Annotated in this window: 57 protein-coding genes (2 of these 57 cut by a window edge); 15 read left to right on the top strand and 42 right to left on the bottom strand. The window is 72.0% G+C overall.

Annotation, left to right across the window (positions count from 1 at the left end):
* The 3 genes in view from kdpA to ITJ68_RS19285 are tightly spaced (each overlapping or abutting the next) and all read right to left on the bottom strand, a layout consistent with a single transcriptional unit that may run on beyond the window.
* Window positions 1-519, bottom strand: partial view of a potassium-transporting ATPase subunit KdpA gene (kdpA, locus tag ITJ68_RS00580; RefSeq protein ID WP_194659431.1) — the 5' end (the start) only. Its footprint begins 1,170 nt before the window's first position; the window shows 519 of its 1,689 coding nt (coding positions 1-519); the start codon lies at window positions 517-519; its stop codon lies beyond the left edge, outside the window.
* The gene (locus ITJ68_RS00585) at window positions 519-608 is read right to left on the bottom strand and encodes a potassium-transporting ATPase subunit F (protein WP_071276921.1); all 90 of its coding nucleotides are present in this window, start codon (window positions 606-608) and stop codon (window positions 519-521) included. The genes kdpA and ITJ68_RS00585 overlap by 1 nt, the downstream gene beginning before the upstream one ends.
* Window positions 605-739, bottom strand: coding sequence for a hypothetical protein (locus ITJ68_RS19285; protein ID WP_267238431.1), 135 nt, complete (start codon window positions 737-739; stop codon window positions 605-607). Before ITJ68_RS19285 ends, ITJ68_RS00585 begins: the two co-directional genes overlap by 4 nt.
* 129 nt (window positions 740-868) lie before the next feature.
* On the opposite strand from ITJ68_RS19285, the gene ITJ68_RS00590 reads away from it, so the two are divergent.
* The gene (locus ITJ68_RS00590) at window positions 869-1,207 is read left to right on the top strand and encodes a hypothetical protein (protein ID WP_194659432.1); all 339 of its coding nucleotides are present in this window, start codon (window positions 869-871) and stop codon (window positions 1,205-1,207) included.
* Between the two features lie 250 nt (window positions 1,208-1,457).
* On the opposite strand, the gene ITJ68_RS00595 is transcribed toward ITJ68_RS00590, so the two are convergent.
* Window positions 1,458-2,417, bottom strand: coding sequence for a helix-turn-helix transcriptional regulator (locus ITJ68_RS00595; protein WP_194659433.1), 960 nt, complete (start codon window positions 2,415-2,417; stop codon window positions 1,458-1,460).
* A gap of 62 nt (window positions 2,418-2,479) precedes the next feature.
* On the opposite strand from ITJ68_RS00595, the gene ITJ68_RS00600 reads away from it, so the two are divergent.
* Window positions 2,480-2,923 carry a VOC family protein gene (locus ITJ68_RS00600; protein ID WP_194659434.1) on the top strand — a complete coding sequence of 148 codons (444 nt, stop codon included), beginning with the start codon at window positions 2,480-2,482 and terminating at the stop codon, window positions 2,921-2,923.
* 142 nt (window positions 2,924-3,065) lie between these two features.
* Here the strand turns inward: ITJ68_RS00600 and ITJ68_RS00605 are convergent, their stop codons facing one another.
* On the bottom strand, window positions 3,066-3,884 hold the full coding sequence (locus tag ITJ68_RS00605; protein WP_194659435.1) for a putative RNA methyltransferase: 819 nt from the start codon (window positions 3,882-3,884) through the stop codon (window positions 3,066-3,068).
* Between the two features lie 41 nt (window positions 3,885-3,925).
* Here ITJ68_RS00605 and ITJ68_RS00610 point away from each other — a divergent pair, with 41 nt between their 5' ends.
* Together ITJ68_RS00610 and ITJ68_RS00615 are read left to right on the top strand one after the other, a co-directional pair.
* Entirely contained in the window at window positions 3,926-4,573 is a 648-nt protein-coding gene (locus ITJ68_RS00610) for a CG0192-related protein (protein WP_194659436.1), read from the top strand.
* 88 nt (window positions 4,574-4,661) lie between these two features.
* Window positions 4,662-5,600 (top strand): aldo/keto reductase, encoded by a 939-nt coding sequence (locus tag ITJ68_RS00615; protein ID WP_194659437.1) that lies wholly within the window; start codon window positions 4,662-4,664, stop codon window positions 5,598-5,600.
* A gap of 135 nt (window positions 5,601-5,735) precedes the next feature.
* On the opposite strand, the gene ITJ68_RS00620 is transcribed toward ITJ68_RS00615, so the two are convergent.
* The 3 genes from ITJ68_RS00620 to ITJ68_RS00630 all read right to left on the bottom strand — a co-directional run bounded on the left by ITJ68_RS00620 (window position 5,736) and on the right by ITJ68_RS00630 (window position 8,234).
* Window positions 5,736-6,596, bottom strand: a complete 861-nt coding sequence (locus ITJ68_RS00620; protein ID WP_323743173.1) for a LamG domain-containing protein — start codon at window positions 6,594-6,596, stop codon at window positions 5,736-5,738.
* Window positions 6,593-7,477 carry a S26 family signal peptidase gene (locus ITJ68_RS00625; RefSeq protein WP_194659438.1) on the bottom strand — a complete coding sequence of 295 codons (885 nt, stop codon included), beginning with the start codon at window positions 7,475-7,477 and terminating at the stop codon, window positions 6,593-6,595. Before ITJ68_RS00625 ends, ITJ68_RS00620 begins: the two co-directional genes overlap by 4 nt.
* 103 nt (window positions 7,478-7,580) lie before the next feature.
* Window positions 7,581-8,234 carry a hypothetical protein gene (locus ITJ68_RS00630; protein WP_194659439.1) on the bottom strand — a complete coding sequence of 218 codons (654 nt, stop codon included), beginning with the start codon at window positions 8,232-8,234 and terminating at the stop codon, window positions 7,581-7,583.
* 205 nt (window positions 8,235-8,439) lie between these two features.
* Here ITJ68_RS00630 and ITJ68_RS00635 point away from each other — a divergent pair, with 205 nt between their 5' ends.
* Window positions 8,440-8,910, top strand: a complete 471-nt coding sequence (locus ITJ68_RS00635; RefSeq protein WP_194659440.1) for a MarR family winged helix-turn-helix transcriptional regulator — start codon at window positions 8,440-8,442, stop codon at window positions 8,908-8,910.
* A 3-nt stretch (window positions 8,911-8,913) separates the two neighbouring features.
* Here ITJ68_RS00635 and ITJ68_RS00640 read toward each other — a convergent pair whose 3' ends face one another.
* Genes ITJ68_RS00640 through ITJ68_RS00655 form a run of 4 tightly spaced genes read right to left on the bottom strand, consistent with a single transcriptional unit; the run spans window position 8,914 to window position 13,442 of the window.
* Window positions 8,914-9,153, bottom strand: coding sequence for a hypothetical protein (locus ITJ68_RS00640; RefSeq protein WP_194659441.1), 240 nt, complete (start codon window positions 9,151-9,153; stop codon window positions 8,914-8,916).
* Window positions 9,154-9,186: 33 nt separating this feature from the next.
* Window positions 9,187-9,462 carry a hypothetical protein gene (locus ITJ68_RS00645; protein ID WP_194659442.1) on the bottom strand — a complete coding sequence of 92 codons (276 nt, stop codon included), beginning with the start codon at window positions 9,460-9,462 and terminating at the stop codon, window positions 9,187-9,189.
* A gap of 34 nt (window positions 9,463-9,496) precedes the next feature.
* Window positions 9,497-12,655 carry a GH92 family glycosyl hydrolase gene (locus tag ITJ68_RS00650; RefSeq protein WP_323743174.1) on the bottom strand — a complete coding sequence of 1,053 codons (3,159 nt, stop codon included), beginning with the start codon at window positions 12,653-12,655 and terminating at the stop codon, window positions 9,497-9,499.
* Window positions 12,656-12,710: 55 nt separating this feature from the next.
* The gene (locus ITJ68_RS00655; RefSeq protein WP_194659443.1) at window positions 12,711-13,442 is read right to left on the bottom strand and encodes a TetR/AcrR family transcriptional regulator; all 732 of its coding nucleotides are present in this window, start codon (window positions 13,440-13,442) and stop codon (window positions 12,711-12,713) included.
* A gap of 86 nt (window positions 13,443-13,528) precedes the next feature.
* On the opposite strand from ITJ68_RS00655, the gene ITJ68_RS00660 reads away from it, so the two are divergent.
* Window positions 13,529-14,389, top strand: coding sequence for an NAD(P)H-binding protein (locus tag ITJ68_RS00660; RefSeq protein ID WP_194659444.1), 861 nt, complete (start codon window positions 13,529-13,531; stop codon window positions 14,387-14,389).
* A gap of 3 nt (window positions 14,390-14,392) precedes the next feature.
* Here ITJ68_RS00660 and ITJ68_RS00665 read toward each other — a convergent pair whose 3' ends face one another.
* The 10 genes from ITJ68_RS00665 to ITJ68_RS00710 all read right to left on the bottom strand — a co-directional run bounded on the left by ITJ68_RS00665 (window position 14,393) and on the right by ITJ68_RS00710 (window position 25,269).
* The gene (locus ITJ68_RS00665) at window positions 14,393-15,997 is read right to left on the bottom strand and encodes a serine/threonine-protein kinase (RefSeq protein ID WP_194659445.1); all 1,605 of its coding nucleotides are present in this window, start codon (window positions 15,995-15,997) and stop codon (window positions 14,393-14,395) included.
* Between the two features lie 49 nt (window positions 15,998-16,046).
* On the bottom strand, window positions 16,047-16,889 hold the full coding sequence (locus tag ITJ68_RS00670) for a phosphatase PAP2 family protein (protein WP_194659446.1): 843 nt from the start codon (window positions 16,887-16,889) through the stop codon (window positions 16,047-16,049).
* A 206-nt stretch (window positions 16,890-17,095) separates the two neighbouring features.
* A complete protein-coding gene (locus ITJ68_RS00675; RefSeq protein ID WP_194659447.1) occupies window positions 17,096-18,781 on the bottom strand; it encodes a bifunctional 3'-5' exonuclease/DNA polymerase in 1,686 nt (561 codons plus the stop codon).
* Between the two features lie 28 nt (window positions 18,782-18,809).
* Entirely contained in the window at window positions 18,810-19,037 is a 228-nt protein-coding gene (locus tag ITJ68_RS00680) for a hypothetical protein (RefSeq protein ID WP_194659448.1), read from the bottom strand.
* Window positions 19,034-19,819: a hypothetical protein gene (locus ITJ68_RS19435; protein WP_194659449.1), complete on the bottom strand. Its 786-nt coding sequence runs from the start codon at window positions 19,817-19,819 to the stop codon at window positions 19,034-19,036. Before ITJ68_RS19435 ends, ITJ68_RS00680 begins: the two co-directional genes overlap by 4 nt.
* 11 nt (window positions 19,820-19,830) lie before the next feature.
* A complete protein-coding gene (locus tag ITJ68_RS00690; RefSeq protein ID WP_194659450.1) occupies window positions 19,831-20,739 on the bottom strand; it encodes a carbohydrate ABC transporter permease in 909 nt (302 codons plus the stop codon).
* Entirely contained in the window at window positions 20,736-21,686 is a 951-nt protein-coding gene (locus ITJ68_RS00695; RefSeq protein ID WP_194659451.1) for a carbohydrate ABC transporter permease, read from the bottom strand. Before ITJ68_RS00695 ends, ITJ68_RS00690 begins: the two co-directional genes overlap by 4 nt.
* Before the next feature lie 114 nt (window positions 21,687-21,800).
* Window positions 21,801-23,111, bottom strand: a complete 1,311-nt coding sequence (locus ITJ68_RS00700; protein WP_194659452.1) for an ABC transporter substrate-binding protein — start codon at window positions 23,109-23,111, stop codon at window positions 21,801-21,803.
* On the bottom strand, window positions 23,108-24,319 hold the full coding sequence (locus ITJ68_RS00705) for a Gfo/Idh/MocA family protein (protein WP_194659453.1): 1,212 nt from the start codon (window positions 24,317-24,319) through the stop codon (window positions 23,108-23,110). The genes ITJ68_RS00700 and ITJ68_RS00705 overlap by 4 nt, the downstream gene beginning before the upstream one ends.
* A 161-nt stretch (window positions 24,320-24,480) precedes the next feature.
* Window positions 24,481-25,269, bottom strand: a complete 789-nt coding sequence (locus ITJ68_RS00710; protein WP_194659454.1) for a DeoR/GlpR family DNA-binding transcription regulator — start codon at window positions 25,267-25,269, stop codon at window positions 24,481-24,483.
* A 136-nt stretch (window positions 25,270-25,405) separates the two neighbouring features.
* On the opposite strand from ITJ68_RS00710, the gene ITJ68_RS00715 reads away from it, so the two are divergent.
* From ITJ68_RS00715 to ITJ68_RS00735, 5 genes are read left to right on the top strand one after another with little or no spacing between them, the layout of a single operon-like run.
* Window positions 25,406-26,284, top strand: coding sequence for an SIS domain-containing protein (locus ITJ68_RS00715; RefSeq protein WP_194659455.1), 879 nt, complete (start codon window positions 25,406-25,408; stop codon window positions 26,282-26,284).
* On the top strand, window positions 26,284-27,231 hold the full coding sequence (locus ITJ68_RS00720; protein WP_194659456.1) for an ROK family protein: 948 nt from the start codon (window positions 26,284-26,286) through the stop codon (window positions 27,229-27,231). Before ITJ68_RS00715 ends, ITJ68_RS00720 begins: the two co-directional genes overlap by 1 nt.
* Window positions 27,228-28,193 (top strand): N-acetylglucosamine-6-phosphate deacetylase, encoded by a 966-nt coding sequence (locus ITJ68_RS00725; protein WP_194659457.1) that lies wholly within the window; start codon window positions 27,228-27,230, stop codon window positions 28,191-28,193. The genes ITJ68_RS00720 and ITJ68_RS00725 overlap by 4 nt, the downstream gene beginning before the upstream one ends.
* The gene (locus tag ITJ68_RS00730; protein ID WP_194659458.1) at window positions 28,190-29,110 is read left to right on the top strand and encodes a 1-phosphofructokinase family hexose kinase; all 921 of its coding nucleotides are present in this window, start codon (window positions 28,190-28,192) and stop codon (window positions 29,108-29,110) included. Before ITJ68_RS00725 ends, ITJ68_RS00730 begins: the two co-directional genes overlap by 4 nt.
* Window positions 29,107-29,946, top strand: coding sequence for a class II fructose-bisphosphate aldolase (locus ITJ68_RS00735; RefSeq protein ID WP_194659460.1), 840 nt, complete (start codon window positions 29,107-29,109; stop codon window positions 29,944-29,946). Before ITJ68_RS00730 ends, ITJ68_RS00735 begins: the two co-directional genes overlap by 4 nt.
* A gap of 59 nt (window positions 29,947-30,005) precedes the next feature.
* On the opposite strand, the gene ITJ68_RS00740 is transcribed toward ITJ68_RS00735, so the two are convergent.
* Complete coding sequence (locus tag ITJ68_RS00740; RefSeq protein ID WP_194659461.1) at window positions 30,006-32,309, bottom strand: S8 family serine peptidase; 2,304 nt, start codon at window positions 32,307-32,309, stop codon at window positions 30,006-30,008.
* Between the two features lie 190 nt (window positions 32,310-32,499).
* The gene (locus tag ITJ68_RS00745; protein WP_194659462.1) at window positions 32,500-33,882 is read right to left on the bottom strand and encodes an L-serine ammonia-lyase; all 1,383 of its coding nucleotides are present in this window, start codon (window positions 33,880-33,882) and stop codon (window positions 32,500-32,502) included.
* An 84-nt stretch (window positions 33,883-33,966) separates the two neighbouring features.
* Between ITJ68_RS00745 and ITJ68_RS00750 the strand changes: the two genes are divergently transcribed.
* Window positions 33,967-36,069: an acyltransferase family protein gene (locus ITJ68_RS00750; protein WP_194659463.1), complete on the top strand. Its 2,103-nt coding sequence runs from the start codon at window positions 33,967-33,969 to the stop codon at window positions 36,067-36,069.
* Window positions 36,070-36,072: 3 nt separating this feature from the next.
* On the opposite strand, the gene lepB is transcribed toward ITJ68_RS00750, so the two are convergent.
* From lepB to ITJ68_RS00765, 3 genes are all read right to left on the bottom strand, one after another.
* Complete coding sequence (lepB, locus tag ITJ68_RS00755; protein WP_194659465.1) at window positions 36,073-36,630, bottom strand: signal peptidase I; 558 nt, start codon at window positions 36,628-36,630, stop codon at window positions 36,073-36,075.
* Window positions 36,631-36,647: 17 nt separating this feature from the next.
* Window positions 36,648-36,842: a PspC domain-containing protein gene (locus tag ITJ68_RS00760; RefSeq protein ID WP_071276996.1), complete on the bottom strand. Its 195-nt coding sequence runs from the start codon at window positions 36,840-36,842 to the stop codon at window positions 36,648-36,650.
* A gap of 83 nt (window positions 36,843-36,925) precedes the next feature.
* A complete protein-coding gene (locus ITJ68_RS00765) occupies window positions 36,926-37,864 on the bottom strand; it encodes an NADP-dependent oxidoreductase (protein WP_228504427.1) in 939 nt (312 codons plus the stop codon).
* A gap of 90 nt (window positions 37,865-37,954) precedes the next feature.
* Between ITJ68_RS00765 and ITJ68_RS00770 the strand changes: the two genes are divergently transcribed.
* Window positions 37,955-38,773 carry a shikimate 5-dehydrogenase gene (locus ITJ68_RS00770; RefSeq protein ID WP_194659466.1) on the top strand — a complete coding sequence of 273 codons (819 nt, stop codon included), beginning with the start codon at window positions 37,955-37,957 and terminating at the stop codon, window positions 38,771-38,773.
* Window positions 38,774-38,833: 60 nt separating this feature from the next.
* On the opposite strand, the gene ITJ68_RS00775 is transcribed toward ITJ68_RS00770, so the two are convergent.
* The 3 genes from ITJ68_RS00775 to ITJ68_RS00785 are packed head-to-tail and all read right to left on the bottom strand — an operon-like array spanning window position 38,834 to window position 41,453.
* Window positions 38,834-39,277: an SRPBCC family protein gene (locus tag ITJ68_RS00775; protein ID WP_194659467.1), complete on the bottom strand. Its 444-nt coding sequence runs from the start codon at window positions 39,275-39,277 to the stop codon at window positions 38,834-38,836.
* A 5-nt stretch (window positions 39,278-39,282) separates the two neighbouring features.
* Window positions 39,283-40,728, bottom strand: coding sequence for a phytoene desaturase family protein (locus ITJ68_RS00780; protein ID WP_194659468.1), 1,446 nt, complete (start codon window positions 40,726-40,728; stop codon window positions 39,283-39,285).
* 47 nt (window positions 40,729-40,775) lie between these two features.
* Window positions 40,776-41,453, bottom strand: a complete 678-nt coding sequence (locus ITJ68_RS00785) for a hypothetical protein (protein WP_194659469.1) — start codon at window positions 41,451-41,453, stop codon at window positions 40,776-40,778.
* Between the two features lie 103 nt (window positions 41,454-41,556).
* On the opposite strand from ITJ68_RS00785, the gene ITJ68_RS00790 reads away from it, so the two are divergent.
* Window positions 41,557-41,832: a hypothetical protein gene (locus ITJ68_RS00790; RefSeq protein WP_194659472.1), complete on the top strand. Its 276-nt coding sequence runs from the start codon at window positions 41,557-41,559 to the stop codon at window positions 41,830-41,832.
* A 30-nt stretch (window positions 41,833-41,862) separates the two neighbouring features.
* On the opposite strand, the gene ITJ68_RS00795 is transcribed toward ITJ68_RS00790, so the two are convergent.
* Window positions 41,863-43,140 carry an ABC transporter permease gene (locus ITJ68_RS00795; protein WP_194659473.1) on the bottom strand — a complete coding sequence of 426 codons (1,278 nt, stop codon included), beginning with the start codon at window positions 43,138-43,140 and terminating at the stop codon, window positions 41,863-41,865.
* Entirely contained in the window at window positions 43,137-43,898 is a 762-nt protein-coding gene (locus ITJ68_RS00800) for an ABC transporter ATP-binding protein (RefSeq protein WP_228504428.1), read from the bottom strand. The genes ITJ68_RS00795 and ITJ68_RS00800 overlap by 4 nt, the downstream gene beginning before the upstream one ends.
* Before the next feature lie 81 nt (window positions 43,899-43,979).
* On the opposite strand from ITJ68_RS00800, the gene ITJ68_RS00805 reads away from it, so the two are divergent.
* A complete protein-coding gene (locus ITJ68_RS00805; protein WP_194659474.1) occupies window positions 43,980-44,609 on the top strand; it encodes a TetR/AcrR family transcriptional regulator in 630 nt (209 codons plus the stop codon).
* 60 nt (window positions 44,610-44,669) lie between these two features.
* On the opposite strand, the gene ITJ68_RS00810 is transcribed toward ITJ68_RS00805, so the two are convergent.
* The 10 genes from ITJ68_RS00810 to ITJ68_RS00855 form a co-directional block, all read right to left on the bottom strand.
* Window positions 44,670-45,938 (bottom strand): sugar ABC transporter permease, encoded by a 1,269-nt coding sequence (locus ITJ68_RS00810; RefSeq protein WP_194626624.1) that lies wholly within the window; start codon window positions 45,936-45,938, stop codon window positions 44,670-44,672.
* Window positions 45,935-46,699, bottom strand: a complete 765-nt coding sequence (locus ITJ68_RS00815) for an ATP-binding cassette domain-containing protein (protein WP_194660142.1) — start codon at window positions 46,697-46,699, stop codon at window positions 45,935-45,937. Before ITJ68_RS00815 ends, ITJ68_RS00810 begins: the two co-directional genes overlap by 4 nt.
* A 109-nt stretch (window positions 46,700-46,808) precedes the next feature.
* The gene (locus ITJ68_RS00820) at window positions 46,809-47,924 is read right to left on the bottom strand and encodes a sugar ABC transporter substrate-binding protein (protein WP_194659475.1); all 1,116 of its coding nucleotides are present in this window, start codon (window positions 47,922-47,924) and stop codon (window positions 46,809-46,811) included.
* Window positions 47,925-48,085: 161 nt separating this feature from the next.
* Window positions 48,086-49,258, bottom strand: a complete 1,173-nt coding sequence (locus tag ITJ68_RS00825) for an ROK family transcriptional regulator (RefSeq protein ID WP_194659477.1) — start codon at window positions 49,256-49,258, stop codon at window positions 48,086-48,088.
* Between the two features lie 27 nt (window positions 49,259-49,285).
* A complete protein-coding gene (locus ITJ68_RS00830; RefSeq protein WP_194659478.1) occupies window positions 49,286-50,290 on the bottom strand; it encodes a glycine betaine ABC transporter substrate-binding protein in 1,005 nt (334 codons plus the stop codon).
* The gene (locus ITJ68_RS00835) at window positions 50,287-51,060 is read right to left on the bottom strand and encodes an ABC transporter permease (protein ID WP_194659480.1); all 774 of its coding nucleotides are present in this window, start codon (window positions 51,058-51,060) and stop codon (window positions 50,287-50,289) included. The genes ITJ68_RS00830 and ITJ68_RS00835 overlap by 4 nt, the downstream gene beginning before the upstream one ends.
* Window positions 51,053-52,324, bottom strand: coding sequence for an ABC transporter ATP-binding protein (locus ITJ68_RS00840; RefSeq protein WP_194659481.1), 1,272 nt, complete (start codon window positions 52,322-52,324; stop codon window positions 51,053-51,055). Before ITJ68_RS00840 ends, ITJ68_RS00835 begins: the two co-directional genes overlap by 8 nt.
* On the bottom strand, window positions 52,314-52,958 hold the full coding sequence (locus tag ITJ68_RS00845; protein ID WP_071277029.1) for an ABC transporter permease: 645 nt from the start codon (window positions 52,956-52,958) through the stop codon (window positions 52,314-52,316). The genes ITJ68_RS00840 and ITJ68_RS00845 overlap by 11 nt, the downstream gene beginning before the upstream one ends.
* A 234-nt stretch (window positions 52,959-53,192) precedes the next feature.
* Window positions 53,193-53,861: an ABC transporter ATP-binding protein gene (locus ITJ68_RS00850; protein WP_194659482.1), complete on the bottom strand. Its 669-nt coding sequence runs from the start codon at window positions 53,859-53,861 to the stop codon at window positions 53,193-53,195.
* Window positions 53,851-55,000, bottom strand: partial view of a hypothetical protein gene (locus ITJ68_RS00855; protein WP_194659484.1) — the 3' portion only. It continues 839 nt past the right edge of the window; the window shows 1,150 of its 1,989 coding nt (coding positions 840-1,989); the start codon falls outside the window, past its right edge — the gene reads right to left on this strand; it ends in the stop codon at window positions 53,851-53,853. The genes ITJ68_RS00850 and ITJ68_RS00855 overlap by 11 nt, the downstream gene beginning before the upstream one ends.

Raw genomic sequence — 55,000 nt, forward strand, 5'->3', positions numbered from 1 at the left:
CACGACGTCGACCCAGACGTTGCCGAGCGTGCCGGTGTTGCGCCGGGCGAACCCGCGCACCAGGGCCACGGCGACCGCGAGGCCCACGGCTGCCGACAGGAAGTTCTGCACGGCGAGGCCGGCCATCTGCACGGAGTACCCGAGGGTGACCTCCGGCGAGTAGGACTGCCAGTTCGTGTTGGAGACGAACGACGCCGCCGTGTTGAACGCGAGCGACGGGCCGACGGCCGGCAGCCCGAGGTCACCCGGCAGGACGACCTGGATGCGCTGCAGGAGGTAGACGAGCAGCACGCCGACGACGCTGATGAGCAGCACGCCGCGGAGGTAGGCCGGCCAGGACTGCTCGGCGTCGGGCTCGACGCCGATGAGCCGGTACACGACCCGTTCGACCCGGCCGTGGTGCTTGGACTCGAACACGCGGGCGATCCAGTCGCCGAGCGGCCGGTACGCGACCACGAGCAGCAGCACGAGGACGGCGACCTGGGCGATGCCGGCCCACGTCTGTGCGCTCCCGCCCATCAGAACTGCTCGGGGCGCACGAGCGCCCAGACGAGGTACACGACAGCGGCGATGCCGAGGACGGCGGCGACGACGGTGATGGCGATCACAGTCGCTCCACCCCCTTGGCGATCAGTGTCACGACGCCGAACACGGCGAGGACACCGGCGACGACGAAGACGTCGAACACGTGGGACTCCTGGAGGTCATCGATGCCCGCGGCAGGTGCCGTGGGCCGCACCGGTTGGGGTGCGTTGACGATGGTGTCCCCGGGGGCGGCGTCAGCCAGCCGTCCTAACGGTTCCCTGACGCCCCACTGCTCGACGCATGCGCCGCGCTAACACCTGGGCGGCGGCCTACGCTCGGGAGCATGGTGCTCGTCCCGCCGTCCGCCCGACCCGGCCACACCGCGGCCTCCGTCTCGCTGGCATTGCTCCTGCTCGCGATCGTCGTGCTCGCCGTGCTCTGGGGGGTCGTGTTCGGACCGCTGTGGCTGGTCGGCGAGGAACGGCAGCTGCTGCTCTGGTACTGGGTGGCGCCGATCTCCGTGGTGCCGTGGATGGTCGCCGTCGCGGGGACCGTGGTGGCAGCGGTCGGGTGGGCGCGGAGTCGGGAGCGCCGGGCAGCCGTCCTGACCATCGCGGGGGGCCTGGTGGTCGTGCTGGCTCCGCTGGCGATGTGGTTCGGCGGCCCGTTCACAGCAGCGTGACCACCGGCTGCTGACGACGCCGCTCAAGCCGGCCCGCGGGGAAGGTGTCAGCGGCACGGCATACCGAATTCCGTTCCGGCGTGTGACGGATCTGGTTCGCGATCCTCGGGGATCGTCGACCGGATCCATCACGGCGCCCGCGGAACTCGGCCGTCCGGCAGCGCGGCAGATTGGCAGCGCGGCGGCGGAGCCTCCGACGGGAGATGGTGTTGATCGCCCTCGATGCCCCTGCGGCGCAGGGTGCCAGGTCCTAGGTCGCGGCAGCGGACAGGCGGTCGGCAAGCGTGCGGGTCGCGGCGCGGAGCTCCAGCGGGCCGAGGACGTCGAACACCGCGTCGAAGGCGGCGGCCTTCGCTGCGAGGGCGGTCCACGACCAGGAGCCCAGCGTGAGGCGGCAGCGATCGGGGCCGAGGTCCTCGAGGTGGGCGTCGGGCTCGAGGTACGGCGCGACCTGACGGGCGGGGACGTGCAGCACGACGGTGCCCGTGCAGGGCCAGGCGTCGACGACGTCCGAGCCCTTGAAGCGTGCGGCGACGAAGGCGGCCGGGTCACCGCCGGGGATCGGTCTCGGGGTGAAGTGCCGCCCGGTCGGGGTCCGCGGGCGCAGCCGGTCGATGCGGTAGGTGCGCCAGTCCCCGTCGCCGGCCTCGCTGTCCCGTGCCAGCAGGTACCACCGGCCGTTCCGCGCCACGACGGCGTGCGGCTCGACGCGGCGGGGCGGGCGGTCGTGCTGGTCGTCGGAGCCGTAGGTGAAGCGCAGGACCTGGTGCGTGCGGACGGCGTCGCTCACCGCCACCAGGACCTCGGGGTCGACGGTCGTCGTGCCCGGGGTGCTGACGACCTCGACCGCGTCGACGCGGTGTCGGAGCCGCGGCGGCATCACCTGACGGACCGCGGCGAGTGCCCGCACGGCCGACTCCGCGATGTCCGCACCGGAGGCGGGAGCGACGGCCAGGGCGAGGGCGATCGCCACGGCCTGCTCGTCGTCGAAGAGCAGCGGTGGGAGCTCCGAGCCGGCGGACAGGCGGTAGCCGCCGGCCGGGCCCTTGAGTGCCTCGACCCGGTAGCCGAGTCCGCGGAGCCGGTCCACGTCACGCCGGACTGTCCTCGGGCTGACGTCGAGGCGCTCGGCGAGGACGTCGCCCGGCCAGTCGCGGCGCACCTGCAACAGCGAGAGCAGCGCGAGCATGCGCGAGGACGGTCCGGACATGGCTCGAGTATGACCGGAGAAGAGGACACGATCTGACCGCTTCGACCGGCAGGGTGAGGCCCATGACGATCATCACGACTCCCCACCTCAACTTCGACGGCGACGCCCGGGCGGCGCTCGACTTCTACGCAGCAGCACTCGGCACCGAGGCCACGGCGGTGACCTACGGCCAGATGGGCGCCTCGGACGACCCGGCGTGGGCGGACCGGATCGTGTTCGGCCAGGTCGAGTCCGCGCACGGCGTCCGGGTCATGGCGTTCGACGTCTGGCCGGGCCAGCCGTGGGACCAGGGCGTGAACGCGTCGTACGTGTACCTGCACGGCGACGACGCGGACGAGGTCACCGCGGTCTGGGACGGCCTGTCCGAGGGCGCCGAGGTCCGGCAGCCGCTCGCCCCGTCCGCCTGGGCACCGCTCGCCGGGCAGCTCCGAGACCGCTTCGGCGTGATCTGGGCGCTCGACGTCGCGCCCGACACCGCATCCGGCGCTCCGGCGACCGACAGCTGACACCGGGGCACTCGGACGACCGTTCCTTTTCTGGGCGGTGACGGATCCGGTTCGCGATCCTCGGGGATCGTGGACCGGATTCGTCACGGTGCGCGCGGAACATGGCCGTCCGTCGCGCGGCCACACGCCCCGGTCGCTCCACTCAGGCCGTGGGCGTCCAGGTCGAGACGGTGACCGCGGCCGTCACCGTCGTCGGGGCGAACACCGCGTCGGGAGCGACGTGGTGGTGGCTCGGGCCCATGTGCACGACGTCGTGGACGTCCGCCGCGTCGAGGTCCATCGTCCAGGTCAGGTCCTCGGACGAGCGCTGGACGAACGACGGGGTCAGGGAGTCGTGCAGCCGGCGTTCCTTCTCGGGGTCGACGCTGATCGTGGCCTCGGCGAGCTCTACGAGGTGCCCCGTCCGCGGCGTCACGACGACCAGGACACCGTCCGCGTGCAGCACCCGCGCGTACTCCCGCTGGTTCCGCGGCGCGAAGACGTCGAGGACGACCGCGGCGGCGGCGTCGACCACGGGGAGGCGCTCCGTGACGTCACCGACCACGGCACCGGCCCGGGCGTGGACGCGAGCCGCGCGGCGCACGGCGACGGCCGACAGGTCGAGCGCGACCCCGAGCCTCCCGTCCGCGCCGTCGGCGTCGAGCGCGTGCGCGAGGTACGTGCCGGGGCCGGCCCCGACGTCGAGGACCACGCCGGGTGCCTCGGTTGCCCCGACGACCGCGGCGAGCGCCCGCTCGACGGGCGCGTAGTGGCCGCGACCGAGGAAGCGGATGCGGGCGTCCACCATCTCCGGGGTGTCCGCGGTGAGCGCGCGGCGCTTGGCGGGCAGGAGGGTGAGGTGGCCCTGCTTGGCCTCGTCGAACCGGTGCCCGTTCGCGCAGCCGGCCTGGCCGCTGCCGGTGCGGGCGAGGGGCTCGCGGCAGACGGGGCAGGCGAGCACGGGGAGCAGGTCGTCGCGCACCGGACCAGCGTACGGGCGCACGGGGCCGCTACGGTCGGGGCATGGCCGTCATCCACAACGCCGAACTCCGCCCGTCGAAGACCGACGCGATCGCCGCGTGGCTGCCGTCACAGCCGTGGAGCGGGGTCGACCCGGACGCGTCGGCCGGCTCGCTCGTGGCGCTGGGACGCTTCCGGTTCGACGACCCGGACGGTGAAGTGGGCGTGGAGACGTACCTGGTGCGGGTCGGGGACGGGCCCGTGCTGCACGTACCGCTCACCTACCGGGGTGCGCCGCTGCCGGGCGCCGAGGCCTTCCTGGTGACCGAGATGCACCACTCGGTGCTCGGGCGCCGGTGGGTCTACGACGCGGTGGGCGACCCGGTGTACGCGGACGTCCTCCGGCGCGCGATCGCGACCGGTGGGCACGAGGCCGACCTGGAGGCAGCGCCGGGTGAGGGCGGTCCGGCCCCGGCGAAGGAGGGCACCGCGGTGGGCAGCGGGTCCGACGCGGACTCCCCCACCGTCTCGGCCGTGGACGTCGTGACCGTGGGGACGACCAGCACGGTGTCGACGGGACACGGCGACCTCGTGGTGCTGCGTGTGGTCGGGGCGGGCATGCCGGAGACGTCGCAGGCGTCCGACGGGGCCGTGCTCACGGCGACCTGGGCCGGTTCCGAGCCCACCGCCGTGGCCGTCCTGCGCGCCTGAGCCCGGACGGGCGCCGTGTGCCCAGCCGCCCGCGGCGGGTACCGGCAGGGCCTGTCTGGGGCGTCGAGCAGCTGGCAGGATCGTCCGCGTGAAGACACTGGAGTTGCCACAGACGGACCTCACCGCATCCGACGTCGTCGTCGGCCTGATGCGGATCAACGACATGAGCGACGAGGAGATCCGCGCGTTGTACGCGGCCTCCCGCGACGCGGGCGTGACGATGTTCGACCACGCGGCCGTCTACGGCGGCTGGCACGGCTGCGAGGAGCGCTTCGGCGCCGCGGTCACGCTGTCCCCGGCCGAGCGCGCCGAGATCGTGCTGCAGACCAAGGTCGGCATCCGCCCGACGAGCACCGGCGCGTACTTCGACTTCTCGTACGAGCACATCATGTCCTCGGTCGAGGAGTCGCTCACCGCCCTGCGCACCGACTTCATCGACGTCCTGCTGCTGCACCGCCCCGACGCCCTCGTGGAGCCGGAGGAGGTCGCCAAGGCCTTCGACGAACTGCACGCTGCCGGCAAGGTGCACCACTTCGGCGTCTCGAACCACACCCCCGGGCAGGTCGAGCTGCTGAAGAAGTCCGTGCAGCAGCCGCTCGCCTTCAACCAGGTCCAGCTGAGCATCACGCACGCGAACGTCATCACGCAGGGCCTCGTCGCGAACATGGGCGGCCTCGACCAGGCCGTCGACCGTGACAACGACATCCTCAACTACTCGCGCCTGAACGACGTGACCCTGCAGGCCTGGTCGCCGTTCCAGAAGGGCTTCTTCGACGGCGTCTTCCTCGGCGACCGCGAGCAGTACGCGGAGCTGAACGACGTGCTCGAGGAGCTGGCGACGGCCCACGGCGCCACCCCGACCGGGATCGCCGTCGCGTGGATCACCCGCCACCCCGCGCACTTCCAGGTCGTCCTCGGCACGACGAACCCGCAGCGCGTGCGCGACTCGGCAGCCGGGTCGGACATCGAGCTCAGCCGCGAGGAGTGGTACCGCGTGCTCACCGCCGCGGGGCACGTCGTTCCCTGAGTCGGTCCGCGTTCAGGACGTCGGGGCGGACCAGGCCGGGAGGCTCGTGGAGACCTGCCAGGTCACGAGCCTCCCAGGGATGGCTGGCCGGGTGTCGGCGGGGCTGTGACCAGTGCTCGGCGAGCCCGGGGACGGTCAGCGCCCGGCGGCGTAGTGGCTCGACACCTGGGTCGCGGTGAGGACCGAACCGTAGACCGCGGCGAAGCGCATCGAGCCGGTGAAGTAGTAGTTCGACCCGGACCCGGGCCAGCCGGAGACCGTGTCGTACCCGATGCGCCAGTAGCCGTTGCCCGGCTCCGGCACGGTGTACTTGGCGTTCGAGGCGACGACCGCGCCGTCGACGTAGAGCGCCATCCCGGTCGCGGCGGACATGGTCGCGACGACGTGGTGCCAGGTGCCGTCGTTGTACGCCTTCGGTGACGTGACGACCTGCGTGCCGTTGTTGTACGTGCCGAACACGAGCTGGCCGCTGGTGTTGAGGTAGACCTGGCGGTCGTGCTGCCCGGACACCGACACCTGGCTGCCGCCGAACCCGATCAGGAGCCCACCCGCGACGGTCGTGCGGAACCAGACCTCTTCGCTGAAGGTCGTCGGGTTCTGCTGGAGTGCCGGCGTCGAGACGAAGTTCGACGACCCGTTGAGCAGCCACGACGTGCCGGGATCACGCGGGCACGCGATCGGGCTCGGCGTGCTGGCGACCATCGGACCCTGGTAGGTGCCGTTGGCGGCCTTGCCGGAGAAGTCCGCGGCGACGGTGGAGCCCGTCGTCTCGGTGAACTTGTACGCGAAGAGCGCCTTCGCGGCAGCGGCGTCGAAGCCGACCTGGCCGGTGCAGGTGTTCGACGCGGCGGTGCCGGCGGAGTTGGCGCTGTTCGCGATCTGCGCGCTGAAGCCGGAGCGGGTGGGGGCGAACTGGTTGAGCAGGACGACGACCGCGAGGGCCATGACGAGCAGGAGGGCGACGACCTTGCCGTCGCGCAGGCGGTGCAGGTTCACGCGGCACGCACCGTCTCGACGCGGCCGACCATCAGGCAGCAGACCAGCGGGATCAGGCACAGTGCGATGAGGAGCACCCAGCCCATGGGGTCGAGGTCGATGTTCGACGTCAGTTGGTAGTGGCCGGTCTTCGTCAGCTCGTGGATCGTGACGCGGCCGACCTCGCCGTCGACGAGGTGCACGGTGTTGCCGCCGTGCGCGTCGACCCGGACCGGGAACATGCCCGAGGAGATGATCGTCGCCTCGACGTCGTGCGCGGAGGACGTGTTCGAGATCGTCGTGATGTTCACGAACGGCTTGAGGACGAACGCCGCGTAGGACACGGTGAGGGCCGACCCCGCGATGCGGAGCGACGACCGCGTGACCTTGTCGGTGAAGGGGCTGGTGAGGACCCAGATGAGCAGGGTCCCGATCATCAGCAGTGGAGCCGCGCGGAGCAGCCAGCCGAGGTGCGGCACCAGGGCGATCGGTGCGCCGACGATGTTCTCCTGCGTGAGCGTCCACGGGTCGGTGGCGCCGTTCACGTCGCCGCGGGTGTGGATGCCACCGTCGCGGTCGATCTCGATGATGCGGTGCGTGTACGTGACGCCCGGGTTCGCGCTGGTCTCGAACGAGACGACGTCGCCGACCGCGAGCGAGGAGACGGTGACCGGCAGGTCGAGGACCAGGGTGCCGACCGGTGCCGCCTGACCCATCGAGGGCGTCTCGACGACGAACCAGCGCCCACCGCTCCCGAGGAAGACCGCGGCAGCTGCGAGCAGGAGCCCGGCGATGACCGCGACGGTCCAGGCGGTCATCGACTCGGTCCGCGTCGCCGCGTGCCCGCCGAGCTGCGGACGGCTGAGCGTGCCGCTCAGCGGGATGGCCGTGGTCTGGCTCATGGTCTGCTGCCTCTCTGGTCGGGCCGGGTGCGGTGGCGGTGGACGGGGGCGGACGACGTCCCGGTCGCGATCAGCGAGCGGGACGTCGTCCGGTGGGGGTGGATCAGGCGGTGAAGGTCCAGGTCATCGGCACCGAAGCGGCGAGGCCCTGGTAGGTGTTGCCGGCGCTGGAGTCCAGCGAGACGGCGAAGTTGAACGGGGTGGACGCACCGGCTGCGGGGGCGGCGGGCATCGTGAAGGCGGAGGCAGCGGCGCCCTTGAAGGAGGCGAGCGTGCCGGAGAAGACCGTGGTGGAACCCGAGGTGATGACGAGGTTCATCTTGGCGCACAGGTCGGTCGCGGTGCCGTTGGCCGTGCCGTTGGCCGACTGGGTGCAGGTGGCGCCCGGGGTCAGCGTGAAGGTGCTCGCGGCGGCGGTGCCGGTGTTCTTGATCGAGATCGCCGTGTTGACGACGTTGCCCGGGGTCATCGTGGTGCTGCCGCCGAACTTGTTGATCGTGGAGCAGGACGCGGAGTTGGTGGAGACCGAACCGGCGTCGGTGCTGAGGCAGGTGACCGTCGCGCCGGCGTTCTGCTCCTGCATGATCAGGGTGCCGGTGGCGGCGGTGTTGCTCGTGTTGGTGATGCTCGCCGCGAACCCGGAGAGGGTACCGGTGAGGGAGAGGGAGAGCAGGACGGCTGCGAAGATGCCCGCGGTGAGCGCGACGGGCGCAAAGCGGAGGCGCTTCAACGGGGAGACGCGGAGCGGGTTCGACACGGGGTACCTCGATGTTCGGGATTCTGGGAGAGCCACCGCGGGGTGCGATTGCTTAATCATCAAGATAGTCAACCGTTCACACACCCGCTACCCCGCGCCCGTCCCCAGAGCAGGGGGCACCGCAATGGGGACGCCAGCGCTGCGCCACCGTTCTTGCACAGTGCCGTGTAGTGTCCGGCGACGAGACATCGAGGGGGAGACGGACATGGAGCCCGGACGACTGGACGGCGACGGCAGCGAGCTCATCGCTGCGTTCGACGCGGTCGTGCGCGCGAACGCGAGCGTCGTCACGCAGGTGAGCGCCCGCGCCGGCATCCACGAGAGCGCCCTCCGCGCCCTCACCCTGATCAGCGACACCGGGTACTCGACCCCGACCGAGGTGGCCGGCTACCTCGGGCTGACCTCGGGTGCGGTGACGAACATGGTCGACCGGCTCTCCGCGGCCGGCTTCGTCGAACGCCAGCGCAACCCGAACGACCGCCGGGGCTCGCACCTCGTGCTCAGTGCCGCGGGCACGGCCCTGGTCGCCGAGGTCCGGCAGCGCTACGCCGACGTGCTCCGGACGGTGGACGGCGCCGGGTCCGAGGACCTGCTCCACGCGCTGAGCGACATCGCGAACGGCCTGCTGCAGCAGGCGGCCGCCATCTCCGCCGCGAAGGACACCGACGGCGCCTGACCGCTACTCCCCGTCGGCCTCCGGCAGCGCGGACGAGGACGGCACGGACGCCGGTGACGGTGACCCCATCGGTGCGAGGAACAACGCCGGGGCCGCGGGGTCCGCGGCCGCGCGGCTGACCACCTCGACCTCGATGTCGAGCCCGTGTGCCGGGTCCTCGTCGAGTTCGAGACCGTCCTCGGTCACCTGGTCCTCGGGGATGGCGCGGCCCTTGGACGGATCGAACGCACTGCTCATCGACATGCGACGAGCATGCCCGCCGCCGATGAGCGGAGCCTAGGAGTCGAGCTCGCTGTCCTCCGACAGCTCCTCGGAGAGGTCAGCCGCGTCCATCCGGTCACCGGGCTGCGGCCGGCGGAACACGGGGCCACCGCCCGCTTCGTCCTCGTCGTGGAGGCGCTCCGCGGACGCGTCCGCCTCCTCCGACGTCGAGACGGTCCCGGACTCCGCAGCACTCCGCCCCTCCTCGACCTCGAGCTCGGAGGCGTCCGAGCCGTCCACGGGGACGTCACTGCCCTGCTGTTCCGGATCGAACGGTGCGCTCATCGACATGGGGTGAGCATGCTCCGGCCGGGTGAACGACAGGTCAACGCTGTCCGTCGGACGCGATGAGCTCGAGCTGCGTGAGCTCGACGTCCGTGACCGCCGTGAACCGGAAGACCGACCCGCCACCACGGAGACGGAACACCCGCGTCTGCCCGGCCCAGTCGAAGACGGCATCCGTCACGACGACCGAGCCAGCGTCAGGACCCGGACCCGGATCCGCGCCCGGGTCCCCGAGCGCGACCTCCCACGAGTACGTCCCGGCAGCGGCGACGGTCACCGTGTACAGCGACGCGGACCCGACGGACACCGGCACCTCCACGACGCCCCCCGCGGCGAGCGCCGTCACGGTGCGCCCGGTGTCGTCCGTCAGCGGCGAGGCCCCGACGGGCAGGACGTCAACCGGGGTGTCCCGGTACCCGTGCACCTCGGACGCCGAGACGGGCCGCGTGCCCGACGCCCACCCGGTCGGCGACGACGACAGCGACACGACGATCCGCGACGCCCCGACCACCACCGCGTGCGGGATGCTCACGGACGTCCAGGGCTCCCCGTCCACGGCCACCGAGGCGACGAACCGACCGACGCCGGCGGTCTCGATGACGGTGGGCGAGCCTCCGACCGGTCGCAGCACCGCCCGCCGGACCGACGGCGGCACGATCACGTACGACCCGCTCGCCGGTGCCAGCGGGTACAGCCCGACCGTCGCGAAGACGTACCAGGCACTCATCTCGCCGTTGTCCTCGTCGCCCGGGTACCCCTGGCCGAGGTCCGAGCCGACGAACAGCCGGTCCACTGCCTGCCGGACGACGCGGTGCGCGTCGTCGTGGCGGCCGGTGAACATCGGGAAGAAGGGGATGTGGTGCGCGGGCTGGTTCGACAGCCCGAGCATGCCCATGCGGACGTCGCGGGCCTCGGTCATCTCGTGGATGGCGAAGCCGTAGTGCCCGGCACGGTCGGTCGAACCGGTCTCCTGGGTCGCGAAGAAGCGGTCGACGGCGGCGTCGAAGCGCTCCGGACCGCCGTGCAGGTCGACGATCCCGGCGCCGTCGTGCGGGGCGGTGAACATCGTGCCCCAGGCGTTCGTCTCGGTGTAGTCGCCGCCCCACTGGTCGGGGTCGTAGCCCTCGCCCTCGCGCCACTGCCCGTCCGGACGCCGGCCGATGAAGAACCCGCGGCGGCGGTCGAAGACGTTCCGGTACTGCAGGGACCGCCGGGCGAACCACTCGGCCTCGGCGCGGTACCGCTCCTCGTCGGCGGGGTCGGTGGTGCGGTCCGCCAGCGCGGTGGCGAGCACCGCGATGCTCCAGTCGTTGATCGCGGCGTCCAGGGTCCAGGACATCCCCTCGGCGGTGTCGGTGTCGACGTGGCCGCGGAAGGCGCCCGGGAGGCTCCCCTTGCGTCCCACACGCTCGTCACGCGGGGGGACGGTCGCGTTCTTCACCGCGCTCCGGTGGGCCTGCTCCACGTCGAAGCCGTCGACGCCCTTCGCGACGAGGTCGCCGAAGACGGTGTCGCTCGTGGTGCCGGTCATGCAGTCCTCGGCGCCGGGGGCACTCCAGCGCGGGGTCCAGCCGCCGTCGTGGAAGTGCTCGACGAACCCCTGCGCGAGGTCGGCCGCGGTGTCGGGGGTGAGGAGCCCGAGCAGCGGCCAGGCCGTGCGGTAGGTGTCCCAGAAGCCGTTCGTGGTCGTCATCGCGGTGTCGACGACCTCGGGGCCGGGCTCGTCCCGGATCGGCTCCGCGAGCACGGCGCCGTACGGGGAGCGATGCCGTGGGCTGCCCGTGAGCGCGGTCTCGCCGGCACGGTTCGGGTAGAGGAACAGCCGGTACAGGCCCGAGTAGAGCGAGGTCAGCTGGTCGTCGGTGGCGCCCTCGACCTCGAGCGTCGCGAGCTCGGACTCCCACGCGGCCTCGGCCCGGGCGCGCATCGTGTCGAACGGGCCGGCGGCGTCGAGGTTCGCGCGGGCGTCCTCGGGCGAGACGGTCGAGATGCCGAGCAGCACGTCGGTGTCCCCGGCGACGGTGAACCACCCCGCCAGCACGCCGTCCGTGACCGCGGTGTGGTCCTCCGTCACGCCGGGGACCCGCACGTGCACGAAGTGCGAGGGGGTGCCGGGGCGGTCGTCGAGGTGTGCGTCGACGACCCCGGTGCCGTCGGCCTCGACCCGGACGGTGCAGTCGAGCAGCCGGCCGTGGTGGTCGAGCACGATGCTCCGCACCCCGGTGAAGCGGAAGCCGAGGGCGAACTCCCCCGGGGTCATCTCCGCGGTCACGCCGTGCTCGAGCGCCACGCGGTAGCGGTGCGGGCCGTCGAGCTCGTCGTCGTGGTCGAAGGCCAGTGCCCGGGCGGTGCGGTCGACCTCGGGCTGTGCCAGCGGGGAGGGCATCACCTGGAACACCCCGCGGTCCCCCATCCACGGCGACGGGATGTGGCTCGTGGCGAAGGCCTGGATCGCGGGGCGGTTGTCGCTCGCGCGGTTGTGCTCCTGGTACGCGTACGGCCACCGGTTGCTGGCGGCGTCGGTCATCGGCAGGCCGAAGACCCCGCCGTGCGGCAGCCCGACGAGCGGGGCGTTGTTGCCGCGGGAGAACCGGGACGACGCCTGCGTGCCGCGGGTGGTGCGGACGTGGTCGAGGGGACGGGTGGGCGCGGGTCGACGTGGTGCCTCGATCCGGACGTCGTCGAGCCAGCCGCGGAGGGCGGGCGAGGGCGTGTCGACGTCCGTGTCCGCAGCGGGCGTGGCGGAGCCGAGCCGGGCCTCCAGGCGGTCGACGACGCGCCCCGTGACGGAGGCGAGGTCGACCTCGCGCCGGTTCCACTGGTCCACCCACTGCTTGCGGGCGGCGTCCTGCGCGGCCGGGGTCAGGCCGTCGCCGTACTGGTCGTGGGCGTCGTCGGACAGCCGGGAGCCGTCGATGAAGACGACGTCGAGGGTGAAGGCGGTCGCGTCCCAGAAGTGGGCGAGGTCGGCCTCGGTGGGTTCGTCCTGGCCGTCGGGCAGGGTGCGCTCGGGGAACCAGACCCAGGACAGGCGGTCCCCGGACCGGATCGTCCGTCCGGCGAACCCGGGGACGAGGGCGTCGACCGTGTCCGACCCCGCTGGTCGCTCGACGAGGAGCCCCTCGAGCGACGTGAAGCCGACATGGTCCCTGGCTGCGACGGCCGTCGTCGGGCCACCGCTCCGTTGCAGTTCTCGCACGTCCCCAGCCTATTTGCTCCACTGGATGGACGAAACCGCCGGCCGCGTTCCCTGGTCAGGCAGGCGTTCGCGGTCGGGCGCTCGCGATGCGGGCCAGCCAGTCGTGCAGCAGCCCACGCTCCGCCGGGGACAGTGCGGCGAGGGCGTCGTCGTCGGCCGCGAGCCGCACGGCCGCAGCACGCGCGTCACCGGCCACGGCGGTGCCGGAGACCTGGGCCGCCTCGGCGTCGTCCGTCAGGATCGCCGACGCCAGCGCGTCCCACGCCGCATCGGTGAGCGCCGGATCACGCTCGTCCACCGCGGTGCCGAGCAGCGCCAGGACCAGGCCGACGCCGATCGCGTGCACGAGCGACACCGCACGGGCTTCCGGCACGCGGAGCCGCCCGGCGAGGGCGACGCGGTGGATCCGTTCGCGCAGGACGGCGATGCCGCGGTCCTCGGCGTCGGAGCGGGGGCGCAGCGGGTCGGAGAGCAGGGCGGTCAGGCCGGGGTTCGCCAGGCCGAACGTGACGTGGGCGTCGAACGAGTCGCGGAGGTGCTCGACGGGGTCGACGTCGTCGGGCACCGTCTTGCCGGCGACGTAGGCGGCGAAGACCTGGTCCGCGACGGCCTCGAGCAGGCCGTCCTTGTCGCCGAACTGCCGGTAGATCGTCGGCGCCTGCACCCCGGCCGCGGCGGCGACGGCCCGGGTCGTGACGGCCTGGGGCCCGCCGGAGGCCAGCAGCTCGGACGCGACGTCGACGATCCGCGCCCGCACGGAGTCGCGATCGGGCGTGACGATGCTCATGGACCAACGATAACGGGTCCTTGTTACCGATGCTTTATCGGTGCTACGGTCCTGGTGTTTCCACTGGTAACACGAAAGGCGTCACCATGATCATCGTCACCGGCGCGACCGGGGCACTCGGCTCCGCCACCGTCCACGAACTCCTGCGCCACCTGCCGCCGTCCGAGGTCGGGGTGAGCGTCCGCGACACCGCGAAGGCCCAGGACCTCGCCGGGCTCGGCGTCCGGGTACGGCAGGGCGACTTCGCCGACCCGGACTCCCTGGCCCATGCGTTCGCGGACGCCGACCGGGTGCTCGTCGTGTCCGGCTCGACGCTCGGGCCCGAGGGTGTCGCCCTGCACGCGGCCGCGGCCCGGGCAGCCAGAGACGCCGGCGCGAAGCGGGTGTTCTACACGGCGCACCAGGACACGCGGGCGGACTCCCCCGTGCCGTTCGCCGTCGACCACGCCGCGACCGAGGCAGCGCTCGCCGAGCTCGGGACGCCGTGGACCTCGCTGCGGAACGGCTTCTACGCCCACACCCTCGGGTGGCTCATCGCCGGGGCCGTCGAGCGCGGCGAGCTGCTCCTGCCCGAGGACGGCCCGGTCTCGTGGACCGCCCGCGAGGACCTGGCCGCCGGCGACGCCGTCCTGCTCGCGCAGGGTCCGACGATCGACGGCCCCACCCCTGCCCTCACCGCGACCGTCGCCGTCACCTTCGACGACGTCGCCCGGGTCCTGTCCGAGGTCACCGGCACGACCGTGCGGCGCACCGTCGCCGACGACGACGAGTGGCTCGCCGAGCAAATCGCCCACGGCACGCCGGAACCCGCCGCACGCCTGCTGCTCGGGATGTTCCAGGGCGCCAGGGCCGGGGAGTTCGACGAGGTCGACCCGCTGCTCGGCCAGCTGCTCGGTCGGGAGCCGCTCACCGTCCGCGCTGCGATCGAGGCCGCGCTCGCCCGCTGAGCGTCAGCCCTTGTTGTGGCCCGGCGCGTTCTCCGAGTTGCCGGGCCCGGTCTTCGCCGGAGCGACCACCGACGTGTCGGTCGTGCCGGTCGTGCCGGTGGAGGTGCCGTTCGACGTGCCGGCGGCTCCGGTGTCGGCCGCCGGTGTCTGCACCGGCAGCGTCGGCTGCACCGTCGGCTGCGGACCCGTCGTCGGCTCGGCCGGCTGGGACGGCTCGGCGGGCTCCGACGGCTGCTGCTCAGCGGGTTCGGAGGGCTGCTGCTCGGCCGGTTCGGACGGCTGCTGCTCGGCGGGCTCGGACGGCTGCTCGGCGGGCTGGGACGCGTCCTCCGACGGGTCCTGCTGCGGCTGCTCCGGCGTGGAGGACGACGACTCGGTCGGCGCGGGGGTCCCGCCGCCGTTCGCGAACGCCAGGACCCCGATGATCCCGGCGAGCACCAGCACGCCGAGGACCACGAGCGTGATCACCAGTCCGCGACGGCTCTTCCGCTCCGGCTCCTCCGGTCGGGGTGCCGGTCGCGCCGGCGCCGCGGGCACACCGCCACCGGCGCCACCACCGCCACGCTGGGCGCCGAGGACGGTGGTCGACACGTCGTCCTGGTCGGAGGCTCGTCCCGCCGGCAGCAGGCGCGTCGCGTCGTCCGCGCCACCGCTCCCGTTCACGGGCATCGCGCGGGTGGCCTGGTCGTCCCAGGCCTGCGTCGGGGCGTCCATCGCAGCCGTGGCCGCTGCCGCCCCGGCGGCCGCCGCCGCCGCGGTGACGGTACCGGGGCCTCCCGGCAGGAGCTGCGTGGCGGGCTCGACGTCGGCGCGGCCGAGTGCGCGCAGGCGTTCGGCCGCCTCGGCGGCGGTCGGGCGCTCGGCGGGGTCGGTGGCCGTCATGACGTGCAGCAGCGTGCGCCAGGCGGTGGGCAGGTGCGGGTCGATCTCCGGCGAGCGCATCAGCCGCGCGGTGGCGGACTCGATCGCGCTGCCGGGGAACGGTCGGGTGCCGGTGAGGGCCTCGAGCAGCACCAGGCCGAGGGCGTAGACGTCGGACTTGCCGCTGATGGCCTGGGCGGTGACCTGCTCCGGTGCGAGGTAGGCGGCGGTGCCCATCACGGCGCCCGTGCCGGTGACCCGGGCGGCGTCGCGGAGCAGGGCGATGCCGAAGTCGGCGAGCTTGACGTGGGAGCCGTCGGACTCGAGCAGGACGTTCGCGGGCTTGACGTCGCGGTGGACGATGCCCTGCGCGTGCACGGCGGCGAGGCCGTCGGCGATCTGCGCCCCGACGCGGGCGGTCGTGGCGCGGTCGAGGGGCCCTTCGCCGAGTCGGGTGGCGAGGTCGCTGCCGGGGACGAGCTCCATCACGAGGTAGGAGTCCCCGTCGGCGTCGTCGAGGGCGGCGTCGTAGAGCGTCACGAGGGACGGGCTGCGCAGGCCCGCGAGGACCTGGATCTCCGCCTCGGCACGGGCACGCTCACCGTGGTCGACGGAGCCCATCCGGAAGACCTTGACCGCGACCTCGCGCCCGAGCTGCTCGTCGACCGCGCGGTACACCGAGGCCATCCCCCCGTGCCCGAGGGTGCCTGTGACTCGGTACCTGCCGCCGAAGACCCGTTCTGCCATGCCCGGAAACCTACCGGCAGCACCTGACCACGACGACGTGCGCGGAGTGCTAGCCCTCGTGTCGGGCGACGGGCACGCGGTCGCCGTGGCGGTCGCGGGCGAGGGCTGTCAGGTAGAGCCGGTGCGCCGTGACGACGAGCGCGAGCCAGGCGATGCCGAGCGCCCACGCGGCCAGCACGTCCGTCAGCCAGTGGTGCCCGAGGAACACGCGGGAGACCCCGACGGACAGCACGAACAGCGTCCCCGCGACGATCGTCGTCACCCGTGCCACCCGGCGGGACTGCCGCAGGATGAGCAGGTAGACGATCGACCCGACGATGACCGTGGCGTTCAGCGTGTGCCCCGAGGGGAACGAGGGCGAGTGCTCGTACGGCGGCACGGCGTCGGCACGGGGCGGACGGGCCCGGCCGATGAGGTCCTTGCCGGCGATGGTCATGAGGAGCGATCCTCCGCTCGCGGCGACGAGCAGCACGACGGGCGTCCACCGGCGCCGCTGGATCGTGAACCCGACCAGGAAGGCGATCGCCACGATGGGCATCCCGATCGTCCCCGCGACGTTCGTCCACCACGTCACGGCGGTGTCGAGGCCGGGCGTCCGCACCGACATCATCCAGTCGAGCACCGGGCGGTCGAGCACGGCGACGTCGTCGGCCTCGCGCACGGCGTCGTAGACCTCGGAGGCGAGCAGGGTGGCCAGCGCGGCGATCGCGATGCCGATGAGGAGCGTGACGACGAGCACGGGCAGGGCACCGAAGCGGTGCCCGAGGCGCACGGACGCCTCGGCCGACGCCCGACCGGCCGGGGTGCGCCACGTGGTGAGGTCGACGTCCCCGAGTGTCCGGTCGGCCTGCTCCGGGTGCCCGGGTTCACGTGCTCGTTGCTCGCTGTCCATCTGCCCAGCGTGCCCGCCCCCACCCGAGAGCCCCGCGCGCCGTCCCGCCCGGTGTCCCCGCACGGCGTCTCGCAGGGTGATGGGCGGAGGGCGGTTCTCGGATCTGCCGCTGACGGATCCGGTTCTCGGACCCCGAGGATCGCGAACCAGATCCGTCATCGCCGCGAACGAGAACGCCCGTCGGCCTGCGCCCACGACGGCGCGCGTCAGTCCTTCGCGCTGCCGTAGTCGTCGACGACGGAGACCGACAGGGGGAACGTGATCGGGAAGGTGCCGAACAGGATCCGACCGGCGTCGACCGCCGCCGCCGCGACCTGCTCGGCCACCCAGGCGGCATCGGCTGCGGGCGCGTGCACCACGATCTCGTCGTGCACGAAGAACACCAGGTGGGCGCCGTCGCGCACGGGCCCCTGCCACCGGGCAGCGAGCCGCGTCCGCAGGGACGCCATCCACGACAGTGCCCACTCGGCCGCCGTGCCCTGGACGACGAAGTTCCGCGTGAAGCGCCCCCAGCTGCGCGCGCGGGACTCCACGGCGCGCTGCATCGCCGGCGTGCCCTCGACGCTCCACGCGCGGTTCCTGGCCTCGAACCACGAGGCCTCGGGCACCGGGGACGTCCGCCCGAGCCGCGTCGTGACGGGCTCACCGCGCTCCCCCGCCCGCGCTGCCTGCTCGACGAGGTCCAGCGCCCGGGGGAACGCCCGCGCCAACCGCGGCACGAGTCGGCCGCCCTCGCCCTGGGTGGCGCCGTACATCGCGCCGAGCATCGCGCCTTTGGCCTGCTGCCGGGTCTCGACCGCCCCCGAGGCCACGACACCGTCGTAGAGGTCGCGCCCGTCGCCCGCCGAGGCCATCGCGAGGTCACCCGCCATCGCGGCGAGCACCCGCGGCTCGAGCTGTGCGGCGTCGGCCACCACGAGCTTCCACCCCTCGTCGGCGACCACCGCGGCCCGGACGGCCTTGGGCAGCTGCATCGCCCCGCCGCCGTTCGCGGCCCACCGCCCGGTGACGACGCCGCCGACGGCGTACTCCGGGTGGAAGCGGCCGTCCTGCACCCACTCGTCGAGCCACGACCAGCCGTTGGCTGTGAGCAGCCGGTACAGGCGCTTGTACTCGAGCAACGGTTCGATCGCCGGGTGCTCGAGCTGCTGGAGCTCCCACTTCCGCGTGCTCTCGACGACGAGTCCAGCCCGGCGCAGGGACCGCAGCACCTCGGCGGGCGAGTCCGGGTTGAGCGCGGGGTCGTCGAGCCGGGCACGGAGGACGTCGGCGATCTCCTCGAGCCGTCGCGGCCGGACGCCGTACGGCACCCGCGGACCGAGGGTGTCCTCGAGCAGCCGTTCGTGCACGTCGACCCGCCAGGGCAGCCCGCCGAAGCGCATCTCCGCCGCGACGAGGGAGCCGGCGGACTCGGCCGCGAGCAGCAGCCGGAGCGCCCCGGGGTCGGTCGCCCCGGCCACGGCGGCGAGCTGCGCCTGGAGCTCGGCGACCGGGTCGGCGGCGTCGTCGGGGCGCCCGCTGCCGAACAGCGCGTCGTCGAAGAGCTGCGTCTGGGCCGGCCGCGCGGGGCGCTCGAGCGGAGCGGCCTGGTCCCACGGCCCCTCGGGGGCCTGCTGCAGGGCGGACCCGCGCGCGGCGAGCGCCGACCGCAGGATCCGGTGGCCGAGCCGCAGGTCGACGCACCGGGCGACGCGACCGCCTGCCGCGAGCACGGCCGGGTACCACCGGGCGGTGTCGTCCCACACCCAGCGGACCCCGGTTGCCTCGTGCTGCGCGACGAAGGCCGGGAGGTTCGACTCCTCGATCCGGTTCGGCTCGCCCTGCGGGGTCCCCGAGTCGGTCAGGGGCGTCGCGAGGACGCCGCCGTCGACGCGACTGAGGACGAGGTGCACGCACCGATCATGCCGTGCCCCACCGTCGTCAGCGTCCGGGGTGCTCCGCGGCGTGGCCGTCGGGGTCGCCCGGGCGGACCGCAGCGCTGTCCGCGACGTCGATGCGCACGGTGCCGTCGTCGAGCTCGTCGACCTCGACCCGTGGGGCCTCGTCGTGGGCGTCCGACCCGGACATCCGGCGCAGGGTGTCGTGGCGCCGCTCGTCGAAGGTCATGTCGACGCCGTCGTCGAGGTGGTCGCGGTCCGGTTCGCTCATGCCGAGGACGGTACCCCGACGGGCGCGGTGCCGGTGCGTTCCGTCCAGTGCCCGCCAGCCGCCCACCGCTCGTGCACCGCCGTCTGCACGCGGCCGCGCGGCACGGTGGCGCGGGCGACGTCGAGGTCGGTGCCGAAGACGAACTTGGCGGCGCTGTCGTCGCCCTCCTCCTCGTCGTGCGGCTCGGGCGGGAGCAGGTCGAAGCGCTCGGCGAACCGGACCAGGTTGGCCTCGGGACCGAGCGCGGCCGCGAGCCCGGGGTCGAGGGTCCAGGACCGGCAGCTCCACACCGTCGCCTCGTGCTCGGGCGCCAGCCGACGGAGCACCTCCGGCGCGGCGGCGAACGACCGCGAGCAGGCCTCCGGGTCGAGCGGGCCGGTCTCGGGGACGTGGACGCCCCATGCGGCGGTCCCGTCGGGCAGGTGGGTCCCGACCTCGAACTGGAGGCGCCCCACGGCCACCACGCGTCCGGTCACGATCCCGCAGAACCAGCCCATCCCGGTGCCGAGGATCCCGTACCGGTCACGTTTCCGCGGCACGTCAGCGATGCTCGCGTCCGCCTGTGCCGCGGACAGACCGTGGTCGACGAGCCACGCGCGGGTCGTCGGCAGGACCGCGAGGACGGCGGCGAACGCGAGCTCGTCCTGCTCGGACGCCGGGACGTGCGCGACGCTCGCGGCGAGCGCCCGCGCGGTGTCGTCGGGGTCCTGGTCGGAACCGACGGCGGCCGCGAGGAGCGCGACGGAGGCGGGGAGGGCCTCCAGGCTGGTCGTGTCCGCCACCGGTCGCTCCCCTACTTCAGACCGGACGAGGCGAGCCCGTCGATCACGCGACGCTGGAGCACGATGAACATGATCAGCACCGGAGCCATGGCCATCAGGCTCGCGGCCATCAGCACCGGGTAGTTGACGGTCCGGTCGCTCGACAGCGTCGCGAGCCCGGCGGCCAGCGGCATCGACTCGGCGCGGGTCGAGACCACGAGGGGCCAGAGCAGTTCGTTCCAGGACCAGAGCACGGTGGTGATCGCGAGCACGCTCATCGACGGCCGTGCCAGGGGCAGCATGATCCGCCAGAACGTCTGGAACGGGTTCGCGCCGTCCATGCGGGCTGCCTCCTCGAGCTCGGCCGGCATGTTCAGGAACGCCGTCCGCATCAGGAAGGTGCCGAACGCGCTGAACAGGCCGGGCGCGACGATGCCGGCGAGGGTGTCGAGCCAGCCGAGGCCCTGCACGATCTGGTACTGCGAGATCAGGTACACCTGCGACGGCACGAGCAGGATCGACAGCACGATCCCGAGGATGAGCCCGCGGCCCTTGAACCGCATGCGCGCGAAGGCGTACCCGGCGAAGGTGCAGAGGATGATCTGCGCGACGGTGCGGATCAGCGTGACCCAGACCGACGTCGCGAGCTGGCTCAGGAACGGCAGCCGCTCGAACACCTGCGCGAAGTTCTGCCACTGCAGCTGCCCCGGCCAGAACACCGGCGTCGGTGAGGTCACCTGCGCGTTGGTCGACAGCGCCATGATGATCTGCCAGATGAACGGGAACGCCATGACGAACCCGCCGACGCCGAGCACGACGTGGATCCACCAGTGGCTGCCCTGCCGCCGACGCGGGCGGGACCGGGTGCTGGTCCGGGTGCGGCTGGATGCCTTCGTGGCGACGGCGGCCTTGGGACCGCGAGCTTCGATGATGCCGGTCATGACTGGACCCACTTCTTCTGGACGCGGAACTGGATGACCGTGATGATGCCGATCAGCAGGAAGATGACCATCGCGATCGCTGCCGCGAAGCCCTTGTCGCCGTCGACGAACCCGGAGTTGTAGAAGTAGAAGACGAGGGACATCGTCTTCGGGATCACCGGGTTCAGCGGGCCGAGGATCGCGTAGAGCAGGTCGAACAGCTGGAAGCTCGAGATCGTCGTGACGATGAGCACGAAGAAGATGCTCGGGCTGAGGAGCGGCACGGTCACCGAGCGGAACTGGCGCCAGCGGCTGGCACCGTCGAGCTCGGCCGCCTCGTACAGCTCCGGCGGGATGTCCTTGAGGCCGGCGCCGAGGATGATCATCGAGAAGCCGAGCGAGGACCACAGCCCCACCAGGGAGACGGCGACGAGCGCGAAGCCCGGGGTGGAGATCCAGTACGGGCCGTCGATGCCGAACACCCGGAGGAACGAGTTCACGATGCCGAAGTCGCCGTTGAACATGATGCGCCACACCAGGGCGATCGCGGCCGGCATCGCCACGTAGGGCAGGAAGAACAGCACGCGGTAGAACTGCGCGAACCGCAGGCCCGGGGTGTTCAGCAGGCTCGCGAGCCACACCGCGATCGGGATGCCGAGCAGGACGATCGCCGTGTAGATGATCGTGTTGAGCAGCGACTGGTAGAGCTGCGGGTCGGAGACCAGGCGGACGTAGTTCGCGATGCCGGTGAAGCTCGACCCGCCGAACACCCCCCAGCTGGTGAACGAGTAGTAGAACGTCTGGATGATCGGCCAGATGAAGAACGTGCCGACGCCGATGAGCAGCGGCAGGACGAACAGCCACGGCCAGAAGCCGTCGGTGCGCGGGGCGCCGGCGCGGCGGGCCCCGGGGGTCGTCGGGGGCGGGGACGCCTGCGCGGCGTCACGGTGCTGGGTGGTGGTCGTCATCGGGTCGCTCCTCGGCCAGGGCGGTCGGATCGGGTGCTGCTGGTGGATCGGGGGAGGTGGGACGCGGGACGGTCGACCGGTCGGGGATCAGGCCCGACCGGTCGACCGGCTCCGTCACTCCTTGGCGAGTGCTGCGTCCATCTTTGTGGCCAGTTCCTTCGCGACCTGGTCGACCGGCTTCGACCCGTCGAAGGCGCTCGGGAGCAGGTTCGTCTCGAGGGTGTTCCACGCGGCGGTGTTCTTCGACACCGGCAGCGGCTTGGCGTACTCCACCGCGTCCAGGAAGACCTGCAGGTCGGCGTCCGGCATGGTCTTCGTGAAGGCGTCCTGCGTCCCGGTGTAGGCGGGGATGATCGCGCCCATGTCGCCCTGCTGCTGCTGGGCGGGCTTCGACGCCATGTAGGCCTGCAGCGCCTGCGCGGCGCCCTTGTTCTTCGAGGCCTCGGCCACGACGTTCGAGACGCCGTGGATGACCGTGGCCTGCTCCTTGCCCTTGGGCAGTGGGTAGGCGACGACGTCCTTCTCGATGTCGGTGCCGATCAGCGCGGAGCGGAACCAGCTGCCGCCCTGGTACATGGCGACCTTGCCGGAGGTGAACCACTGGTCGGCCGTGGTGTCGGTCAGCTGCTGCATCGTGGGCGACGCACCGGACTTGATGAGGTCGGTCCAGTAGGCCAGCCCGGCCTCGGCGGCCTTCGAGTCGTACTCCGACTTCTTGCCGTCGACGACGGACCCACCGGCCTGGAAGATCGTGTCGTAGTACGTGGTCTGGCCGTCCATGCCCGCGGCGGCACCGTAGGCGCCCTGGCTCTTCAGCTTCGCGGAGAGCTCGGCGCCGGTCTTCTGGAAGTCGTCCCAGGTCCAGTCCTTGGACGGCATCGGGACGCCGGCCTGCTCGAACAGCGACTTGTTCATCCACACGCCGATGGTGTCGAAGTCCTTCGGGACGCCGTACTGCTTGCCGTCGAGCGTGTAGAGCTTGTTGAGCGCCGAGGAGTAGTTCTTCGGGTCGATCGCGCCCGACTTGACCTCGTCGGTGATCGGGGCGAGCTTGCCGTTGCCTGCGTACAGCTGGAAGTTCGGGCCGTTCATCCAGAACAGGTCGGGCAGCGTGTTGCTGGAGCCCTGCGTCTGCAGCTTCGTGAAGTAGCTGGCGTACGGGGTGACGTCGACGTTGACCTTGATGTCGGGGTACTTCTCGTTGAAGCCCTTGATGTTGGCCTTGATCGCCTTCACCTGGTTCTGGTCCCAGACGGCGTACGTCAGGTTCGCCTTGGTGTCCTTCGCGACCTCGCCGGAACCGCCGGCGCTGCCGGAGGACGAGGTGCTGCAGCCGGCGAGCAGCGCGACGGCGCTGACGGCGGCGGCGAGACCGAGCAGTGCGCGGCGTCGGCCGCGGCCCGGGCGGGCGGTGGGAGCGGTCATCGGGTGGTCCTTTCGGGAACGGAGGTGGTCGCGAAGTGCCGGAGGGTCGCCTCGGGCAGCGGTGGGACGTCGATGGGCTCGGACCCGTTGCGGAGCGACCGGGTGGCGAGGGCGCCGGTGGCGACCGCTGCACGTGCCGCGAGGGGCGACAGGCTGGTCGGTTCACCGAAGGCGACGGAGCGCAGGAACTCGGTCATCGTGAGCAGGTCGGCGTCGCTGTGGCCGTCCTCGACGCCGTCGATCGGGTACTCGACGTCACCCTGGACGTCCCAGTTCCGTCGGTGGTTCCAGACCTTGACCACGCCGCCGCCGGTGTCACCGATGTTCTCGAGGCGCCCGTGGGTGCCGATCACCGTGTAGTTCCGCCAGTAGTCCGGCGTGAAGTGGCACTGCTCGTAGCTGGCCTGCACGCCGTTGTCGAGCGTCATCATCACCATCGAGACGTCCTCGACGTCGACGACGGGGTTGAGCCCGGTCTGCTCGGCCGGCGGCCAGTTGTCGAACGAGAACCAGTCGGTCATCAGCTCGTCGCTGCGGTCGCGGCGGTCGGTCACGTCGCCGTAGACCGACAGCGAGCCCATGCCCACGACGCGGGTCGTGTACGCGCCGGCGAGGGCGTGGATCACGTCGAGGTCGTGGCTGGCCTTCTGCAGGAGCAGCGAGTTGACCTTGGTGCGGTCGGCGTGCCAGTCCTTGAAGTAGTAGTCGCCGCCGTTGCCGACGAAGTGGCGGACCCAGACGGCCTTGACCTCGCCGATCTCGCCGCGCTCGATGACCTGGCGCATCAGGCGCACCACGGCGGCGTGCCGGAAGTTGTGCCCGACGTAGAGCGGGGTGCCGGTCTCGGCGGCCGTGTTGAGCACCGCGTCGGCGTCCTCGACCGTGATGGCGAGGGGCTTCTCGAGGTAGACGGCGATGCCCGCGCGCAGCAGGTCGGTCGCGATCTCGGCGTGGGTCCAGTCCGGCGTGGTGACGATCGCGGCGTCGACCAGCCCGGCCAGCGCGCGGTGGTCCTCGAGGACCTGCGCGTCGGGGTACTCGGCCTGTCCGCGCTCCCGCCCGGCGGGGGTGACGTCCACGACGGCCGTGACCCGGGCCTCCAGGTCGGTGGCGGACGCGACGGCGTCGGCGACGTGACGGGCGATGTACGACCGCTGACCCATCCCGATCACCGCGACGCGGAGGGCTTCGTTCGTGTTGACGGTCATCTCGCTCCCTTGCGTGATTGTGACGGCAATGATGCCAAATCGATCATGGATGCACAATATGCGATCACAGATCGCTCACGGAAGCGAGATGCAAGGGTTTTACACGCCGGTAACGTCCGGAGCGTGCCGGGACGGGTCAGGACGAGCCAGGAGGCTCGGGATCAGTCCGCGACGACGAGCTCCACGCCGGCGGCGGCGAGGTCGGACGCGAACGTCGACGGCACCGGCTGGTCGGTGACGAGCACGTCGATCCGGTCGAGCGGGCAGATCCGCGCGAACGTGGAGCGCTCGACCTTGGTGGAGTCGGCCACGACGATCACGCGCCGTCCGACGGAGGCGAAGTGCCGGCTGACCTCGGCCTCGCCCTCGTGCATGGTGGTGGCGCCGTACTGCCCGGTCAGGCCGTCGACACCGAGGACGACGACGTCGAGTGCGAACTCGTCGAGGGTGTCGCGCACCAGCGGCCCGATGAGCTCGTAGGACTGACGACGGGCGACACCACCCGTGACCACGATCTTGACGTTCGCGCGCACGGACAGCTCGTACCCGATGTTCAGCGCGTTCGTGACGATCGTGATGCCGAACTCGCCGTCGGAGCGGATGAAGCGCTCGCTCTTGCCGAGTTCGCGCGCCACCTCGGTCGTCGTCGTGCCGCCGTTCAGCCCGACGGTGTCGCCGGGGGCCACGAGCGCAGCCGTGGCGCGGGCGATGGCGGTCTTCGCCTCGGCCTGGCGGGCGATCTTGTACTGCAGCGGCAGCTCGTACCCGGCGCCGAGCGCGGCGGCTCCGCCGTGGGTGCGCGTGACGAGGCGCTGGTCGGCGAGCGTGGCGAGGTCGCGGCGGGCGGTCGCCGCGGAGATCCCGAGCACGTCGCCGATCTCGGAGATCGACACGTTCCCCCGGTCGCTCACGAGCTCGAGCAGGGCGTTGAGCCGCTGTTGCGGAGTCATGGTGGCCATCCTACGGGCGTAAATCACACTTGCCCTGATCGGAAATGACGTTTTGCCCTCGCTTCGAGCACGATCGCTCGCTATGCTCCCAACCACGTCGATCATCCCGGATCGACTCACGGATCGGAAGGCCCTCATGACCGACACCTTCGTGAGCGAAGAGCTCGCGTCGCAGCCGGAGACGTGGCGCGCTGCTGCGGCCCTGCTGCCCTCGTTCGTCGACTCCCTCCCCCAGCCCGGCGAGCGCGTCGCCGTCGTCGGCTGCGGCACCAGCTGGTTCATCGCGATGAGCTACGCCGTCGCCCGTGAGCAGGCCGGGCTCGGTGTCACGGACGCCTTCGCCGGCTCGGAGTACCCCGCCGGTCGCGACTACGACCGCGTCGTCACCATCAGCCGTTCGGGCACGACGACGGAGATCGTCTCGCTCCTCGCCGCACTGCCGACCCAGCGCACCGTGCTCATCACCGCGGTCGCGGACAGCCCCGCAGCTGCCGAGGCCGACGACGTCGTCGCGCTGCCCTTCGCCGACGAGCGCAGCGTCGTGCAGACCCGGTTCGCCACCACGACGCTCGCACTGCTGCGCGCGTCGATCGGCGACGACGTGGACGCCCTCGCCGCCCAGGCGGAGACCGCACTCACGCTCCCGATCGAGGACCTGCTCGACGCCGAGCAGGTGTCCTTCGTCGGCCGTGGTGCCGCCGTGGGCCTGACGTTCGAAGCGGCACTCAAGACGCGCGAGGCCGCGCAGTTCTGGGCCGAGTCGTACCCGGCGATGGACTACCGCCACGGACCGATCGCGATCGCGCAGCCGGGCCGGCTGGTCTGGTCGCTCGGTGCGTCGCCCGAGGGCCTGGAGGACGAGGTCGCCGCCACCGGTGCCCGGTTCGTCCGACACGAGCTCGACCCGATCGCCGGGCTCGTCGTCGTGCACCGGTTCGCCGTCGCCCTGGCCGAGCGCCGCGGTCTCGACCCGGACCACCCGCGGTCGCTGACCCGTTCGGTCATCCTCACCTGATGGGTCCGACGGGGCTGGTGCTCGGGGTCGACGTCGGCGGCACGGGCATCAAGGCCCGGGTCACGGACGCCGCGGGCACGGTGCTCGGCGAGCACCGCGTCCCGACCCCGCGTGCCGACCCCGACGCCGTGCAGCTCGCCGAGGTGATCGCCGAGCTGGCGGTCACCGCGGCCGCTGCGTCCGGCGCGACTCGCCTGGCGGCGGTCGGCGTGGTCGTCCCGGGCGTGGTCGACGAGGTCACCGGGGTGTCCGTGCTCGCCGTGAACCTCGGCTGGCAGGGCGTCCCCGTCCGCGAGCGCATCCACGCGGCGCTCGTCGCCCGCGGTGTCGACGTCCCCGTGGCGTTCGGCCACGACGTGCGCGCCGGCGCTCTCGCCGAGTCGCGCCCCGTGCCCGGTGCGACCCAGCCCCTCGACCGCGGGTCCGTCGGCTTCGTGCCCGTCGGCACCGGGCTCGCCAGTGCCCTGGTCGTCGACGGTGCCGTCGTGTCCGGTGGCGGCTGGGCCGGCGAGATCGGACAGGTGCGCATCCAGCACGGTCCGCACGCGGGGCTCCGCGTCGAGGAGATCGCGTCAGCAGGGGCCGTCGCCCGCCGTGCCGGCACGGCGTCCGCCCACGCGGCGATGCTCCGTGTGCAGCAGGGTGACCCCGTGGCGACCGCCGTGTGGCAGGAGTGCGTCGACGTGCTCGGCGAGGCGATCGCCTGGATCACCGCCGTCGCGGGCTGCCACGCCGTCGTCGTCGGTGGCGGCCTGGCGGAGTCCGGCGCGATGCTGCTCGACCCGCTCCGCACCGCCGTGGCCGACCGACTCGTCGGGCTCCGTGCGCCGACGCTCCTGCCCGCACGCCACGGCGACGCCGCCGGGGCCATCGGTGCCGGGCTGCTCGCGCGGGAGCTCCTCGACACGCTCGCACCGACCGAGGCCCCGATCGGCGGCCGCGCATGACCGCCCACGACCTCGTCGTCCCCGGGTTCGTCGACCTGCACGTGCACGGTGCCCTCGGCCACGACTTCGCCACCTGCTCCGCCGACGACGCCCGTGCTGCCGTCGCCCACCACGCCGGCCGCGGGACCACCACGATGGTGGCCTCGATCGCCACCGGGACGCCCGACGCCACCGTGGCCGCGCTCCGTCGCCTCGGACCGCTCGTCGACGAGGGCGTGCTCGCCGGCCTGCACCTCGAGGGGCCCTGGCTGTCGCCCGCCCGCCGCGGGGCCCACGCCGCCGAGCTCCTGCACGCCCCGACCCCGGCGGAGGTCGACACGTACCTCGACGCCGCCGCCGGCACGCTCCGCATCGTGACGCTCGCCCCCGAGCTGCCCGGCGCGCTCGACGCCGTCGCACGCCTGACCGCGGCGGGGGTCGTCGTCGCGATCGGCCACACGGACGCCGACGCCGAGACCGTCAGCCGTGCCGTGGACGCCGGCGCCCGGCTGGTCACCCACGTCTTCAACGGGATGCCGCCGCTGCACCACCGCGCTCCCGGTCCGGTCGGGGTCGCCCTGACCGACCCGCGCCTCCACGTCGAGGCGATCGTCGACGGCCACCACCTCGACGACGTCACCGTGGACCTGGTCCGCCGCAGCACCGGCAGCCGCATGGTCCTGGTGTCCGACGCGATGGCCGCCACCGGGTGCGACGACGGGCGGTACCGGATCGCCGGGTCCGCCGTCGTCGTGTCGGACGGGGTCGCGATGCTCGCCGACGGGTCGTCCCTGGCGGGCAGCACGAGCACCGTGCTCGACGGCTTCCTGCGCCTGCTGGCATCGGGGACGCCGCTCGACGAGGCCGTCGACGCCAGCTCCGGACGGGCGCTGGCGCTGCTCGGGCTCCCCGCGTCCCCTGACCGCATCGTCGTCGACACGACCACCGGCCGTGTCCGTCCACACACCGAGGTGTCCGCATGATCGTCGTCGTCACCCCCAACCCGGCCGTGGACGTCACCTACCGCGTCGACGAGCAGCGCATCGGCACGACCCAGCGCGTCCGGTCCGTCGACCGCCTGCCGGGCGGCAAGGGCCTCAACGTGGCACGGGTGCTGGCCGGCGAGGGCGTCGAGACGCACTCGGTCCTGCCGCTCGGCGGGTCGGCCGGCGCCTGGGTCGCGGACGCCGTCGCCGCCCTCGGGCTCGCCGCCACCGCCGTGCCGGTCCCCGGTGAGACCCGCAGCACGGTCACGGTCGTCGACGACCACGCGCACCCGACGATGTTCGGCGAACCGGGCCCGTCCGTGCCGCCCGCCGCCTGGCTCCCCGTGGACGACGCCGTCCGGGCACTGCTCCCGACGTCCCACGCCCTCGTCGTCTCCGGCTCGCTGCCCGTCGGCACCGCGGCCGAGGTCGTGACGCCGTGGATCGCCGACGCCGTCGCCGCCGGGGTGCTCGTCGTCGCCGACTGCTCGGGACCCGCGCTCCTGGCCACGGCCGACGCGGGCGCCACGGTCTGCAAGCCCAACCGCGAGGAGCTCGCCGAGGCCACCGGCTTCCCGGACGAACGCGACGGAGCCCTCGCGCTGCTCGACCGCGGCGCCGGCATGGTCGTCGTCTCCCGGGGCGCCGACGGCATCACCGCCCACACCCGCACCGAGGTCGTCGAGGTCGGCGCCGTCCGCGGCGTCACCGGCAACCCGACCGGGGCGGGCGACGCGGCCACCGCGGGACTCGTGCTCGCACTCACGCGGGACGCCACCGACGTCACCGCCGCCCTCCGCACCGCCGCCGCGTTCGGCGCCGCCGCCGTCCTGCGCCCCGTGGCCGGCGAGGTCGACCGCGACGCCGTCCACCGATTCCTGACCGACACCGAACCGACCCGGAGCACCGCATGACCATCGACCTCGCCCTCACCGGACTGCTCGACACGGCCCGCTCGACGCGCCACGGTGTCGGCGCCTTCAACGTCGTCCTGCTCGAGCACGCCGAGGCGATCGTCGCCGGCGCCGAGCTCGCCGGCCTGCCCGTCATCCTGCAGATCAGCGAGAACTGCGTCCGCTACCACGGCGGCCTCGTCCCGATCACGACCGCGACGCGGGCGATCGCCCGCGCGGCCGACGTCGAGGTCCTCGTGCACCTCGACCACATCGAGGACGTCGACCTGGTCGCCGACGGCATCGCGCTCGGCGTCGACTCGATCATGTACGACGGCTCGCACCTGGACTACGACGCCAACGTCGCGGCCACCAGGGTCATGGCCGAACGCTGCCACCGCGCGGGCATCGCGCTCGAGGCCGAGCTGGGCGAGGTCGGCGGCAAGGACGGCGTGCACGCGCCCGGCGTCCGCACCGACCCGACGGACGCTGCGGCCTTCGTCAAGGCGACCGGCGTCGACGCCCTCGCCGTGGCCGTGGGGACCTCGCACGCGATGCAGACGCGCGAGGCGGCGGTGGACCGCGACCTCGTCACCCGCCTGCGCGACACCGTGCCGGTGCCGCTCGTGCTGCACGGGTCGTCCGGACTGTCGGACGAGAAGCTGCAGGGCGCCGTCCGCGCGGGCATGACGAAGGTCAACATCTCCACGCACCTGAACGGGCTGTTCACCCGGGCGCTCCGTGCGGTGCTCGAGGAGCGACCGGACGTCGTCGACCCGCGGAAGTACGTGTCCGCAGGGCGGGACGCGATCACGGCCGAGACGAGCCGACTGCTGACGCTGCTCGCCACGGCCTGAGCGAGCGCCGCAGCGACGAACGGCGGCGGCGCGGGGACCGCGCTGCCGCCGCCCCGCCGTCAGCCCTTCGTCCGGCTGTGCCAGATCGTCGTGGTGCCCTTCCGCAGCACCAGGTCGCCGTTGGTCTGCATCCGCAGCGTGACCTTCGCGCCGCCGGATCGGGACGTCGCCGACGACCACGCCTGCTTGCCGAACCGGTCCCAGAGCACCAGGTTGCCGTTCGACTCCATGCGCAGCGACGCACCGGCTCCACCGCCGCTGACTGCGAGCGCCGTCCGGGTGCCGAGCAGCACGCGCATCTGCCCGTCTGCCCGGACCGTCAGTCGTCGGTTGCCGGTCGTGTCCCACAGGTTCTGGCCCGGCTGGAGTGACGCCCCGGTCACCATCCGGTCGGCCCCGGGTGCGCCGTTGCGCCAGAGCACCGTGGTGCCCACCGTGACACGGACGTCACCGCCGTCCGTGACGGAGAGCACGGGCCTGCCGGTCGCCGTGGTCTTCGTCGTCGTCCAGCGCACCGCGCCCGAGGTCGACCGGACGCTCAGCACGCCGTTCTTCGCGAGCGACAGGGTGTTCCCCACGCCAGGGGTCTTCGTGGACCACAGCACGCGGCCGTTGCCCCACTCGACGAGGTTGCCGTCCCGCTGCAGGTCCAGCCAGTACTGCCCGTTCGGCGAGTGGATCGAGGTCCCGGACGGCACCGTGGCGGAGGACGCCGTGATCGTGGTCGGCGCGGCCCCGGCGACGGACGGTCCGGCCGGCGGCGGGCACGAGGCCGCGACGGGCAGGAGCGGCCCGAGCGTCGACCACCGAGGGGTGCCGAGACCGGTCGCCAGGTCGTGGCCGACCGTGGCCTTCCAGGTGCCGTTCGACCCGGTGGTCACGTCGCGGAAGGCCGAGGGGTTGCCGTAGAGGACGGCGTGCAGGTCACCGACGCCAGCGGCGCAGCCCCGAGCGGACAGCGCCGTGGCGAGCTGCCCCGCGACGATGGGCGAGGCGAGGCTCGTGCCGCCGCCGTAGACGAAGCCGTGGGCCGTGCCGAGGTAGATGCCGGGACCGGTCTCCGGGTCGGCGACCGCGGCGATGTCCGGGACCCGACGCTGCGTGCCGCTGATGCCGGCACCCGTCTGCCAGGCCGGACGGGCGGTGACCGACGAGGTCCCGCCGCCACCGGCGCCGAGGTCGTTCGACCACCCGCTCTCGGTGAAGCCCGTCCCCGAACGACGCAGCGTGGTCCCACCGACGCCGACGACCGCAGCCGAGGACGCCGGGTACGAGACGTCCCGGATCGTCGTGCTCGGCCCCGTCGGGCACTGCGCGCCGTCGTCCCCGGTCGCGGCGAAGACCGTCGCACCGGCGGCGACGACCCGGTCGAGCGCGTCGTCGAGCGCCGCGCGGGCACCACCGGACATGAGCGACTCGCAGGCGCCCCAGGAGATGCTCACGGCGGTGATGCCCGCGGGACCGACCTCGTCGGCGATCTGGCTGTACGCCTGGTACATGCCCTGGAAGGAGTTCGGCGCGACGTAGACGCGCTGGCGGGCTCCCGGTGCCACGGCGAGCAGTGCCTCCTGGTCGAGCGCGACCTCGGTCTCACCGCCGCTGCCGTCGGGACGGTGCACGTCGGCACCGGCGACGGCCACCTGGTCGAGGGCCGGCACCCGGCGCCCCACGGCGGCGGCGTACGCGGACAGGTCGTTGCGGTCCCAGCCGGAGAACTGCACGGTGGCGATCGTCGCTCCCGTGCCCGCCGTGGCGCTCGTCGAGGACGCGTACGCCTTCGCGATGTCCGCCGGGGCGTAGCCGGCCGGGACGGCAGCGTGCGACACGGCCGGCCTGGTGTCCAGGCCGAGGACGCCCGTCACCGCGCCGCCGAGGACGCCCGACAGCACGGGGTCGGCCACCGGGTGCATCCCGTCGCCGGTCCCGAGGAGCTCGACGCCGAACACGGCCTCGGCCTGCGCGGCGGTGCCACGGGCCTCCACCTGCCAGGTGGCCAGGTCCGTGACGGTGAAGCCGGCCGCGGTGAGTGCCGCGCGCACCGTGGCGCGGTCGTCGGTCTCCGGTGCGACCTCGGCGACGGCGTCGGCGCGCTCGTCCGTCGTGGCACCGGTCGTCGTGGTCGGCAGCGCACGCAGCGCGGCCTGGTCGGTGGGCCGGAGCACGACCGTCAGGTCGACGACCTCGCCGTCGGGCGTCGCGCCCGTGGTCGGGTCCGTCGACGTGGGCATCGGGTCCTCGGGGGCGACCTGGACCGCTGTCGGCGCGGTCGCCGACGCGCTCGCGGCCGGGACGGCGACACCGACGACGGCGAACGCCGTGACGATGGCCGCAGCGGTCAGCAGGGACGGGGTACGAGGGGGCATCGGTGGTCGCTCCGTGACTCGGGACGGTGCCCGGTCCGTGGGCGCCGGTCCCCCGATGACGTCAGGGGGACGGTGCACGCTATCCCGTCGACCCGGTCCGGGTCCTCCCCCAGTTGTGGAGCAGGCCGCCCTCCGGCGCGTGGGGACGGACGGACTGGAGGCCCGGCTCGCCCCGGCCGCGCCGGTCCGGTCAGCAGAGGGGGACGTTCACCGCGAGCCCGCCCATGGCGGTCTCCTTGTACTTGGTCGACATGTCGGCGCCGGTCTGCCGCATGGTCTCGACGACCTGGTCGAGCGACACGTGGTGCACGCCGTCGCCCCGGAGCGCCATCCGCGCGGCGTTGACGGCCTTGTTCGCCGCGATGGCGTTGCGCTCGATGCACGGGATCTGCACGAGTCCGCCGATCGGGTCGCAGGTCAGCCCGAGGTTGTGCTCCATCGCGATCTCCGCGGCGTTCTCGACCTGCTCGGGCGTCCCCCCGAGGAGCTCGGCGAGCCCGGCGGCGGCCATCGACGCGGCCGAACCGACCTCACCCTGGCAGCCGACCTCGGCGCCGGAGATCGAGGCGCGTTCCTTGTAGATCGACCCGACGGCACCGGCGGTCAGCAGGAACCGCACCACGGCGTCGTCGCGACGGTCGGCGGTGATCGTCGGCACGTAGGTCAGCGCGTAGAAGAGCACCGCGGGGATGATCCCGGCGGCGCCGTTGGTCGGGGCGGTGACGACCCGGCCGCCCGAGGCGTTCTCCTCGTTGACGGCCATCGCGGTCAGGTTCGTCCACTCCATCGCGAAGAGCGGGTCGTGGCCGGGGTCGTCGCGGGTGAGCTGCTCGAACCAGTTGGCGGCGCGCCGGCGGACCTCGAGCCCACCCGGCAGCGTGCCCGATCGTCGGACGCTGCGGTCGACGCAGGACTCCATCACGGCGTGGATCTCGAGCAGGCCCCGACGGACCTCGTCCTCGGTCCTGGTGGCGGTCTCGTTCGCCATCGCGATGCCGCTCAGGGGCAGGCCGGTCGCGGCGCACGCGGCGAGCAGTTCCGCGCCGCTGGAGAACGGGTACGGCACGGTGTCGTCGACCGGGATCGCGGCCTCGGCCACGTCGGCCGGTGCGTCGTCGCCGTCGCGGGTGATGAACCCGCCGCCGACGGAGTAGTAGGTCTCGACGGCGAGCTGGCTCCCGGTGTCGTCGAAGGCCCGGAGCCGCAGCGCGTTCGGGTGCCGGGGCAGCATCGTCAGCGGGTGCTGGACGATCTCCCCGAGCCGGAACGGCACGACCTGCCCGCCCGAGAGCCGCAGCGTGCCGGTGCGCTCGAGGTCCTCGAGCGACTGCGCCATCGCGTCGGGGTCGACCGTCTCGGGCAGCTCCCCGGTGAGCCCCGCGGCGACGGCCCCGAGCGTGCCGTGGCCCTGGCCGGTGGACGCGAGCGAGCCGTACAGGTCGACGCGGACCGACACGACCGGCAGCGTCGCCACACGCGCGGCGAACTCGGCCGCGGCCCGCATGGGCCCCACGGTGTGCGAGCTCGACGGGCCGACACCGATGCTGAACAGATCGAAGACGGAGACCGGCACGTCCGCCACCCTAACCCGTCCGGACGGAACAGCTCCCGGGGCGGTCGCGCTGCCGTCGCCACCGGTCTCCTATGCTTGCCGACGGTGACAACTCCTTCCGGCCCCGACCGGAGCCCCGCCCACCGCGCTCGTGACACGACCCGCTGGGACATCCAGGGGCTCCGTGCCTTCGCCGTCCTCGCCGTCGTGCTCTACCACCTCTGGCCGAACCGGCTGCCGGGCGGGTTCGTCGGCGTCGACGTGTTCTTCGTCATCTCCGGGTACCTCATCACCGCGCACCTGCTCCGGGAGCAGCGTGCGACGGGTCGCCTCCGGCTCGGCCAGTTCTGGGCCCGCCGAGCCAAGCGCTTGCTGCCGGGCGCGTTCCTGACGATCGCCGCCACGGGCGCCGCGGTCCTGGCGTTCGTCCCGAGCGCCCTCTGGGGGCAGTACGGCCGCGAACTCATCGCCTCGACGGTCTACGCCCAGAACTGGCAGCTCGCGTCCGACTCGGTGGACTACCTCGCATCGGACAACCGACCGTCGCCGTTCCAGCACTTCTGGTCGCTCTCCGTCGAGGAACAGTTCTACATCGCGCTGCCGCTGCTGCTCATCGCGGTCTCGTTCGTCGCACGGGGCCGCCTGACGGTCGTGACGCGGGCACGGGTCCTCCTCGGGGCGGTCGGCGTCCTGTCGCTCGTCTGGTGCATCGCCCAGACCGGCAGCACCCCGGGCGTCGCCTACTTCTCGACGGCCACGCGTGCGTGGGAGTTCGCCCTCGGCGGCCTCGCTGCGACGGTCGCGCTCCCCCGGCCGAGCACGCGCGCCGCACGCGTGACGCGGCTGGTCGGCGCCGCCGTCGGTGCCGGCGCACTGGTGACCGCACTCTGGGTCATCACGCCCTCCACGCCCTTCCCGGGGACGGCCGCACTGCTCCCGGTGCTCGGCGCGACGCTCCTGGTGACGTTCGGGGCACGGACGGTGTTCGAGAGCCTCGGAGCCCTCCGGCCGGTCGCGTTCACCGGCCGGATCTCGTACGCGCTCTACCTGTGGCACTGGCCGGCGGTCGTGGTCCTGCCGCTCGTCCTGGGCCACGCTCTGGGTCTCAGGAGCAAGCTCGCCATCCTGGTCGGCGCCCTCGTCCTCGCCAGCCTGACGACCGTGTTCGTCGAGGAACCCCTGCGGTTCTCGGGCTGGGTGCGTGCGCTCCGCCCGCGACGAGTCGCGGTCCTCGGCGTGGTCTGCTCGCTCGTCGTGGCGGGCCTCGGCGTCGGGACCCTCACGGCCGTGCACGTGCAGGAGGTCCGGGCGGCGACGTTCGCGAAGGACCTGACGACCGGGCACGTGCCGTGCTTCGGTGCGGCGGCGCGCATCGGCTCCGACGACCCGTGCAGGGACGCCCGGCTCGCCGACGTCCGCGTCCCTGCCCCGGCCGCGGCGCGCCACGACGACGCGAACCGCGATGCGTGCTGGTCGGGGTCGACGGACGACTTCAACGTGTGTGCCCTGGGGAAGACCACGGGGTACTCCAAGCGCCTCATCGCGATCGGCGACTCGCACAACAACGTCTGGCTCGACGTGTACGACCGCATCGGCAAGCAGAACGGCTGGCGGATCGACGTCGCCGGGCACGGCGGCTGCTACCTCACCACCGCGGTGCAGTCGGCTCCCGATGCCCAGCAGGTCGCTGCGTGCACCAGCTGGAAGCGGAAGGCGATCGCCTACGTCCAGCAGCACCAGGACGTCGACGCCCTGCTCGTGACGCACTCCGCCGGCCTGCGCCCGGTCGTGCCCGCGGCCGGTCAGACCACGGAACAGGCCACGGTCACGGGCATGACCGAGGCGTGGGAAGCCGCGACCGCCGGCAGGGTCCCGGTGATCGCCCTCCGCGACAACCCGGTGCCGCGCGCGGACGTCATCACCTGCGTCAGCGAGATGAACGGCCCGACGGACGCAACCTGCGACCAGCCCCGCCAGATCGCGACGTCACCCTTCGAGGGCTCGGCCGAGGCCGTCGCGGCGTTCCGTGGACGCGCGGCCGAGATCGACCTCACCGACTACTACTGCACCGCCGTCACGTGCCCGCCGGTGATCGGCGGCGTCGTCGTGTACCGGGACGGCAGCCACGTCACGGCGACGTTCGCCCAGACCCTCGAGCCGTACTTCGACCGCGCGCTGCGGGCCAAGCTCTCCGCCCTGCAGCGCTGACGGTCACCGGTGCGGGCGGTCCGTCCCCGCGAAGACCCGCGGGTGGTCGTCCAGCCACGTCCAGTGCTTCGTCGGCCACGAGATCAGGACCGCGCGCCCGACGACGTCGCGCTCGGGGACGAACCCCTTCGAGGGCAGCCCCTGGTGCAGGCGGGAGTCGGCCGAGTCGCCCCGGTTGTCGCCCATCACCCACAGGGACCCCGGCGGGACGGTCACGTCGAACGGGATCGTCGACGCCGCTTCACCGGGCTGGACGCGGAGGTACGGCTCGCTGATCGGCACGCCGTTGACCTCCATCTGCCCGAGTGCGTTGCAGCACTGGACGCGGTCACCGGGCAGTCCGATCACCCGTTTCACGAGGTGGTCGTCCCCGTCCGACCCGAAGCCGACGGCACTGAGTGCGACCGCGACCGGGGACCGGTGCTGCTGCGGTCGGCCCTCGACGGACGACGCGGTGTCGAGCCACCCGCCGGGGTCCTTGAACACCACGACGTCGCCGCGGTGCAGACCGGCCAGCTCGTTCACGATGACGTGGTCGTTGACCTGCAGCGTGTTCTCCATCGACCCGGAGGGGATGGTCAGCGGCGCCGTCCGCCCTCGGCCGGCATCACGATCCACAGCACCACGTAGGTGATCCACAGCGGGCCGGGGAACAGGCTCAGGATGATCCAGGCGACGCGGACGAACAGCCGCGACCAGCCGAAGCGGTCGGCCAGTCCGGCGCAGACACCCGCGAGGACACGGCCGGAACGAGGACGCATGAGTGAGGTCATGCGGACGACGCTACGGCGTGCGACCCACTGACGACAGGCGGATCGCCCCCGGGTGCCGGGTGGGGTTGCCCCCACCCGTCGTGTCAGGGGACCAGGACGATCTTGCCGCGGGTGTGGCCCTGCTCGAGCTCCTCGTAGGCGTCCTGCACGCGGTCGAGCGGGTACGTGGCGGCGACGGGCACCTCGATCTCACCGTCGGCGACCATCCGGGCGAGTGCCCCGAGGATCTCCGGGTCGGCGGTGTCGACGCTGCCGGAGGTCTTCGCGCCGACCTCGGCCGCTGCCTCGTAGGCGATGACCGTCTCGATGCGGTCGGCGGGGATCCCGAGCGCGATGCCGAGGTGCACGTACTCGGCGCCGTGCGTGTCGATGAGGGCGTCGATGCCGTTCGTCGCGAGCTCCTGGATGCGCTCCTGCAGGCCGTCGCCGTAGGCCACGGGGCGGGCGCCCTTCGACGCGAGCCACTCGTGGTTCGCCTCGGACGCGACGGCGATGACGTCGATGCCCTCGTTCGTCAGGAGCTGCGTGACGAAGCCACCGACGCCGCCGGCGGCTCCGGAGACCACGACGGTCTCCCCGGCACGGGGGTCGACCGCGCGCACGGCAGCGGCCGCGGTGGTGGCGACGACGTCGAGCCCGCCGGCGACGTTCCAGTCGAGCAGGCGGGGCTTCTGGACGACCTGGCCGGCCGGCACGGAGACGTACTCGGCGTGGCTCGCGCGGTCCCACGACCAGCCGATGACCTCTTCGCGCTCGTCCACGCCGTCGACGCCCTCGCCGACCGCGACGACGATGCCGGCGAAGTCGGTGCCCTGGCCGGAGGGCAGCTTCGACGGGTCCTCACCGTCGAACAGGCCCTGACGGATCGCGGACTCCCCCGGGTTGATCCCGGCGGCACGCACGCGCACGAGGACCCGACCGGGCTCGACGGGTGGCACGGGGACCTCGTCGACGCGGAGGACGCTCCGGTCTCCCCACTGGTCGAAGCGGACGGCTCGCATGGTCTCAGGCAGATCGCTCATCGTCCGCGACCCTACGCTGCTCCCCCGTCCGCAGGCGTGAGCGACATCCTGTGGACCGCTCCATCGCCGTCGTCGTGGGAGACTGGCCGCATGCCCATCCTCCACAAGGACATGCAGGTGTGCATGTCGCTCGCTGCCCGTCCGAGCAACATCGGCACCCGGTTCCACAACTACCTGTACGACGAGCTCGGGCTGCAGTTCATCTACAAGGCGTTCACGACGACCGACCTGCCCGGTGCCGTCGCGGGCATCCGGGCGCTCGGCATCCGCGGCTGCTCCGTGTCGATGCCGTTCAAGGAGGCGGTCATCCCGCTCGTCGACACCATCGAGGCCTCCGCCGCCGCGATCCAGTCCGTCAACACGGTCGTGAACGACGACGGCGTCCTCACGGCGTCGAACACCGACTACGAGGCCGTCGCGGCACTCCTCGCCTCGCACCACGTCGACCCGTCGGCACGCGTGCTGCTGCGCGGCTCCGGCGGCATGGCGAAGGCGGTCACGGCGGCGTTCCGCGGCGCCGGCTTCGACCACCTGACCGTCGTCGCCCGCAACGAGGACACCGGCCCGGCCCTGGCCGACCAGTACGACTACGCGTGGGCGCGGACCGAGGCGGACGCCGGCGACGCCGACCTGCTCGTCAACGTCACACCGCTCGGCATGGACGGCGACCAGGCGGACACCCTCGCCTTCGACCAGGCCCGCGTCGACGCGGCCCACACGGTCTTCGACGTGGTCGCCTTCCCCTCGGAGACTCCGCTGGTCCGTGCCGGCCGGGCGGCCGACAAGCACGTCATCACCGGCGCCGAGGTCATCGCCCTGCAGGCGGCCCGCCAGTTCGAGCGGTACACGGGCGTCGCCCTCACCGACGACCAGGCGCGGCGCGCGAGCGAGTTCAGCCGGGCTCTGTGACCAGCCAGGAGACGGACAGGAGGCCCGCCACCAGCTGGTGACGGGCCTCCCGTCCGCAGGTCAGCGACTCGCGACGCGACCCGTCGCGACCCAGCCGAGCCGGCGGATGCTCTCGTGGTTGCGGAACCAGATGCCGGGCTGCGCGATGAAGCCGGGGACCAGGGAGCCAGGGCCCTTCACCGGGTTCTCCCGCAGGGTGACGCGGCTGCCGCGGGGGTGCGGTTCGACCTCGACCTCGACGCGGGCCTCGCCGACCGGCCAGCCGCGCGCCTGGATGACCATGCGCCGGGGCTCGTCGTACTCGAGCACCGTCGTGGTGTCGTTGATGACGAACGGCCAGATGCCGAACGAGTGGTGGATCTTCGTGCCGACCGCGGGCCAGCCCCTGTCCTCACCCCGCATGCGGGACGCGCCGACCACCCACGTGGGGTAGAGCCAGCCGTCGCGGAGCACGTCGAAGACGGCCTCCGGCGAGCAGTGGATGATGCGGACGTTCTTGGCCATGGTGATCAGTCCTCCGGGGTGAGGTCGACGTCCTCCGGCAGGCCGAAGGTGTGGCGCAGGGCGCTCGTGGCGGCGTGCCACCCGGCCATGCCGTGCACGCCGGGCCCCGGGGCGGACGCCTCGGAGCAGAGGTACATGCCGCCGCCCATCCGCCACGGGTCGCTCGAGAGGACCGGGCGCTTGACGAGCTGCCAGAAGCTGGCGGCACCGGCGGCGATGTCGCCGCCGACGTAGTTGGGGTTGTACTCGCCCATCTGGACGGCAGTCCGCGAACTCGACGCCAGGATCGTGTCGCGGAAGCCCGGGGCGAAGCGCTCGATCTGGCGGGTGACCATCTCGGTCGGGTCGACGTCCGAGCCCGCGGGCACGTGCGCGTACGCCCAGAAGACGTGCTTGCCGGCCGGGGCGCGGCTCGGGTCGACGACGGTGGGTTCGGCGCCCAGGACGTACGGCCGCTCGGCGTGCTGTCCGCGGGCCACGGCACCCTCGGCCTCGGCGATCTCGGACCGGGTCCCGCCGATGTGCACGGTGCCCGCACGGCGGAGCTCCGCGTTCGTCCACGGCACGGCGTCGGACAGCGCGAAGTCGACCTTGGCCGCGGCGTTGCCGAACCTGAAGCGTCGCAGGGCACCGCGTCTCGGGGTCGGGATCTGCTTCCCGGCGATCCGGAGCATGCCGGGGACGCTCGTGTCGAACAGCACGGCCTTGGCGGGGGTCAGGTCGGCGAGCGAGCGGACCTCGTGCCCCGTGGTGATCGTGCCGCCGTGCGCGACGAGGTCCGCGGCGAGCGCGTCGACGATCGCCTGGCTGCCGCCGATCGGCACCGGCCAGCCCCTGGCGTGGGCGTAGGAGCCGAGCGACAGGGCCGCGGCGGCGGTGGACAGCGAGGGCAGGTGCTGGATCGAGTGCGCCGCGACGCCGGAGACCATGGCCGGGGCGGTGTCCCCGCGGAACCGGACGTTCCACGCGGCGCTGCCCTGCTCGAGTGCCCGCAGGCCGAACCGCAGCACCGTCAGCGGGTGCCGCGGCACGTGCAGCAGGGCATCGGTGGCGAAGTCGGCGACCTGGTCGGCGTTCCGTGCGAGCGGTGCCATCAGGTGCTTGAACGCGGGGCCGTCGACGCCGAGCTCAGCCGCGGTGCGGTCGAGGTCCCGGTAGGCGATGCCCGCACGGCCGCCGTCGAGCGGGTGGCCGTACTGCACCTCGGGCAGGCGGAGCTCGATGCGGTCCTCCATCCGGAAGCGCCGGAAGAACTCGGACTGCAGGGCCATGGGGTGCACGGCGGAGCAGACGTCGTGCAGGAACCCGGGCAGCGTGAGCTCCGACGTGCGGGCACCGCCACCGATCGTGTCGTTCCGCTCGACGACCTCGACGGACAGTCCCGCCCGCGCGAGCGTCACCGCTGCGGCGAGACCGTTCGGCCCCGCCCCGACCACCACCGCATCGACCATGCGTCGAGCCTACGGCCGTGTGGCTCGGGGCCTTCGGAGCCGGCGGGTCAGCTGCGCGCGGCGTCGGCGTCCGAGGCGTCGGTGCCCTCGTCGCCCGCGTCGGCGTCGTCGGGCTCGTCGGTGTCCTCCACGGAGTCCGGACCCGAGCCGACCGGGTGCTCCGCGAGCAGCGCCGCGAAGTCCTCGTCGAGCATCTGCTGCACGCGGTCGTCGCGGCCGATCTCGTAGCCCTCGGTCGGACGCTGCGCCCAGCCCAGGCGCCCCACGACCGTGGTGCCGATGTCGTCCCACGCACGGGCACGGGCGGCGAGGACGATGCGGTCGACGAAGCCCTTGTCGTCCCGACGCTGCTCGAGCATCGTGGCGAGCTGCTCGTAGGTGGCCTCCCGCGTGCGGAGCTTGAGGTCGTCACCGCGGCGGTAGTCGTGCTGGTGCTTCGACCGGCCCTTCTGCTTCATGGCCTTCGAGCGGATCTCCCGCATGCGCTCGGCGTCGCCGCGCTGCTCGGTCGCCATGCGGAGGAGTTCCTCACGCGTGGCCTCGGCCGCGACGGCGTGGTCGAAGTACCCGTTCTCGCGGAGGGAGGTCGTGATGATCCGGTTCGCGACCGCGATGACGATCGCCGCGCGCGAGATGAGGAAGCCCTCGTCCACGGCCCGCTTCAGCTCGACCTGGCTGATGGGTCGCTCGGTCGAGGTCTTGCTGCGCCGTCCGAACAGAGCCATGCCCGGAACGATACCGGCGTCCGGTGTCGGTCAGCCCGCAGGTGGACCCGGATCACCGCCTGGAGGGACGACTCGCCTCGGCCGCGTCCGTAGCGTCGTCGACATGATCACCGCACCCGCACCCACCCGCACCGGACTCGGCACCGCGAGCCTGGTGCTGGGCATCTGCTCACTGCTCGCCGGGTGGACGTTCTTCGCCCCGATCGTCGGGCTCTGCCTGGGGATCGCCTCGCTCCGGAGGGAACCGGCCGCCCGGGGCCGGGCGGGCTGGGGCGTCCTGCTCGCCGTCGTCGCCCTGGCGATCTGGGTCGTGCTGCTGGTGCTCGCCGTCGGCGCCCACACCTTCGCGCTCTGGCAGCGGACCGTCCACGGCTCCTGACTCCCGTGCCCCACGAGTCGCGCCCGCGCGCTACTCGTACCGGAGCGCCTCGATCGGGTTCTGACGGGCCGCCCGACGAGCCGGCAGCGTGCCCGCGAGGAACGCGATGAACATCACCACGAGGATGATCGTGATCACCGAGGACGGTGCGAACTGCAGGATCTGCAGACCCGGCAGGTCCTTGAGCAGGGTGCCCGCGAGCACGTTCGAGATCGCCGTGCCGAGGCCGATCGCGACGCCGGCGCCGATCGCGCTGCCGAGGAACCCGATGAACACGGCCTCGAGCGAGAACAGCGTGTAGACCTTCCCGCCGCCCATGCCCATGGCCTTCATCAGGCCGATCTCGCGGGTGCGCTCCTGCACGCTCATCAGGAGCGTGTTGATGATGCCGAACCCGGCGGCGATGAGCGCGATCACGGCGAAGGCGTTGAGCACGCCGACGATGCCGCTGATGACCGTCTGGAACTGGCCGAGCTGGTCCTGGATCGTCTGGCCCGTGTAGCCGTCGTCGGCCAGGGCCTTCTTCACGTCGGACACGTCGGCACCGGATGACACCGTGGCCGAGGCGCTGGCGTACGAGGTCGCGATCGACGAGGGCTTGCCGATCTCCTGCGCGGCCTGCATGGCGTCGGTCAGGGCGGTGTTCGCCCCGGCGCCGCCGCCGAAGAGCGACTCGTTCTGCACGCCGACGACCCTGGCGGTGAGGGTGTGCTCCGCGCCCTGGTAGTCGTCGACCGCGAACGTCAGGTCCTCGCCCACGGCCGCCTTCGCGCTGCCGAGCCCGAGGTTCTTCAAGTAGTCCGTCGGCAGGACCACCTGGTTCGACCTCGTGTCGTCGTCGAGCTGCTTCCCCGACGCCAGGTCGGCCTTGAGCTCCCCCGCGTTGGCGGTCAGCGTGACGACGTACTTGCCGTCGTCGCCGTGCTCGGCGTACTTCGGGCTCAGCGCGACGGCCGGGCGGACGGTGCCGATGCCGTCGACCGCCTTGACCTTGTCGATGTCGGACGCCGACAGGAAGCCGAACGACGCCGGCCCCCGGTCGACGCTCTGGGTGGAGGCGTCCGGGTCGTACTTCGCCGGGCCGCTGTCGGTGCTCGACGAGTCGACGGCCTTCGTGATGGTCAGCGAGCCGGTGTCCCCGATGGACGCGACCTGGGTGTCGATGTAGTTGCCGACACCGGTGCCGATCGCCGAGGTCAGCGTGATGGTGAACGCGCCGATGAAGATCGCGATGACGGTCAGCGTGGTGCGGAGCTTGGAGCGGAAGGTGTTGCCGACCGCGGTCCGGAGGAGGTCGAGGAAGTTCATGCGGAGTGCCTCCCGTGCTGGTCGGTGGCGACCGAGGCGGTCGCGGCACCAGGGGACGCGGCGGCGGCGCGGGCATCCGAACCGCCGACGATGAGTCCGTCGCGCACGTTGACGCTCCGGTCGCACCGCGCAGCGAGCTCCTCGTCGTGGGTGACGACGACGAGCGTGATGCCCCGTTCGCGCTGCAGGCCGAAGAGCAGGTCCTCGACGACCTGCCCGGTGTTCGTGTCGAGGTTGCCGGTCGGTTCGTCGGCGAAGATCACGCTCGGCTCCCCCACCAGCGCCCTGGCGATGACGACGCGCTGCTTCTGCCCGCCGGACAGGTCGTTGGCGTCGTTCTTCGCCTTGTCCGCCAGGTCGAGGGCGTCGAGGGCGGCCATCCCCCGGCGCTTCCGCTCGGCTCCGGAGACGCCGGCGATCTTCAGCGGCAGCACGACGTTGTCGAGCACCGAGGTCTTCGGCGTCAGGAAGAACTGCTGGAACACGAACCCGAAGGTGCTGTTCCTGGTGCGGTTGACGTCGCGAGCGCTCAGCGTCGCCGCGTCGGTGCCGTCGAGCAGCACCTGCCCGGCCGAGGGCTTGTCGAGCAGCGCCAGCAGGTGCATGAGCGTCGACTTGCCCGATCCGGACTTGCCGACGATCGCCAGGCTCTCACCCTGGTTCACCGCGAGCGACACCCCCTTGAGCGCGTCGAACCGCGACGAGCCGCGGCCGTAGGTCCTCGTGAGGTCTCGGACCTCGAGCACGGGAGTGGTCATGGGCCTGAGCGTAGTGGCGGATGCACGAGTGAAAATTTGCATCTGCTGCAAACCACGTGACGTTCCGGTTACAGTCGTCCCATGCCTGAGTCCGTCGCGCCCCCCGCACTCGGTCTCCGCGACCGCAAGCGGATCGAGACGCGCCACCGGATCGCCGAGGCTGCCCGCTCGCTGGCCCTCGAGAACGACATCGACCACACCACGATCGAGCAGGTCGCCGCTCGTGCCGACATCTCGCCGCGCACCTTCTTCAACTACTTCGAGAGCAAGGAGGACGCGGTCCTCGGGCACACCGAGCTCGACCTGTCCCCCGAGGCGCTCGACGCCCACCTCCGCACCGTGGCCGGTGAGCCCGCGGCGCAGGCCGTCGTGGACCTGGCGTTCCTGGTGTTCGGCGAGACGTTCGGCGACGAGCGCGAGCGGCTCGCCCGCAAGGAGCTCATCGTGCGGTTCCCGCAGCTGATGCGCCGCCAGGTCAGCCGGATGACGACCGTGGCCGAGGCGATGACCGGCGCCGTCCGCACCGTCCTCGAGCGCGACCCGGCCTGGGGCCCGGACGCGGCGACGGCCCAGGCGGCCGAGATGCTGCTCGGCATGGTGATGACCGCGCTCCGCAGCGCGGCCCGGCACGAGGGCACCGACCCGGACGAGGTCCGCAGCCGGGTGGTCGCGTTGATGCGCGACACCGCGGCCCGCATCGCAGCCGGTTGACCGACAGACAGGAGGCTCCCCACCGGTCCGGTGGGGAGCCTCCCGTCTGTCGGGTGCCGATCAGGCGGCGCCGTGGCTGGCGCGGCTGCGTCGCGAGAGCGAGTCGATGATGACCGCGAGCAGCAGGACAGCGCCGGTGATCATGTAGCGGATCGACGAGTCGAGGCTGAGCAGCGTCAGGCCGTTCGAGATGGACTGGATGACGATGATGCCGAGCAGGGCCGACCAGGCGCTGCCGCGACCGCCGAACAGGCTCGTGCCGCCGATGACCGCAGCGGCGATCGCGTTGAGGTTCGTGTCGCCGGCACCCGAGGACAGGCTCGCGGAGTTGAGGCGCGCTGCGGCCAGGATCCCGCCGATGGTGGCGAACAACGAGGTGAGCACGAAGACCGAGATGTAGATCCGGTTCACCCGGATGCCCGAGCGTCGTGCTGCCTCGACGTTGCCGCCGACCGCGAAGACCGAGCGACCCCAGCGGGTGCGCTTCAGGACGAAGTTCATCAGCACGACGAGCACGATGAAGAACACGAATGAGGTGCCCGTGCCGAAGTCGCGGGACAGGTACCAGACCATGACGCCGAGGCCGATGAACAGCGCGAGCGACTTGGCGATCGTCAGGGACATCGCGCCCGTGGACAGGCCGGCACGGCGTCGGCGACCGGCGCGACGGACCTCGGTGACGAACAGGCCACCGGCCGCGACCGCGGCGAGCAGGTACGCGAGCCACGGGGGCAGGTACGACGCCGAGGCGAACTGCACGATCGGCGACGAGTACGGCAGGTTGATCGAGCCGTTCGGGCCGAGGATGAGCAGCTGCAGGCCGAGGAAGCCGAGCAGCCCGGCGAGCGTGATCACGAAGCTCGGGACGCCGAACCGCGTGAAGAGCAGGCCGTAGAGCAGGCCGGCGGCGGCACCGACGGCGAGCGCCACGACGAGCACGAGCCACAGCGGCCAGCCGAGCGTCGTCAGGCCCTGGCCGAGGATCGCGGCCGAGAGCCCGCTGACGCTGCCGACGGAGAGGTCGATCTCGCCGAGGAGCAGGACCAGCACGATGCCGATGGCGATGGTGCCGACCGCGGCGCACTGCAGCGCGAGGTTGACCAGGTTGCCGGGCGACAGGAAGTCCGGTGACAGGGCCTGGAACACCGCCCAGATCACCACGAGGCCGACGACCACGGGCAGGGAGCCGATGTCACCGCCGCGGACCCGGCGGACGAAGGCCTTCGCGGCCCCGCCGATCCCCTGGTCACGGAGCAGCCGCTCGTCCTGCAGGTCGGCCGCTGACGGGGTGGGCGTCGCGGCGGTGAGGGTCTCGTCGGCCTTGCTCATGCGGTGGTCTCCTGCTCGGTCCTGGCGGCGGCGCGACGGGTGACGGCGTTGTCGGTCGCTCCGGTGATGGCCGCGATGATCTCCTCGTAGGAGACGTCGTCGATGCGGAACGTGCCGTTGTTCCGGCCGAGGCGGAGCACCGCGACCCGGTCGGCGACGGCCTGCACGTCCGCGAGGTTGTGGCTGATGAGCACGACGCCGAGGCCGCGCTCGCGGAGCCGTTCGACGAGGTTGAGCACCTCGGCGGTCTGGGCGACGCCGAGTGCGGCGGTCGGCTCGTCGAGGACGACCACCTGCGGGTTGCCGATGAGCGACCGGGCGATGGCGACCGTCTGGCGCTGGCCCCCGGAGAGCGAGGCGATCGGGATGCGCACGGACGGGATCCGCGCGGCGAGCTGCTGCAGGAGCTCCCACGAGCGGCGTTCCATCTCCTCCTCGTCGAGGAAGGGGTGGCTGATCTCGCGGCCGAGGAACAGGTTCGACACGACGTCGAGGTTGTCCGCGAGCGCGAGGTCCTGGAACACGGTGGCGATGCCGAGCGACTGGGCGGCCGCCGGGTTCGGCACGGTGACCTCCTCGCCGTTGAAGGTGATCGTGCCGCCGTCGGGCGTGTAGACCCCGGCGAGGATCTTCACGAACGTGGACTTGCCGGCGCCGTTGTCGCCGACGATGGCGATCACCTCGCCCGCGTGCACGTCGAAGTCGATGTCGCTGAGGGCCTGGACGGCACCGAACCGCTTCGTGATCCCGCGGAGGGACATCACCGGCTCGGAGGTGGGGTGTGCTGCTGGGGACTCGTTGCTCACGGGGTCGTCCTCGATCGGTGGGGCCCGCCCGGTCCGTGTGGGACCGGGCGGGCGGTTGTTCGGACTAGTTGATGCCGGCGGTGGAGCAGGCGGCGGCGTACTGCGACGTGCAGACCTGCTTCGTCGTGTACAGACCGTCCTTGATCACCGTGTCCTGCACGTTGTCCGTCGTGACGGCCACCGGGTCGAGCAGGGTCGAGGGCACGCTGTCGCCCTTGGCGGTCTTCACGGTCGAGTCACCCTTCGGCGACTCGCCCTTGGCGAACTGGATCGCCAGGTCCGCGGCCTGCGAGGCCTCGGGCTTGAACGCCTTGTAGACGGTCATGTACTGCTCCCCCGCGAGGATCCGCTGGATGCCCGCGAGCGATGCGTCCTGACCGGTGACCGGGGGCAGCGTCTTCACGCCGCTCGACTTGAGCGCCGCGATCACACCGCCGCCGGTGTCGTCGTTCGCCGCGTAGACGCCGGTGATCTTGTCGGCGCCGAGCTTGCTGATCTGCCCGGAGGCCCAGTCCTGTGCCTTGGCGGGGTCCCAACCGGGGGTGTCGTACTCGGCGAGCACCTTGTAGTCGCTCTTGTCGATGACCGAGTGCGCGCCCTTCTTGAACTGCGACGCGTTGTTGTCGGTCGGCGAGCCGTTGACCATGATGATCCCCGAGCCGGCCGGCACCTTCTTCGCCTTGAGGGCGTCCACGAGGGCCTGCCCCTGGAGCTGTCCGACCTTCTCGTTGTCGAACGAGATGTAGTAGCTCAGGTCCGGGCTGTCGATGAGCCGGTCGTAGGAGATGACCGGGACCTTCTTCGCCTTGGCCTGCTGGACGATGGACGCTGCCGCCTCGCCGTCGAACGGGTCGAGGACCAGGACCTTGACGCCCTGCGTGAGCATCGACTGGGCCTGCTGCAGCTGCTTCGAGGCGTCACCGTCGGCGTTGGCGTAGACGACCGAGCAGCCGCTGCACTGCTTCTTGATCTCGGCGGTGAACAGCGGACGGTCGGCGCTGGCGTAGCGGGCGGTGACCGAGTCGGGCAGGAGCAGGCCGATCTTGGCCTTCGAGGCGTCGCCGCCGCCGCTGCCGGACCCCGTCCCGGCACCGGCACCGTTCGAGCAGCCCGCCAGGGTGGTGATCGCGATCAGGAGCGCGCCGACGCCGAGCATGGCGCGTGTGGTGGATTTCTTCATTGAAACGTCCTCCGACAGGTGGACCGCCCACGTTGGCGGTGCCCTGAGTGTGCCAGCGGGCGTTCTTGGCTGCAAGAGTTGAACGCAAGGGGTGCAGGCCGTGACGAAATCGTTATCGAAGGACGCCCGTCGAGGTCACCGGTGCCGACGGGGGTGGACGGTCATCGGGCTCGGGTGACGTCCACCGCTTCGATCGCCACGGCGAGGGCCCCGGTCACGGCGGCCTTCTCGCCGAGCTGCCCCTGCACGACGTCCGGGGTGCCGTCCGCGTCGATGATGAGCATCGACTCGAGCGCGTGCCGCATCGGTCCGAGCAGCAGCTCCCCGGCACGGGCGAACTCCCCCGTGACGACGACCCGCTCGGGGTCCAGCACGTTGCAGAGCCCGACCGCCGCGGTGCCGATCGCCCGACCGGCGTCCGCCACCGCCCGGATGCACGTCGGGTCGCCGGACATCGCCCGGAGGATCAGGTCGGTCAGCTTGAGCGTGCCCACCTCGTCACGGACGGACTCGAGCACCGCGGGGGCACCGGCCACCGCCTCCAGGCACCCGCGGTTCCCGCAGCGGCAGATCGGCCCGTGCGGCACCACGGGCGTGTGCCCGAACTCGCCCGCGACACCGTGGTGCCCGCGGAACAGCCGGCCGTCGAGCACCAGGCCGGCGCCGATGCCGTTGCCGACGTCGAGCGTGACGACGGTGCTCCGGCCGCGGCCCGCGCCGCTGCGGTGCTCGGCGAGGGCCGACAGCGTGGCGGCGTTGTCGAGCTGCACGGGCTTGCCGATCCGCTCGCCGAGGGACGTCCCGATCGCGATGCCGTCCCACCCGCGGAGGATCCCGCCGCGTGCGGTCATCCCCGTGCGCTTGTCGATCGGTGCGGCCACGGCGAGCCCGACCGACAGGACCTCGGCCATGGACGAGTCCACCGACTCGGCCATGTCCATCACGAGCAGGGCGGCCTTGTCGAGCTCGGCGTCGGCGCGGTGGTCACGGGCCAGGGGCATGTGCCGCTCGGCCAGCACGGCGCCGTTGAGGTCGGACAGGGCCACGCGGAGGTGCCGCGGTGCGACGTGCACCCCGGCGACGAGCCCGAGGCCGTGCGGCAGCGTCACCCGGAGGGCCCGGCGTCCGCTCGACGTGCTCGGGGTGGCGTGCAGGGCCCCGGTCGCGACGAGCTCCTTGACGATGTTCGACACGGTGGCCGGCGAGAGCCCCGTCGCACCGGCCAGCTCGACCTGGGTCAGTCCCCCGTGGCGCTTGACGGCCTCGACCACCCGTCCCCGGTTGGCTTCACGCAGTGAAGCTTGGCTGCCCGGACTCCGGCGTGGTTCTGACACGGGGACAGCGTAACCGGGGGCGTCCGGCTACTTCGTGATGAAGCCTTCCTTGACCATCCAGTCGTAGGCGGCGTCGACCGGCTCGCGGCCCTCGACGTCGACCTGCCGGTTCAGCTCCTGCAGGACGGCGTCGGTCAGCTTCGGGGAGATCTGGTCGTAGACGCCCTCGAGCTGCGGGTACCGCTCCAGCGTCGCGCTGCTGAGCACCGGCGCGACGTTGTACGCCGGGAAGAAGCCCTCGTCGTCCTCGAGCACCTGCAGGCCGAGCGACTTGATGCGGCCGTCGGTGGTGAAGACCTCGCCGAAGTTGCACGTCCCGCGGTCGGTCGCCGTGTACACGGTGCCGGTGTCGAGGATGTCGACGTTGCGCTTCGGGATCGCGCCGTCGCCGGACCCACCGAGCTGCATGCCGTACTTCGCCAGCATCGGCTTGAACCCGTCGGCGCGGGAGTTGAACTCGGACTCGACGCAGAACGTGCGGTCCTCCGCGGGCAGCTCGGCGATCTGCGAGAGCGTGGTGATGCCGCCGAGGTCCTTCACCGCCTCCTTGCGCACCGCGAACGCGTACGTGTTGTTCATCGGCGCCGGCGGCAGCCAGGTGAGACCGTTGCCGGCGTCCTCCTCCTTGACCGCCTGGTACTGCTCCTGCTTGTCCGGGATGCCCTGCTTGTGGCCCATGTAGGTCAGCCACGCGGTGCCGGTGTACTCGTACGTCATGTCGGCGTCGTGCCCGGTCATCAGCTGCCGCACGGCGACGCTGCCCGGGACGTTCGTCTCGTCGGTCACGTCGAACCCGGCGGCCTTCGCGGCGAGCACGGCGATCTTGCCGAGCACGAGCTGCTCGGTGAAGTTCTTCGCCGTGACCGTGATGTGGGCGTCCTCGGGCAGGTCGGCGATCCGCTTGATGGTGCCGGGCTCGGCCGCGGGGACGAACGAGGTCGCCGGCTGCAGACCGCAGCCGGTCAGGGCCAGGGCGGCGGCACCGGCGACGAGGGTCGCGGCGACGCGACGGGTGCGCTTCGTGCGGGTCATCGGAGTCCCTTCGGTCGGGCGTACGTCTCGACGATGCGGCCGAGCCAGTCGATGGACAGGGCCAGGAGCGCGATGAGGAGCGCACCGGCGACCAGCACCTTGGGCAGGAACAGGTTCACGCCCGTGGTGATGAGCAGCCCGAGGCCACCGGCGCCGATGAAGGTCGCCAGGGCGGCGGACCCGACGAGGAGCACCACGGCGGTGCGGATGCCCGCGAGCATCACGGGCACGGCCAGCGGCAGCTCGACCTTGAGCAGGACGGAGAACGCGCTCATGCCCATGCCACGACCGGCCTCGACGGTGCGCTGGTCGACGCTCTCGATGCCGATGATGGTGTTCCGGAGCACGGGCAGGATCGCGTAGAGGACCAGCGCGATGACGGCCGCCCAGAACGAGAAGCCGAGCCAGAACGCCAGCAGCACAACGAGTCCGACCGCGGGTGCTGCCTGGCCGAAGTTCGCGACGGCGAGGATCACGCCGCTGGCCCGGCGGAGCGGACCGCGCGTCAGGACGATGCCGAGCGGGATGCCGATGACGAGCACGATCGCCGTCGACACGACGGTCAGCATCAGGTGTTGCCACGTCAGCGCGAGCAGGTCGGCCGGGTTCAGCGTGCTGCGCTCGGTGGCGGTGAGGTCGGCCGTGTTCAGCCAGACGGCGAACGCGGCGAGCACGACGAGGATCGCGACGGGCTGGATGACCAGGGCCTTCCAGGACGACGCGTGGCCACCGGACTTCGTGGTGGCGGGGTCCACGACGACGTCAGTCATCGGTGCCTCCGGTGGACGATGCCTGCACCGGGGACTTCGGCAGGGTCTCGATCGGGTTCGTGTTCGTCCCGACCGGCGTGTACGCCTGCTCCTCGGCCGCGGCGGCGCGCGAGCGGGTGATCGCCTCCATGACCGTCTCGACGGTGATCACACCGCGGAAGGCGTCACGGCCGGCGGTGACGAGAGCGGCACCCGCGCTGGACACGAGCATGGTGTCGAGCGCGTCGTTGAGCGTCGCGGCCTCGCCGACGACGGGCAGGTTCGGGTCGATGCCGTCGGGGATGCGGTCCAGGCGCTCGAGCTGACGGCGGGACGGCCACCCGATCGGGCGCTGCCGGCGGTCGACGACGACGGCGTGCCCGTGGCCACCGGCCTCGCGCATCCGCTGCAGGACGGCCTTGGCCTCTTCGCCGGGGGAGCAGGTCACGGCGTCGACGACCTCGACGTCGCGGACCCGGTTCAGCGTGAGCTGCTTCAGCCCGGCGCCCGAGCCGATGAAGTTCTCGACGAACTCGTTCGCGGGCTCGGCGAGGATGCGCTCCGGGCTGTCGTACTGCACGATGTGCGCGCCTTCGGAGAAGATCACGATCCAGTCGCCGAGCTTCACGGCCTCGTCGAAGTCGTGCGTGACGATGACGATCGTCTTGTGCAGCTCCTCCTGGATCCGGATGAGCTCGTCCTGCAGCCGCGCCCGGGTGATCGGGTCGACGGCACCGAAGGGCTCGTCCATGAGCAGCACGGGCGGGTCGGCGGCGAGCGCCCGGGCGACCCCGACGCGCTGCTGCTGGCCACCGGAGAGCTCACGGGGGTAGCGGTCGCGGTAGGTGTCGGGGTCGAGGGACACCAGCTCGAGGAGCTCGTCGACGCGGGCGGCGATCTTCGCCTTGGACCAGCCGAGCATCTTCGGCACGATCGCGATGTTCGCGGCGACCGTCATGTGCGGGAAGAGCCCACCGGCCTGGATCACGTAGCCCATGCGGCGGCGCAGCTCGTCGCCGTCGATCGAGGTCACGTCGTCGTCGCCGACCACGATGCGGCCCTCGGTGGGCTCGATGAGCCGGTTGATCATCTTCAGCGTGGTGGTCTTGCCGCAGCCGGACGGGCCGACGAGCATGACGATCTTGCCCGCGGGGATCTCGAGCGTGATGCCGTCGACGGCCGGCTTGTCCTGGCCCGGGTACCGCTTGGTGACGGTGTCGAGCAGGATGCTGCGGCCGGTGACGTCTCCGTCGGGGGCGGTGAGGGTGGCGTTCTCAGTGGACACGGATACCTCGCGAGGTGGTCAGGCGGCCGAGGCCGAGGAGCAGGAGGTCGAGGACGAGGGCGAGGAGGACGACGCCGACCACACCCACCACGACGGAGTTGAGGGAGTTGGCGCCGCCGAGACGCGACAGTCCGGAGAAGATGAAGCCGCCGAGTCCCGGGCCGAGGGCGTAGGCGGCCACTGCGGCGACACCCATCACCATCTGGGCGGAGACCCGGACGCCGGTCAGGATGATCGGCCACGCCATGGGGAGCTCGACCTGCACGAGCGTGCGGAAGCGGCTCATCCCGATGCCGCGCGCCGACTCGACGACGGCGGGGGAGATCTCGGAGAGCCCGACGACCGCGTTGCGGAGGATCGGCAGGGCGGCGAAGAACGTGACGGTGACGACGGACGGCACGACGCCGAACCCGAGCGGCACGAGCAGCAGCCCGATCACGGCGAACGACGGCAGGGTCAGCCCGATGGTCGACAGCTCGTTCGCCGCCGACCGGAAGCGGGGGATGCGGTAGACGAGTGCTGCGAGCACCACGGCGATGACGGTGGCGAGCACCACGCACTGGACGACCAGTGAGAAGTGCTGCCACGAGGCGAACCAGATCTGGTCCCACCGCTCCACGACGTACTGGAACACGGAGTCGGTCCCTTCCCGGTCGGCATGTCGACCCACGGATCGGGGCGCGAACCCGGCCAAACGTAGCCAAGGCGTCCGCGACCTGTACAACCGCGGAACCAGTTTCCGCCGCGAACCTGCGCGACCATGCAGCAGGGAACCCCAGGTCAGAGCGGGCGCACGCCCGTCACCCTGGGAGAACGGTAACGATCCTGCACGACGGTCAGCTACTGACCATGACCGCGTCGATGCGGTTCAGACTCCTGTGTTCCGACCGATTCGGATCCGGAACTCCTCGTCCGACGCCAGGACGAGACGGTCATCGTGAGTCGCCGTGATGACCGTCGCCCCTTGGTCGCAGAGACCGCGGAGCAACAGGACCACGAGTTCGGCGTTGTCCCGGTCGAGCGCGGCGGTCGGTTCGTCAGCGAGGACGAGGGGCGGTCGGCGAACGAGGAGTTGGGCGAGCGCTACTCGTTGCTTCTCACCACCGCTGAGCCGGTGGACCGGCGTGTCGAACCAGCAGTCGACGCCGAGGGCATGACAGGCGTCTCGGAGCGGCGCTGGTCGGCCCGACGGCGTCGCTGGCATCGCACGCGCAGCCACCGTCAGGTTCTCTCGGACAGTCCGAGCTTCGTCGAGTCCTCCGTCCTGGAAGACGAAGCCCACCAGGTTGCGACGGTATCGCCGGCGCTCACGAGGCGACATGCCCCCCACATCGAGACCTCCGACTTCGACCAGCCCGGCCGTCGGCGGTTCGATGCCCCCCAGCACGCGGAGGAGCGTCGACTTCCCTGCACCACTCGGGCCGGTGACGGCGATCATCTGTGAAGGACCGACGGTGAGGTCGACCCCATGGAGCACCCGACGATCGTCGTAGGTCAGGTCGAGCCCTGTCACGGTGATCATCCCGCTACTGGCCATGTCTGCGCCCGTTCTCGTTGTGCGGCCGGACCGCGATGATGATGGCGAGCACTCCGACGGTGACCGCGACGAGTGCTGCGATCACCTCCGCCCCCGACGGATCGGTGATCATGAGTCGGCTGCCCACCCCGGTCAGACCGACGACAGCGATGACGGCAGCGGCTTCCGGGATGATGAAGGACCGGTGCGCGGACAGGAAGGACGCACCGAGGACCATCGACTGCCGCAGGCGGTCAGCGCTGCGCCAGCGATGAGCGCAGATCCTGAGTGTCACCGCGGTGATGAGCCCGATCACGGCGAGGAGGCCAGCAGCGACGTTCACGAGCAGCGATGTCACCACGACCGCCCTGTCCGACGCGAGGACGTCGACGAGCGGCACGAACGACCCGACCACCGCAGAGAGACCGAAGCGCTCGACCGCCGCGCGCGGATCAGGCGTGTCGATGAGGAGCTGTCCGGAGGACGCCGCCGCAGTGTAGAAGTCACCGCTGAGGAGACGTGCGCGAGCATCGACGACCACGACGACCGGTGCCGCGGCGAACAGCGGCGTCGCACTCGTCTCGCCTCCGAGGTCGAAGACCTCCTGTGGTTCGTACGTCCGCACGGTCGGCGCATCGGCCTCGACGAGGTCCGGGTCGACCTCGCGCTGGAACGCGAACCAGGCCTTCCACTCGTCGACCAGGGGACCGGTCGAAGGCGCAGCCCCTTCTGGCACGAAGATCGACCACGCCCCAGGGTGATCTCGGGTGTCGTCGACGCCGGCAGGCATCCCAGTCGAGCCGAATCGCTGGAGGAACGCGGAGTTCACGATGACGGAGTTCCCGGTCTCCGGTGCGTAGCTCACTGGCACCGGGTCCGACGGATGTCGAGCAAGGAGGAGGCCGTCCACTGCATCGAGTTCGTTCACCATCGCGGTGAAACGCGGCGCTGCAGCATCGATGTCCTCGGGGCGCAGGGTCCCCGAGAGCAACGGGGGGACACACGCGGCACAACGGGCAACGAGCGGCGAACTCCGCGCGTACTCGTCGAGCAGATCGACAGTGGAGACGATCGGGACGGAGGCGAAGGCAACACTCGCGACCGCCGCGACCTGCGCCGCCCATCGCACCAGGCCAGCCTTCTGCCACGGACGCCATCCA

It is taken from the genome of Curtobacterium sp. VKM Ac-1395, assembly GCF_015350975.1.
Taxonomy (GTDB): Bacteria; Actinomycetota; Actinomycetes; order Actinomycetales; family Microbacteriaceae; genus Curtobacterium.

Excerpts from the sequence above, each read along its gene's own strand:
- ITJ68_RS00590 (WP_194659432.1), top strand. The coding sequence starts at position 869 with ATGGTGCTCGTCCCGCCGTCCGCCCGACCCGGCCACACCGCGGCCTCC.
- ITJ68_RS00595 (WP_194659433.1), bottom strand. The coding sequence starts at position 2,417 with ATGTCCGGACCGTCCTCGCGCATGCTCGCGCTGCTCTCGCTGTTGCAG.
- ITJ68_RS00600 (WP_194659434.1), top strand. The coding sequence starts at position 2,480 with ATGACGATCATCACGACTCCCCACCTCAACTTCGACGGCGACGCCCGG.
- ITJ68_RS00610 (WP_194659436.1), top strand. The coding sequence starts at position 3,926 with ATGGCCGTCATCCACAACGCCGAACTCCGCCCGTCGAAGACCGACGCG.
- ITJ68_RS00625 (WP_194659438.1), bottom strand. The coding sequence starts at position 7,477 with ATGAGCCAGACCACGGCCATCCCGCTGAGCGGCACGCTCAGCCGTCCG.
- ITJ68_RS00635 (WP_194659440.1), top strand. The coding sequence starts at position 8,440 with ATGGAGCCCGGACGACTGGACGGCGACGGCAGCGAGCTCATCGCTGCG.
- ITJ68_RS00640 (WP_194659441.1), bottom strand. The coding sequence starts at position 9,153 with ATGTCGATGAGCAGTGCGTTCGATCCGTCCAAGGGCCGCGCCATCCCC.
- ITJ68_RS00645 (WP_194659442.1), bottom strand. The coding sequence starts at position 9,462 with ATGTCGATGAGCGCACCGTTCGATCCGGAACAGCAGGGCAGTGACGTC.
- ITJ68_RS00655 (WP_194659443.1), bottom strand. The coding sequence starts at position 13,442 with ATGAGCATCGTCACGCCCGATCGCGACTCCGTGCGGGCGCGGATCGTC.
- ITJ68_RS00660 (WP_194659444.1), top strand. The coding sequence starts at position 13,529 with ATGATCATCGTCACCGGCGCGACCGGGGCACTCGGCTCCGCCACCGTC.
- ITJ68_RS00665 (WP_194659445.1), bottom strand. The coding sequence starts at position 15,997 with ATGGCAGAACGGGTCTTCGGCGGCAGGTACCGAGTCACAGGCACCCTC.
- ITJ68_RS00670 (WP_194659446.1), bottom strand. The coding sequence starts at position 16,889 with ATGGACAGCGAGCAACGAGCACGTGAACCCGGGCACCCGGAGCAGGCC.
- ITJ68_RS00680 (WP_194659448.1), bottom strand. The coding sequence starts at position 19,037 with ATGAGCGAACCGGACCGCGACCACCTCGACGACGGCGTCGACATGACC.
- ITJ68_RS00690 (WP_194659450.1), bottom strand. The coding sequence starts at position 20,739 with ATGACCGGCATCATCGAAGCTCGCGGTCCCAAGGCCGCCGTCGCCACG.
- ITJ68_RS00695 (WP_194659451.1), bottom strand. The coding sequence starts at position 21,686 with ATGACGACCACCACCCAGCACCGTGACGCCGCGCAGGCGTCCCCGCCC.
- ITJ68_RS00700 (WP_194659452.1), bottom strand. The coding sequence starts at position 23,111 with ATGACCGCTCCCACCGCCCGCCCGGGCCGCGGCCGACGCCGCGCACTG.
- ITJ68_RS00705 (WP_194659453.1), bottom strand. The coding sequence starts at position 24,319 with ATGACCGTCAACACGAACGAAGCCCTCCGCGTCGCGGTGATCGGGATG.
- ITJ68_RS00710 (WP_194659454.1), bottom strand. The coding sequence starts at position 25,269 with ATGACTCCGCAACAGCGGCTCAACGCCCTGCTCGAGCTCGTGAGCGAC.
- ITJ68_RS00715 (WP_194659455.1), top strand. The coding sequence starts at position 25,406 with ATGACCGACACCTTCGTGAGCGAAGAGCTCGCGTCGCAGCCGGAGACG.
- ITJ68_RS00720 (WP_194659456.1), top strand. The coding sequence starts at position 26,284 with ATGGGTCCGACGGGGCTGGTGCTCGGGGTCGACGTCGGCGGCACGGGC.
- ITJ68_RS00725 (WP_194659457.1), top strand. The coding sequence starts at position 27,228 with ATGACCGCCCACGACCTCGTCGTCCCCGGGTTCGTCGACCTGCACGTG.
- ITJ68_RS00730 (WP_194659458.1), top strand. The coding sequence starts at position 28,190 with ATGATCGTCGTCGTCACCCCCAACCCGGCCGTGGACGTCACCTACCGC.
- ITJ68_RS00735 (WP_194659460.1), top strand. The coding sequence starts at position 29,107 with ATGACCATCGACCTCGCCCTCACCGGACTGCTCGACACGGCCCGCTCG.
- ITJ68_RS00740 (WP_194659461.1), bottom strand. The coding sequence starts at position 32,309 with ATGCCCCCTCGTACCCCGTCCCTGCTGACCGCTGCGGCCATCGTCACG.
- lepB (WP_194659465.1), bottom strand. The coding sequence starts at position 36,630 with ATGGAGAACACGCTGCAGGTCAACGACCACGTCATCGTGAACGAGCTG.
- ITJ68_RS00760 (WP_071276996.1), bottom strand. The coding sequence starts at position 36,842 with ATGACCTCACTCATGCGTCCTCGTTCCGGCCGTGTCCTCGCGGGTGTC.
- ITJ68_RS00765 (WP_228504427.1), bottom strand. The coding sequence starts at position 37,864 with ATGAGCGATCTGCCTGAGACCATGCGAGCCGTCCGCTTCGACCAGTGG.
- ITJ68_RS00770 (WP_194659466.1), top strand. The coding sequence starts at position 37,955 with ATGCCCATCCTCCACAAGGACATGCAGGTGTGCATGTCGCTCGCTGCC.
- ITJ68_RS00775 (WP_194659467.1), bottom strand. The coding sequence starts at position 39,277 with ATGGCCAAGAACGTCCGCATCATCCACTGCTCGCCGGAGGCCGTCTTC.
- ITJ68_RS00780 (WP_194659468.1), bottom strand. The coding sequence starts at position 40,728 with ATGGTCGATGCGGTGGTGGTCGGGGCGGGGCCGAACGGTCTCGCCGCA.
- ITJ68_RS00785 (WP_194659469.1), bottom strand. The coding sequence starts at position 41,453 with ATGGCTCTGTTCGGACGGCGCAGCAAGACCTCGACCGAGCGACCCATC.
- ITJ68_RS00790 (WP_194659472.1), top strand. The coding sequence starts at position 41,557 with ATGATCACCGCACCCGCACCCACCCGCACCGGACTCGGCACCGCGAGC.
- ITJ68_RS00795 (WP_194659473.1), bottom strand. The coding sequence starts at position 43,140 with ATGAACTTCCTCGACCTCCTCCGGACCGCGGTCGGCAACACCTTCCGC.
- ITJ68_RS00800 (WP_228504428.1), bottom strand. The coding sequence starts at position 43,898 with ATGACCACTCCCGTGCTCGAGGTCCGAGACCTCACGAGGACCTACGGC.
- ITJ68_RS00805 (WP_194659474.1), top strand. The coding sequence starts at position 43,980 with ATGCCTGAGTCCGTCGCGCCCCCCGCACTCGGTCTCCGCGACCGCAAG.
- ITJ68_RS00810 (WP_194626624.1), bottom strand. The coding sequence starts at position 45,938 with ATGAGCAAGGCCGACGAGACCCTCACCGCCGCGACGCCCACCCCGTCA.
- ITJ68_RS00815 (WP_194660142.1), bottom strand. The coding sequence starts at position 46,699 with ATGTCCCTCCGCGGGATCACGAAGCGGTTCGGTGCCGTCCAGGCCCTC.
- ITJ68_RS00820 (WP_194659475.1), bottom strand. The coding sequence starts at position 47,924 with ATGAAGAAATCCACCACACGCGCCATGCTCGGCGTCGGCGCGCTCCTG.
- ITJ68_RS00830 (WP_194659478.1), bottom strand. The coding sequence starts at position 50,290 with ATGACCCGCACGAAGCGCACCCGTCGCGTCGCCGCGACCCTCGTCGCC.
- ITJ68_RS00835 (WP_194659480.1), bottom strand. The coding sequence starts at position 51,060 with ATGACTGACGTCGTCGTGGACCCCGCCACCACGAAGTCCGGTGGCCAC.
- ITJ68_RS00850 (WP_194659482.1), bottom strand. The coding sequence starts at position 53,861 with ATGGCCAGTAGCGGGATGATCACCGTGACAGGGCTCGACCTGACCTAC.